Source organism: Neisseria sp. HMSC070F02, from assembly GCF_001814225.1.
GTDB lineage: Bacteria > Pseudomonadota > Gammaproteobacteria > Burkholderiales > Neisseriaceae > Neisseria > Neisseria meningitidis.
Window position 1 is genome coordinate 1 of the sequence record NZ_KV815371.1, and the last position, 41,210, is coordinate 41,210.

General features: G+C 52.6%; 34 protein-coding genes and 2 tRNA genes. 31 read left to right on the forward strand and 5 right to left on the reverse strand.

Features of this window, described 5'->3' with window-relative positions:
• Positions 1–68 precede the first annotated feature (68 nt).
• Positions 69–3,674, reverse strand: coding sequence for a bifunctional proline dehydrogenase/L-glutamate gamma-semialdehyde dehydrogenase PutA (putA, locus tag HMPREF2959_RS02380; protein ID WP_070696329.1), 3,606 nt, complete (start codon positions 3,672–3,674; stop codon positions 69–71).
• Here putA and HMPREF2959_RS12515 point away from each other — a divergent pair.
• Positions 3,666–3,833 (forward strand): hypothetical protein, encoded by a 168-nt coding sequence (locus HMPREF2959_RS12515; RefSeq protein WP_009346312.1) that lies wholly within the window; start codon positions 3,666–3,668, stop codon positions 3,831–3,833. The two genes, putA and HMPREF2959_RS12515, sit on opposite strands and share 9 nt — an antisense overlap.
• Positions 3,834–3,922: 89 nt before the next feature.
• On the opposite strand, the gene putP is transcribed toward HMPREF2959_RS12515, so the two are convergent.
• Positions 3,923–5,449 carry a sodium/proline symporter PutP gene (putP, locus tag HMPREF2959_RS02385; protein ID WP_070696331.1) on the reverse strand — a complete coding sequence of 509 codons (1,527 nt, stop codon included), beginning with the start codon at positions 5,447–5,449 and terminating at the stop codon, positions 3,923–3,925.
• Positions 5,450–5,931: 482 nt separating this feature from the next.
• Between putP and HMPREF2959_RS02395 the strand changes: the two genes are divergently transcribed.
• The 5 genes from HMPREF2959_RS02395 to HMPREF2959_RS02415 all read left to right on the forward strand — a co-directional run bounded on the left by HMPREF2959_RS02395 (position 5,932) and on the right by HMPREF2959_RS02415 (position 10,214).
• Positions 5,932–6,252: an accessory factor UbiK family protein gene (locus HMPREF2959_RS02395; protein WP_002216505.1), complete on the forward strand. Its 321-nt coding sequence runs from the start codon at positions 5,932–5,934 to the stop codon at positions 6,250–6,252.
• A 13-nt stretch (positions 6,253–6,265) separates the two neighbouring features.
• On the forward strand, positions 6,266–7,762 hold the full coding sequence (locus HMPREF2959_RS02400; RefSeq protein WP_070696334.1) for a YifB family Mg chelatase-like AAA ATPase: 1,497 nt from the start codon (positions 6,266–6,268) through the stop codon (positions 7,760–7,762).
• A gap of 105 nt (positions 7,763–7,867) precedes the next feature.
• Complete coding sequence (gene ftsN / locus HMPREF2959_RS02405; protein ID WP_014581790.1) at positions 7,868–8,713, forward strand: cell division protein FtsN; 846 nt, start codon at positions 7,868–7,870, stop codon at positions 8,711–8,713.
• Between the two features lie 2 nt (positions 8,714–8,715).
• Positions 8,716–9,360, forward strand: coding sequence for a thiol:disulfide interchange protein DsbA/DsbL (locus HMPREF2959_RS02410; RefSeq protein ID WP_002255749.1), 645 nt, complete (start codon positions 8,716–8,718; stop codon positions 9,358–9,360).
• 32 nt (positions 9,361–9,392) lie between these two features.
• A complete protein-coding gene (locus tag HMPREF2959_RS02415; protein WP_070696337.1) occupies positions 9,393–10,214 on the forward strand; it encodes an undecaprenyl-diphosphate phosphatase in 822 nt (273 codons plus the stop codon).
• A gap of 291 nt (positions 10,215–10,505) precedes the next feature.
• Here the strand turns inward: HMPREF2959_RS02415 and HMPREF2959_RS02420 are convergent.
• From HMPREF2959_RS02420 to HMPREF2959_RS02430, 3 genes are all read right to left on the reverse strand, one after another.
• Positions 10,506–10,581, reverse strand: a tRNA-Ala gene (locus tag HMPREF2959_RS02420).
• A gap of 7 nt (positions 10,582–10,588) precedes the next feature.
• Positions 10,589–10,665: transfer RNA gene (locus HMPREF2959_RS02425), tRNA-Met, on the reverse strand.
• A 131-nt stretch (positions 10,666–10,796) separates the two neighbouring features.
• Positions 10,797–12,014: a class I SAM-dependent methyltransferase gene (locus tag HMPREF2959_RS02430; protein ID WP_083314124.1), complete on the reverse strand. Its 1,218-nt coding sequence runs from the start codon at positions 12,012–12,014 to the stop codon at positions 10,797–10,799.
• A 278-nt stretch (positions 12,015–12,292) separates the two neighbouring features.
• On the opposite strand from HMPREF2959_RS02430, the gene mraZ reads away from it, so the two are divergent.
• The 25 genes from mraZ (at position 12,293) to acnD (ending at position 41,095) form a co-directional block, all read left to right on the forward strand.
• Complete coding sequence (mraZ, locus tag HMPREF2959_RS02435; protein ID WP_002218779.1) at positions 12,293–12,748, forward strand: division/cell wall cluster transcriptional repressor MraZ; 456 nt, start codon at positions 12,293–12,295, stop codon at positions 12,746–12,748.
• The gene (rsmH, locus tag HMPREF2959_RS02440) at positions 12,745–13,731 is read left to right on the forward strand and encodes a 16S rRNA (cytosine(1402)-N(4))-methyltransferase RsmH (protein WP_002229044.1); all 987 of its coding nucleotides are present in this window, start codon (positions 12,745–12,747) and stop codon (positions 13,729–13,731) included. Before mraZ ends, rsmH begins: the two co-directional genes overlap by 4 nt.
• Positions 13,728–13,991: a cell division protein FtsL gene (gene ftsL, locus HMPREF2959_RS02445; RefSeq protein ID WP_002232818.1), complete on the forward strand. Its 264-nt coding sequence runs from the start codon at positions 13,728–13,730 to the stop codon at positions 13,989–13,991. Before rsmH ends, ftsL begins: the two co-directional genes overlap by 4 nt.
• 60 nt (positions 13,992–14,051) lie before the next feature.
• Complete coding sequence (locus tag HMPREF2959_RS02450) at positions 14,052–15,797, forward strand: peptidoglycan D,D-transpeptidase PBP2 (RefSeq protein ID WP_002218783.1); 1,746 nt, start codon at positions 14,052–14,054, stop codon at positions 15,795–15,797.
• A 24-nt stretch (positions 15,798–15,821) separates the two neighbouring features.
• Positions 15,822–17,300, forward strand: a complete 1,479-nt coding sequence (locus tag HMPREF2959_RS02455; RefSeq protein ID WP_014581794.1) for a UDP-N-acetylmuramoyl-L-alanyl-D-glutamate--2,6-diaminopimelate ligase — start codon at positions 15,822–15,824, stop codon at positions 17,298–17,300.
• A 22-nt stretch (positions 17,301–17,322) separates the two neighbouring features.
• The gene (locus HMPREF2959_RS02460) at positions 17,323–18,969 is read left to right on the forward strand and encodes a phosphoethanolamine transferase family protein (protein WP_002220365.1); all 1,647 of its coding nucleotides are present in this window, start codon (positions 17,323–17,325) and stop codon (positions 18,967–18,969) included.
• A 124-nt stretch (positions 18,970–19,093) separates the two neighbouring features.
• Complete coding sequence (murF, locus tag HMPREF2959_RS02465) at positions 19,094–20,452, forward strand: UDP-N-acetylmuramoyl-tripeptide--D-alanyl-D-alanine ligase (RefSeq protein ID WP_002241118.1); 1,359 nt, start codon at positions 19,094–19,096, stop codon at positions 20,450–20,452.
• A gap of 2 nt (positions 20,453–20,454) precedes the next feature.
• Positions 20,455–20,631 (forward strand): hypothetical protein, encoded by a 177-nt coding sequence (locus HMPREF2959_RS02470; RefSeq protein WP_002220367.1) that lies wholly within the window; start codon positions 20,455–20,457, stop codon positions 20,629–20,631.
• Positions 20,632–20,863: 232 nt separating this feature from the next.
• Positions 20,864–21,946, forward strand: coding sequence for a phospho-N-acetylmuramoyl-pentapeptide-transferase (gene mraY / locus HMPREF2959_RS02475; protein WP_070696343.1), 1,083 nt, complete (start codon positions 20,864–20,866; stop codon positions 21,944–21,946).
• A 125-nt stretch (positions 21,947–22,071) separates the two neighbouring features.
• Entirely contained in the window at positions 22,072–22,344 is a 273-nt protein-coding gene (locus tag HMPREF2959_RS02480; RefSeq protein WP_002241119.1) for a tetratricopeptide repeat protein, read from the forward strand.
• Between the two features lie 84 nt (positions 22,345–22,428).
• On the forward strand, positions 22,429–23,784 hold the full coding sequence (gene murD, locus HMPREF2959_RS02485; RefSeq protein ID WP_002241120.1) for a UDP-N-acetylmuramoyl-L-alanine--D-glutamate ligase: 1,356 nt from the start codon (positions 22,429–22,431) through the stop codon (positions 23,782–23,784).
• A 179-nt stretch (positions 23,785–23,963) separates the two neighbouring features.
• Positions 23,964–25,235, forward strand: a complete 1,272-nt coding sequence (locus tag HMPREF2959_RS02490; RefSeq protein ID WP_002216528.1) for an FtsW/RodA/SpoVE family cell cycle protein — start codon at positions 23,964–23,966, stop codon at positions 25,233–25,235.
• 3 nt (positions 25,236–25,238) lie between these two features.
• Positions 25,239–26,306 carry an undecaprenyldiphospho-muramoylpentapeptide beta-N-acetylglucosaminyltransferase gene (gene murG / locus HMPREF2959_RS02495; protein WP_070696346.1) on the forward strand — a complete coding sequence of 356 codons (1,068 nt, stop codon included), beginning with the start codon at positions 25,239–25,241 and terminating at the stop codon, positions 26,304–26,306.
• A gap of 153 nt (positions 26,307–26,459) precedes the next feature.
• The gene (murC, locus tag HMPREF2959_RS02500) at positions 26,460–27,869 is read left to right on the forward strand and encodes a UDP-N-acetylmuramate--L-alanine ligase (RefSeq protein WP_002261557.1); all 1,410 of its coding nucleotides are present in this window, start codon (positions 26,460–26,462) and stop codon (positions 27,867–27,869) included.
• A 112-nt stretch (positions 27,870–27,981) separates the two neighbouring features.
• Positions 27,982–28,896, forward strand: coding sequence for a D-alanine--D-alanine ligase (locus HMPREF2959_RS02505; protein WP_002223420.1), 915 nt, complete (start codon positions 27,982–27,984; stop codon positions 28,894–28,896).
• On the forward strand, positions 28,886–29,614 hold the full coding sequence (locus tag HMPREF2959_RS02510; protein WP_002218801.1) for a cell division protein FtsQ/DivIB: 729 nt from the start codon (positions 28,886–28,888) through the stop codon (positions 29,612–29,614). Before HMPREF2959_RS02505 ends, HMPREF2959_RS02510 begins: the two co-directional genes overlap by 11 nt.
• An 85-nt stretch (positions 29,615–29,699) precedes the next feature.
• Positions 29,700–30,944 carry a cell division protein FtsA gene (gene ftsA, locus HMPREF2959_RS02515; protein ID WP_002216537.1) on the forward strand — a complete coding sequence of 415 codons (1,245 nt, stop codon included), beginning with the start codon at positions 29,700–29,702 and terminating at the stop codon, positions 30,942–30,944.
• A 118-nt stretch (positions 30,945–31,062) separates the two neighbouring features.
• Positions 31,063–32,241, forward strand: a complete 1,179-nt coding sequence (gene ftsZ, locus HMPREF2959_RS02520) for a cell division protein FtsZ (RefSeq protein WP_002212501.1) — start codon at positions 31,063–31,065, stop codon at positions 32,239–32,241.
• A 138-nt stretch (positions 32,242–32,379) separates the two neighbouring features.
• On the forward strand, positions 32,380–33,690 hold the full coding sequence (locus tag HMPREF2959_RS02525; protein WP_002212503.1) for an NCS2 family permease: 1,311 nt from the start codon (positions 32,380–32,382) through the stop codon (positions 33,688–33,690).
• 626 nt (positions 33,691–34,316) lie between these two features.
• A complete protein-coding gene (gene prpB, locus HMPREF2959_RS02535) occupies positions 34,317–35,192 on the forward strand; it encodes a methylisocitrate lyase (RefSeq protein WP_002224930.1) in 876 nt (291 codons plus the stop codon).
• Between the two features lie 85 nt (positions 35,193–35,277).
• Positions 35,278–36,432 (forward strand): bifunctional 2-methylcitrate synthase/citrate synthase, encoded by a 1,155-nt coding sequence (gene prpC / locus HMPREF2959_RS02540; RefSeq protein ID WP_002234567.1) that lies wholly within the window; start codon positions 35,278–35,280, stop codon positions 36,430–36,432.
• 132 nt (positions 36,433–36,564) lie between these two features.
• On the forward strand, positions 36,565–36,747 hold the full coding sequence (locus HMPREF2959_RS02545) for a hypothetical protein (RefSeq protein WP_019742920.1): 183 nt from the start codon (positions 36,565–36,567) through the stop codon (positions 36,745–36,747).
• A 99-nt stretch (positions 36,748–36,846) separates the two neighbouring features.
• Positions 36,847–37,617: a TauD/TfdA family dioxygenase gene (locus HMPREF2959_RS02550; RefSeq protein WP_019742919.1), complete on the forward strand. Its 771-nt coding sequence runs from the start codon at positions 36,847–36,849 to the stop codon at positions 37,615–37,617.
• A 5-nt stretch (positions 37,618–37,622) separates the two neighbouring features.
• Positions 37,623–38,411 (forward strand): TSUP family transporter, encoded by a 789-nt coding sequence (locus HMPREF2959_RS02555; RefSeq protein ID WP_002222040.1) that lies wholly within the window; start codon positions 37,623–37,625, stop codon positions 38,409–38,411.
• 77 nt (positions 38,412–38,488) lie between these two features.
• Positions 38,489–41,095: a Fe/S-dependent 2-methylisocitrate dehydratase AcnD gene (gene acnD / locus HMPREF2959_RS02560; RefSeq protein ID WP_070696348.1), complete on the forward strand. Its 2,607-nt coding sequence runs from the start codon at positions 38,489–38,491 to the stop codon at positions 41,093–41,095.
• Positions 41,096–41,210: the final 115 nt, after the last annotated feature.

Consider the following 41,210-nt stretch of genomic DNA (forward strand, 5'->3'; position numbering starts at 1 on the left):
AAAAATGCCGTCTGAAAGGTTTTCAGACGGCATTGGTTCACGGGCCGCGCTCGGGGATTTCGGTAAAATCAGTCGGCAACCGCCATCAGGCTGGCGTTGCCGCCGACGGCTGTGGTGTTGACGCTGCAAGAGATTTCTTCAAACACTTGCAGGATGTCGAGTCCGTTTTCCGAAGGGAGGATGCGGATGAGTGCGCCGTCGTGGGCGGCAAGTTCCTGTTTGCGCGCGCTGTCCAAAGGCGACAGGGCGGCAACGTGGCTGATGTCGGCGGTTTCGGGTTTGCCGTTGACCAGCAGCAGACCTTCCAAGTCGGCGGTGTAGGAAGCCAGCGGGCTGTCGGGTTCGACCACTGCCTGTACGCCGGAGGCGGCAAGTTCGGTTAGGGCGCAGAAGGCTTGCAGGAGGCTGCCGCCGTGTACCCAGACGCGTTTTGGCGCGTGCCATGAGATGCTGTTGCGCTCGCCGGTCGGGCCGGTAAGGACGGTTTCGGCACGGCGCAGGGTGCGGATGCGGGCGTGTCCCAAAGCGGCCGCTGCGGCTTTTTTCTCTTCGGCGTTGAACGGCAGTTTGTGAACCAGTGCTTCGAGGCGTTTGAGCGCGGCTTCGTCTGCCTGTCCGATTTGGCTCAGGGTCGGGGCAACCCATTCGGGGATGCGGGTCAGTTTTTGCAGGTAGAACGAACCGCCTGCTTTGGGGCCTGTGCCGGACAGACCGTGTCCGCCGAAGGGCTGTACGCCGACGACTGCGCCGACGATGTTGCGGTTGACGTAAACGTTGCCGGCTTCGATGCGGCTGCGGATGTGGCGTACTGTGCCTTCGATGCGGCTGTGTACGCCGTGGGTCAGGGCGTAGCCTTTGCTGTTGATTTGGTCGATGACGCTGTCGAGTTTGTCGGCGCGGTAGCGGACGACGTGCAGGACGGGACCGAAGACTTCGCGTTGCAGTTCGTTGAGGTTGTTCAATTCAAACAGGATGGGGCGGACGAACGTGGATTTTTCGGAATCGACATCGGCAGCGGTTTTGACTTCGTGGTAAGACTTGGCAACGCCTTTCATTTTGTTGATGTGGTTCAACAGGTTTTGCTGTGCTTCGGCATCGATGACGGGGCCGACATCGGTAGTGAGCTGAATCGGTTTGCCGACGACGAGTTCGTCCATCGCGCCTTTGATCATGTCGAGCATACGGTCGGCAACGTCTTCTTGGACGCACAAGATACGCAGGGCGGAGCAGCGTTGTCCCGCGCTGTCGAAGGCGGAGTTCAATACGTCGGCGCAGACTTGTTCGGCAAGTGCGGTGGAATCGACAATCATGGCGTTTTGTCCGCCGGTTTCGGCAATCAGGACGGGATTGTCGCCGCGTTTGGCAAGGGCTTTGTTGATCAGGCGCGCCACTTCGGTCGAGCCGGTGAAAATCACGCCGCCGATGCGGGCATCGTTGGTCAATGCCGCACCCACGTCGCCTGCGCCGAGGACGAGTTGCAGGGCGGAAGTCGGGATGCCGGCTTCGTGCATGAGGGAAACGGCATAACCGGCAATCAGGCTGGTTTGTTCGGCGGGTTTGGCGATGACGGTGTTGCCTGCCGCCAATGCGGAAACGACTTCGCCGGTAAAGATGGCGAGCGGGAAGTTCCACGGGCTGATGGCGACAATCGCGCCGACGGCTTTTGCGTCTTGAGGCAGGGTATGTTCGGCTTCGTTTGCGTAGTAGCGGCAGAAATCGACGGCTTCGCGCACTTCGGCAATGGCGTTGTTCAGCGTTTTGCCTGCTTCGCGCACGGCAAGCATCATCAGCGCGGGGGTGTGCTGTTCGAGCAGGTCGGCGAAACGGCGCAGGCAGGCGGCGCGTTCGGCGGCAGGTGTCGCACTCCATTCGGGGAACGCGGCAACGGCTGCGCCAACCGCTTTTTGGGCAAGCGCGGCATCGGCAAAGCTGACTGTGCCGACGATGTCGTCGTGGTCGGCAGGGTTTTTAATCGGTTGCGCTTCGCCGACATCGCGGGCTTTGCCGTTGACGATGGATGCGGCGTGGAAGTCTTGCGCGGCGGCTTTGTTCATCTGTTCTTGAAGCTGCTGCAATACGTTTTCGTTGCTCAAGTCCACGCCTTGCGAGTTCAGACGGCATTTGCCGTACAAATCGCGCGGCAGCGGCAGGGCGTTGTGCAGGTGGATGCCTTGTTCGGCGATGGTGTCGAACGGGCTGCGGATGAGCGTGTCGATGCTGATGTTTTCATCGACGATTTGGTTGACGAAAGACGAGTTCGCGCCGTTTTCCAACAGGCGGCGCACCAAGTAGGCGAGCAGGGTTTCGTGTGTGCCGACCGGGGCGTACACGCGCACGCGGCGGCCTAAGTTTTGCGGGCCGACGACTTGGTCGTACAGGGTTTCGCCCATACCGTGCAGGCATTGGTGTTCAAAATCTTTGCCTTTACCCATTTGGTAGATTGCGCCCAAAGTGTAGGCGTTGTGGGTGGCAAATTGCGGGAATACCGCGTCTTGCGCGGAAAGCAGTTTGCGCGCGCAGGCGAGGTAGGAGATGTCGGTGTGGACTTTGCGGGTGTAGGTCGGATAGCCGTTCAAGCCGTCCACTTGCGCCCATTTGATTTCGCTGTCCCAATACGCGCCTTTGACGAGGCGGATCATTAGTTTTTGGTTGTTGCGGCGGGCAAGGTCGATCAGGTAGTCGATAACGAACGGACAACGTTTTTGGTAGGCTTGGACAACGAAACCGATACCTTTGTAGCCAGCCAAGTCAGGGTCTGAAACCAAAGCCTCCATCAAATCCAAAGACAGCTCCAGACGGTTGGCTTCTTCGGCATCGATGTTGATACCGATATCGTATTTTTTACCCAAAAGGAACAGCTCTTTCAGGCGCGGCAACAGTTCGCCCATCACACGGCCGTGTTGGGCGCGCGAGTAGCGCGGATGGATGGCGGAAAGTTTGACGGAAATGCCGTTGCCTTCGTAAACGCCTTGTCCTGCCGCATCTTTGCCGATGGCGTGGATGGCTTCGACATAGTCGCGGTAGTAGCGGTCGGCATCGGCTTGGGTGTAGGCGGCTTCGCCCAACATATCGAAGGAGAAGCGGTAGCCCATTTTTTCGCGTTCTTTGCCGTTTTGCAGGGCTTCTTCAATGGTCTGTCCGGTGACGAACTGTTTGCCCAACAGGCGCATGGCGTAATTTACGCCTTGGCGGATGAGCGGTGCGCCGCCTTTGCTGATCAGGCGGCTGAGTGCGGAACTCATTTGTCTGTCGTTTGTGGCGGTCAGTTTGCCGGTAATCAGCAGGCCCCAGGCGGCGGCGTTGACGAAGAGGGAAGGGCTGTTGTTCAAATGGCTTTTCCAGTTGCCGTCTGAAATCTTGTCGGCAATCAGGCGGTCGCGCGTGGCGTTGTCGGGGATACGCAGCAGGGCTTCTGCCAGACACATCAGCGCGATGCCTTCTTCGCTGGAGAGTGAAAACTCGTGCATCAGCGCATCTACGCCGCCGGCTTTGGTGCGGCCGGCGCGGACTTGGGTAACCAAACGGCGGGCAAGCTCGGAGGCGGCGTTGCGCTCTTCGTCGCTCATCTGTGCACGTTGCAACATATCCTGTACGGCTTCGATTTCATTACGGCGGTAGGCATCGGTTATCGCTTGGCGCAGGGCAGTTTGTGCCGGAAATGCAAAATGAAACATTTTTTGGATTCTCCAAAGTTTTTCGGGGGGCAGGCGGCATCGGTGCGGCCTGAATACGGTAATATCGTAATAAATCCGCAGATGAAATACAAGGCTTCAAATGCGGGCAGGGTAGGTGCTTCCGTTTCTTTGAAAATGAAACGGGTAAAACACAAATAAGGCCTGTATGCAGGCAAGGTTTATTTGTGTTTGACCCGGAAACGGGTTCAGACGGCACGAACCGGGATGCCGTGCCGTCTGAAAGGGGTTTATCGGGCGGCGCGGTAATCTGAGTCGGCTTTTTCAAAGCGTTTTTGGATTTCGCGCGAAGGTTCTTTGTTGAACAGGGAAACCAACACGGCAATGATTAAGCAAACAATAAAGCCCGGGACGATTTCGTACATCGTCAACAAGCCGCTTTCGCCTGCTGCTTGAGCCGGTTTTTTTATCCATTCCGCCCATACGACTACGGTTAAGGCACCTGCAACCATACCCGACAACGCGCCGTAGGCAGTGATGCGTTTCCACAATACGGACAGAATCACAATCGGGCCGAACGCCGCACCGAAACCTGCCCACGCATAAGACACCAGTCCCAATACTTTGCTGTTCGGATCGGAAGCAATCAGGATGGAAATCACGGCAATCGCCAAGACCATCAGGCGGCCGACCCATACCAATTCCGACTGTTGCGCGTTTTTACGCAAAAAGCCTTTGTAGAAGTCTTCGGTAATCGCGCTGGAGCAAACCAAAAGCTGGCAGGACAGGGTGGACATCACCGCCGCCAAAATCGCGCTCAAAATAATGCCGGCGATCCAAGGGTTGAACAGCAGGGTGGAAAGCGCGATGAAGATGCGTTCGTGGTTGCCGCTCATAGAAGAAACTTTGTCGGGATTTGCACCGAAATACGCAATGCCGAAATAACCGACCGCCACCGCGCCCGCAAGGCACAACGCCATCCAAGTCATGCCGATGCGGCGTGCGGATACCAGCGATTTCGCGCTTTCGGCCGCCATAAAGCGCGCCAAAATGTGCGGCTGTCCGAAATAGCCCAAGCCCCATGCGGCGGTGGAAATGATGCCGATGACGGTCGTACCGGCAAACAGGCTGCCGTATTCTTTGCCCGTGCCTGCGGCGACGCTTTGAATCGCGGCAGACATCTGTTCCGCGCCGCCCAAGCCCAGATAGACCATTACCGGCGTTAAAATCAGCGCGAAAATCATCAAAGAAGCCTGCAACGTATCCGTCCAGCTGACCGCCAAGAAGCCGCCCAAGAAGGTATAGGCGATGGTCGCGCCCGCGCCCAGCCACATTGCCTGATTGTAAGTCATACCTTCAAACAGGCTTTGGAACAGGGTTGCGCCCGCCACAATGCCCGAGGCGCAATAAATCGTGAAGAAGAACAGGATAATCAGTGCGGAAACCACTTTCATCAAGTGTCCGCCCGCGCCGAAGCGGTGGAAGAAATAATCCGGCAGCGTCAGCGCATTGTTGGCGTATTCGGTATGCACGCGCAGGCGGCCCGCCACCAAGAGCCAGTTGAAATACGCGCCGACCAAGAGGCCGATGGCAATCCAAGCCTCATTCAAACCGCTCAGGTAAATCGCGCCCGGCAGACCCATCAGCAGCCAGCCGGACATATCGGACGCGCCTGCCGACATCGCGGTAACAAACGGGCCTAGGCTGCGCCCGCCCAAAATATAATCGTCGAAATTGCGCGTAGAAAAATAGGCGGCAAGCCCGATGAGAAGGACTGCAACCAGATAGATTGCAAAAGTAATGTACATGGGATTCATGTGCTATTCCTCGTCTAAAACTTCAGAATTACAGGCTTTGAAATTGCAAGCAACTTGCGCCTGAAATGTTTTTCTAATAAAAGTACAACGGAAAATCCAGATACCCGAAAGGGGGATTCGGATAAATTATCTTCAATCACAATAAGATATGTAATAAAACTATATGAAATTGTAAATAATCCGTTTCAGCATAACCCAATTTCTGTTGTTTGCAAAGCACTTAATGGCTTAAAAAGCCGAGTTTGAAACGATGCGCGTCGGAAAAATCATTTAAAACAGTATATTGTTTTGTAATGTCTTGTAATCTGGCGTTGCGCGGAATATGAAATCCGTTTTCAGGCGGCAGGTGTTTTGAGGTGTAATTTAGCAACCGCAAAGGAGGCGCGGTATGTTTTGCCGATTATCCGCCGCCCGTTTTCAGACGGCATTTTTCCTTATACAATAGCCGATTGAATTTGATATGTTCAGGAAGGATACAGATTATGTTCGGCAAGCAGCTTTTTGAAGAAGTCGGTTCGAAAATCAGCGAAACCATCGCCAACAGCCCTGCCAAAGATGTGGAAAAAAATATTAAGGCGATGCTGGGCGGCGCGTTCAACCGTATGGATCTGGTTACGCGCGAAGAATTCGACATCCAGCAGCAGGTTTTAATCAAAACCCGTACCAAACTGGCGGCTTTGGAAGCGCGTTTGGCAAAACTCGAAGCCGCGCAAAATCCCGAACGGGCAGCATTGGAAGCGGCTGAAGCCGCTGCCGAAGAAGCCGTCGCCGAAATCAGGCAGCAAACCGAAGCCGGCGAATAAGGCCGTCTGAAATATGTCGCTTGCCTTGGTTTACAGCCGCGCTTTGAGCGGTATGAATGCGCCGTTGGTCGAAGTGGAAGCCCACCTTGCCAACGGCCTGCCGCATTTCAACATCGTCGGGCTGCCCGATACGGAAGTAAAGGAAAGTCGCGACCGCGTCCGTGCCGCCATTATTCAAAGCGGTTTTGAATTCCCCGCCAAAAAAATTACCGTCAACCTCGCCCCCGCCGACCTGCCCAAAGAGTCGGGGCGTTTCGATTTGCCGATTGCAATCGGCATCCTTGCCGCATCGGGGCAGGTTGCGCCCGAAAAACTGGCGGAATACGAGTTTGCGGGGGAATTGGCACTGTCGGGGCTGTTGCGCCCCGTGCGCGGCGCGTTGGCGATGGCGTGGCAGGGTATGCAGGCAAAACGTGCATTTGTTTTGCCTGAAGAAAACGCAGGACAAGCCGCCGTGATGCGCGGCATTACCGTTTACGGCGCGCGCTCTTTGGGCGAAGTCGCCGCCCATTTGAACGGCATCGAACCTTTGGCGCAAACCGAATGCCAAGTTCCTCAGATGCCGTTTGAACATGGCGGACAACCTGATTTGTGCGATGTGAAAGGTCAGCACACCGCGCGCCTTGCTTTGGAAATCGCTGCCGCAGGCGGACACAGCCTCTTGATGATGGGTCCGCCGGGAACGGGCAAGTCTATGCTCTCCCAACGGCTGCCCGGCATCCTGCCGCCGCTGACCGAAGACGAATTGGTAGAAGTTTGGGCATTGCGTTCGCTCCTGCCCAACCACCAGCAACAACTCGACAGCAACCGTCCTTTCCGCAGTCCGCATCACAGCGCCAGCGCGGCGGCTATGGTCGGCGGCGGTTCCGACCCGCGTCCGGGCGAGATTTCATTGGCGCACCACGGCGTATTGTTTTTGGACGAGCTGCCCGAGTTCGACCGCAAAGTTTTGGAAGTTTTGCGCGAACCGTTGGAAAACGGCGAAATCCACATTTCCCGCGCGGCGCGCCAAGCCGTCTATCCTGCCAAATTCCAACTTGTTGCCGCCATGAACCCCTGCCCGTGCGGTTATCTCGGGCATCCCGTCAAACCCTGCCGCTGCACGCCCGAAAGCGTCGCGCGTTACCGCAGCAAGATTTCCGGGCCGCTGCTCGACCGCATCGATTTGACCATCGAAGTCCCCAGCCTGTCCGCCGCCGAACTGATGCAGCAGGAAGCGGGCGAAAGCAGCGCGTCCGTTTTGGAACGCGTTATCGCCGCCCGCGACAAACAATACGCACGGCAGGGCAAAGTCAACGCCGCTTTGAGCGTCAGCGAACTCGATTCCCAAGCCCGCATCCAAAAAGAAGCGCAGGAAGCATTGGGCGGCCTGCTGGAAAAACTCTCCCTTTCCGCCCGCAGCTTCCACCGCATCATGCGCGTGGCGCGTACATTGGCGGATTTGGCTGGCGACGAAGAAGTCGGCAGAAGCCACGTCATGAAAGCCATAGGTTTCCGTCGTGCTTTATAGGAATGGGAATGGAAGCAGGTTTTGCCCAAATATGGCGATATTGTTAGAATATCCGCCCGTAAGCAAACGGCGTTAATGCCGTCTGAAACACATTAAGGTATGTTTATGAACAAATTTTCCCAATCCGGAAAAGGTCTGTCCGGTTTTTTCTTCGGTTTGATACTGGCGACGGTCATTATTGCCGGTATTTTGTTTTATCTGAACCAGAGCGGTCAAAATGCGTTCAAAATCCCGGCTTCGTCGAAGCAGCCTGCAGAAACGGAAATCCTGAAACCGAAAAACCAGCCTAAGGAAGACATCCAACCTGAACCGGCCGATCAAAACGCCTTGTCCGAACCGGATGCTGCGACAGAGGCAGAGCAGTCGGATGCGGAAAAAGCTGCCGATAAAGCCGACGAGGTTGAAGAAAAGGCGGGCGAGCCGGAACGGGAAGAGTCGGACGGACAGGCAGTGCGTAAGAAAGTGCTGACGGAAGAGCGTGAACAAACCGTCAGAGAAAAAGCGCAGAAGAAAGATGCCGAAACGGTTAAAAAACAAGCGGTAAAACCGTCTAAAGAAACAGAGAAAAAAGCTCCAAAAGAAGAGAAAAAGGCGGAAAAGGAAAAAGTTGCACCCAAACCGACCCCGGAACAAATCCTCAACAGCGGCAGCATCGAAAAAGCGCGCAGTGCCGCCGCCAAAGAAGTGCAGAAAATGAAAACGTCCGACAAGGCGGAAGCAACGCATTATCTGCAAATGGGCGCGTATGCCGACCGCCGGAGCGCGGAAGGGCAGCGTGCCAAACTGGCAATCTTGGGCATATCTTCCAAGGTGGTCGGCTATCAGGCGGGACATAAAACGCTTTACCGGGTGCAAAGCGGCAATATGTCTGCCGATGCGGTGAAAAAAATGCAGGACGAGTTGAAAAAACATGAAGTCGCCAGCCTGATCCGTTCTATCGAAAGTAAATAATTATGAAGCTCAAACATCTGTTGCCGCTGCTGCTGTCGGCAGTGTTGTCCGCGCAGGCATATGCCCTGACGGAAGGGGAAGACTATCTTGTGTTGGATAAACCCATTCCTCAAGAACAGTCGGGTAAAATTGAGGTTTTGGAATTTTTCGGCTATTTCTGCGTACATTGCCATCATTTCGATCCTTTGTTATTGAAACTGGGCAAGGCATTGCCGTCTGATGCCTATTTGAGGACGGAGCACGTGGTCTGGCAGCCTGAAATGCTCGGTCTGGCAAGAATGGCGGCTGCCGTCAATTTGTCGGGTTTGAAATATCAGGCAAACCCTGCTGTGTTTAAAGCAGTTTACGAACAAAAAATCCGCTTGGAAAACAGGGCTGTTGCCGGAAAATGGGCTTTGTCCCAAAAGCAGTTTGACGGCAAAAAACTGATGCGCGCCTATGATTCTCCCGAGGCCGCAGCAGCAGCATTAAAAATGCAGAAACTGACGGAACAATACGGTATTGACAGCACGCCGACCGTTATTGTCGGCGGAAAATACCGCGTTATCTTCAATAACGGCTTTGACGGCGGCGTTCATACGATTAAAGAATTGGTTGCCAAAGTCAGGGAAGAACGCAAGCGTCAGACCCCTGCTGTACAGAAATAGCCGAACTCCCGTATCCGAAAGAAGCGCAAGCAATGGATTTTCTGATTGTCCTGAAAGCCCTGATGATGGGCTTGGTAGAAGGTTTTACCGAATTTTTACCGATTTCCAGCACCGGACATTTGATTGTGTTCGGCAATCTGATTGGTTTTCACAGCAATCACAAGGTTTTTGAAATTGCCATCCAGCTCGGTGCAGTTTTGGCGGTAGTGTTTGAATACCGGCAACGTTTCAGCAATGTGTTGCACGGCTTGGGAAAAGACCGGAAAGCCAACCGCTTCGTCCTTAATCTTGCCATTGCTTTTATACCTGCCGCCGTGATGGGGCTGTTGTTCGGCAAACAAATCAAAGAGTATCTGTTTAACCCCTTGAGTGTTGCAGTCATGCTGGTTTTGGGCGGTTTTTTTATTTTGTGGGTGGAGAAACGCCAAAGCCGAGCAGAGCCTAAAATTGCCGATGTTGATGCATTGCGTCCGATTGATGCCTTGATGATCGGCGTTGCCCAAGTGTTTGCACTGGTTCCGGGTACGTCCCGTTCGGGCAGTACGATTATGGGCGGGATGCTTTGGGGAATCGAGCGGAAAACGGCAACGGAGTTTTCATTTTTCTTGGCCGTTCCGATGATGGTTGCCGCAACGGCTTATGATGTCCTGAAACATTACCGGTTTTTCACCCTGCATGATGTCGGTTTGATTCTGATAGGCTTTATTGCCGCTTTTGTTTCCGGTTTAGTAGCGGTCAAAGCACTGCTGAAGTTTGTTTCCAAGAAAAACTATATCCCGTTTGCCTATTACCGCATTGTTTTCGGCATCGTCATCATAATATTGTGGTTGTCGGGCTGGATAAGTTGGGAATGAAACCATAAACCCGACCTGAAGACATTATTCGGGTCGGGTTTGTCTGGCGGGCTGATATAGTGAATTAACAAAAATCAGGACAAGGCGACCGAAGCCGCAGACAGTACAGATAGTACGGCAAGGCGAGCCAACGCTGTACCGGTTTAAATTTAATTCACTATAAAATCAGGACAGGCGGGGCGATAGGTTTAAAGTCGATTGCCTGTTTTGAAGGCAGTGGTTTGTTCTTTATTTCCCGGCAATCAGGTAATAAAAAAGCACATACCTTTTTACGGTCTGTGCTTTTTTATCTGGTGGAGGTAAGCGGGATCGAACCGCTGACCTCTTGCATGCCATGCAAGCGCTCTACCAACTGAGCTATACCCCCGAAAATTTGGTGGCGAATCAGGGACTCGAACCCCGGACACAAGGATTATGATTCCTCTGCTCTAACCGACTGAGCTAATTCGCCGTTTCGTGAAGACGCTATTATATGTTTTTCTGTTTTTTTGACAAGCCGTATTTTTTAATTTTGAATTAGTTGACTGTTTTTAAATGTTAAAAAGTTTATGTCGTCTGAAGCGGATTCAGGCGGCATGAGGGTTAGAGTTTGTGGCAGATGTCGCCGAAGCGGAATCCTGCCCAGTCGATGCCGATATTTTTTCCGAATGCGATGACTTTAAACAGTTCGCCCATTTCGTGCTGGTCAATCAGTTTCTGAACGGCAGCAGCTTCACGGATATAGGCTGCCGAATTCGTTTTCCCCGTCTGTGCCAATAGCTCGGTAATGCCCAGGTTCAATAAGAAATGGGATTGGGGAAGGTAACCTATCAAATCTAATCCGGCATCCGTCCCGGCTTGGGCAATGTCGGTAAAGTTGACATGCGCGGTCAGGTCGGCCAATCCGATGAAGTCAAAAGGATTGTGGATAACGTGATGTCGGTAGTGTCCGATTAGAGTACCTTGATTGCGTTGCGGGTGGTAATACTGCGCTGCATCAAAACCGTAGTCGATGAATATCATGCAGCCGTGTTCGAGTCTTGAGGCAAGGGTGCGGATAAAGGCATATTGTTGCGGATGTAGTTCGCTGGTGTAGGGATAATCTGTTTGAGGAAAATAGAGGGAAGCCGAGGTGGGAAGCGACGGGTCGTGCAAGGGTCTTGCAGAATAGGCGAAACGGCCGTTGTCCGTGCAAACGCCGACATGCTCGAATGAGCCGCCTTCATTTTTACGGACGATTTCGACAGGCATGGCATCGAGTACTTCGTTGCCGATGATGATGCCGTCAAACGCTTCGGGAAGTGCGGTCAAGTGGACAACTTTTTGAGATGCTTCCGGTGCGCGGGCTTGAATCAGGTTTTTCTGACGTGCTGCCAGCTCCGGCGATATTTCAATAATATAGTAACGGCTGATGCCGTCCGAAATGCTGCCCAACAAATCGGCGGCAAGCTGTCCGGTTCCCGCGCCGAATTCATAGATATTGCCCGCCGTTTGGGATAGAAGTTCTTGAAGTTGGCGTGCCAGTGTCTGTGCAAACAGAGAGGTGAGGGTCGGTGCGGTAATAAAATCCCCGGTATTGCCGATTTTATGGCTGCCGCCGGTGTAGTAGCCGTATTGCGGAGCGTATAAAACCAATTCCATAAAACGTGAAAATGGAATCCAGTTGCCGTGTTTGCCGATTTCTTCGGCAATGAGGGTTTGCAGTTTGAGCGAGAATTGCCGTGCTTCGGGAGAGGGGAGGGGGAGGGGCATGATAAGTGTTAGCTTGTGTAAATTTATTGGATTTCCCGACATATTACACGTTGGTACGGGTGCTGTCATGGCTTTATCTTAATACTATATATTGTGTTTATATTATTAAATTAATCATATATAGTTGTTTATTGGTTCGATTATTCTGTACCGCACCCGCCGTGCCGTTGTCGTCATTTTTTATCTTATTGTTTTTAAAAGGAATAAAAATTTCAGATATGTTAATGAGTTTTCATGCCCTGATTTGACCGAGTGTTTAAAATTTCTTATAGTGTCGATTGGTGGGGAATTGTGGGGCAAAGTGTCTCTTTTACCCTTGTGATTTTGATTTCGGCTTGGGACATGTCATGTTCGGCGGCGCACACGAATTAAGCATCGACAGTAAGGGGCGGTTGGCTGTTCCTGCCAAATTCCGTGACATTCTGTCGCGCCTCTATACGCCTGCCGTAGTGGTAACGCTCGAGTCGAAACACAAGCTGTTGATGTACCCTGTTGCGGAGTGGGAAAAGGTTGCGGCGCAACTTTTAAACTTAAAAGTGGCGGATAACCCTGTTTTGCGGCGGTTTCAAAATCTTTTGCTGCATAACGCGGAAATTTTGGAATGGGACAGCGCCGGCCGGGTGCTGCTTCCTGCCGGACTGAGGAAAAGGGTGGATTTCGACCGTGAAGTCGTTTTGGTCGGTCGTGCCAACCGTTTGGAGCTTTGGGGTCGCGAGCAGTGGGAGGCTGAGATGGTTCAGGCTTTGGATGACGATCCTGACGAACTTGCCTTCCAGTTGGGTCAGACGGATTTGCAATTGTGAGTGGAGCAGAAAGTTACCGGCATATCACGGTCTTGCTGAATGAGGCGGTGGATGCGCTTGCCGTGCGCGAAGACGGTGTCTATGTGGACGGTACGTTCGGCAGGGGAGGGCATTCCCGGCTGATTTTGTCGCGTTTGGGCGATGCGGGGCGGTTGATTGTTTTCGACAAAGACCCTCAGGCGATTGCTGTGGCAGAAGAGCTGGCGCGTTCGGACAAACGGGTCGGTGTCGTGCATGGCGGTTTTGCTTCGTTTCAGACGGCATTGGACGGTTTGGGTATCGGCAAGGTGGACGGTGCGCTGTTTGATTTGGGGATTTCGTCCCCGCAAATCGATGACGGCAGCCGCGGTTTCAGCTTCCGTTTCGATGCCCCTTTGGATATGCGTATGGATACGACGCGCGGTATGTCTGCCGCAGAGTGGATAGCGGTTGCGTCGGAACAGGATTTGCACGAGGTAATCAAGAATTATGGTGAAGAGCGGTTTAGCCGCCAGATTGCGCGCGCCATTGTTGCGCAACGGGCGGAAAGTCCAATCGATACAACCCGCAAGCTGGCGCAGATCGTGGCACAAAACGTCCGTACTCGCGAGCGGGGGCAGGATCCTGCGACGCGCACCTTCCAGGCGGTCCGCATCTTTATTAACCGCGAGCTTGAAGAAGTAGGGGCAGTATTGCCGCAGGTCATGTGTCGTCTGAAAGAGGGCGGACGTTTGGCGGTCATTGCTTTCCATTCGTTGGAAGACCGCATTGTGAAGCAGTTTGTCAAAAAATATTCGCAACACGCGCCCCTGCCGCGCTGGGCGGCGGTCAGGGAAGCGGATTTGCCCGAGCCGCCCCTGAAAATCGTGGGCAGGGCATTAAAGCCGGGTGAGGCGGAAATTGCCGCCAATCCGAGGGCGAGAAGTGCGGTTTTGCGTGTGGCGGAGCGGACTGCCGGTTCGATACCGGAACAATCACAGAGAAAAACGTCTGAATGGCAATGAACAAATTGAATTTCCTTCTGCTGCTTGCGGTGTGCGTTTCCGCTTTTTCCGTTGTGATGCAGCAAAACCAGTACAGGCTCAACTTCACAGCTTTGGACAAGGCGAAAAAACAGGAAATCGCCTTGGAGCAGGATTATGCGCAAATGAGGCTGCAACAGGCGCGTTTGGCGAACCACGAAGCGATCAGGGCGGCGGCAGAAAAACAAAACCTCCATCCGCCGGTTTCGGGCAATACCTTTATGGTGGCGCATCAAAGATAGAAGCAGCCTGTGTGCCGGAATCGGATTCCTGCGTCAGGATAATAATAACGAGAAGTAAAAATGTTGATTAAGAGCGAATATAAGCCTCGGATGCTGCCCAAAGAAGAGCAGGTCAAAAAGCCGATGACCAGTAACGGACGGATCAGCTTCGTCCTGATGGCAATAGCGGTCTTGTTTGCCGGTCTGATTGCTCGCGGACTGTATCTGCAGACGGTAACGTATAACTTTTTGAAAGAACAGGGCGACAACCGGATTGTGCGGACTCAAACATTGCCGGCTACACGCGGTACGGTTTCGGACCGGAACGGTGCGGTTTTGGCGTTGAGTGCGCCGACGGAGTCCCTGTTTGCCGTGCCTAAAGAGATGAAGGAAATGCCGTCTGCCGCACAATTGGAACGCCTGTCCGAGCTTGTCGATGTGCCGGTTGATGTTTTGAGGAACAAGCTCGAACAGAAAGGCAAGTCGTTTATCTGGATTAAGCGGCAGCTCGATCCCAAGGTTGCCGAAGAGGTCAAAGCCTTGGGTTTGGAAAACTTTGTATTTGAAAAAGAATTAAAACGCCATTACCCGATGGGCAACCTGTTTGCACACGTCATCGGATTTACCGATATTGACGGCAAAGGTCAGGAAGGTTTGGAACTTTCGCTTGAAGACAGCCTGCATGGCGAAGACGGCGCGGAAGTCGTTTTGCGGGACCGGCAGGGCAATATTGTGGACAGCTTGGACTCCCCGCGCAATAAAGCCCCGAAAAACGGCAAAGACATCATCCTTTCCCTCGATCAGAGGATTCAGACCTTGGCCTATGAAGAGTTGAACAAGGCGGTCGAATACCATCAGGCAAAAGCCGGAACGGTGGTGGTTTTGGATGCCCGCACGGGGGAAATCCTCGCCTTGGCCAATACGCCCGCCTACGATCCCAACAGGCCCGGCCGGGCAGACAGCGAACAGCGGCGCAACCGTGCCGTAACCGATATGATCGAACCCGGTTCGGCAATCAAACCGTTTGTGATTGCGAAAGCATTGGATGCGGGCAAAACCGATTTGAACGAACGGCTGAATACGCAGCCTTATAAAATCGGACCGTCTCCCGTGCGCGATACCCATGTTTACCCCTCTTTGGATGTGCGCGGCATCATGCAGAAATCGTCCAACGTCGGCACAAGCAAACTGTCTGCGCGTTTCGGTGCCGAAGAAATGTATGACTTCTATCATGAGTTGGGCATCGGTGTGCGTATGCACTCGGGCTTTCCGGGCGAAACTGCAGGTTTGTTGAGAAATTGGCGCAGGTGGCGGCCTATCGAACAGGCGACGATGTCTTTCGGTTACGGCCTGCAATTGAGCCTGCTGCAATTGGCGCGCGCCTATACCGCACTGACGCACGACGGCGTTTTACTGCCGGTCAGCTTTGAAAAACAGGCGGTTGCGCCGCAAGGCAAACGCATATTCAAAGAATCGACCGCGCGCGAGGTACGCAATCTGATGGTTTCCGTAACCGAGCCGGGCGGCACCGGTACGGCGGGTGCGGTGGACGGTTTCGATGTCGGCGCGAAAACCGGCACGGCGCGCAAGTTCGTCAACGGGCGTTATGCCGACAACAAACACATCGCTACCTTTATCGGTTTTGCCCCCGCCAAAAACCCCCGTGTGATTGTGGCGGTAACCATTGACGAACCGACTGCCCACGGTTATTACGGCGGCGTAGTGGCAGGGCCGCCCTTCAAAAAAATTATGGGCGGCAGCCTGAACATCTTGGGCATTTCTCCGACCAAGCCCCTGACCGCCGCAGCCGTCAAAACACCGTCTTAATCCGAGTATCAACGAGATTGTTTTATGTTCAGCAAGTTAACCCCTTTGGCTGAAACCGGCATCCCGACCCTGTCGTGTGCAAACGCGGCAGGGCGTTTGTTGCATTCAGACAGCCGCCAAATCAAACAAGGCGATATTTTCGTTGCCTGTCCGGGCGAATATGCCGACGGACGCAGTTATATCCCCGCCGCCGTTGCCAACGGCGCGGCTTTTGTTTTTTGGGACGACGACGGCAAATTTGCGTGGAATCCCGAATGGAAAGTCCCCAATCAAGGCATCAAAGATTTGAAACACCGTGCCGGCATATTGGCGGCGCAAGTTTACGGCAACGTTTCAGACGGTCTCAAATTCTGGGGCGTAACCGGAACCAACGGCAAAACCTCCATCACGCAATGGCTGGCGCAAGCTGCCGATTTGTTGGGCGAAAAAACCGCCATTGTCGGCACGGTCGGCAACGGCTTTTGGGGTGCATTGGAAGAAACCACGCATACCACACCCGCCCCCGTCGATGTCCAAACCCTGCTCTACCGTTTCCGTCAACAAGGCGCAACAGCCGCCGCGATGGAAGTCTCCAGCCACGGGCTTGACCAGTCGCGCGTCAACGGCGTGTCATTCCGCAGCGCAATCTTTACCAACCTCACCCGCGACCACCTCGACTACCACGGCACGATGGAAGCCTATGGCGCCATCAAGTCGCGCCTGTTTTACTGGCATGGCTTGAAACACGCCGTTATCAATGTAGATGACGAATACGGCGCGGAACTCGTAGGTCGTCTGAAAAAAGACTGTCCCGATTTGGCCGTTTACAGCTACGGCTTCAGCGAACACGCCGACATCCGCATTACCGACTTTACCGCCTCTTCAGACGGCATAGCAGCCGTATTCCAAACCCCGTGGGGCGAAGGGAAATGCCGCACGCGCCTGCTCGGACGGTTCAACGCGCAAAACCTCGCCGCCTGCATCGCCTTGCTGTGCGCCAACGGCTATCCGCTTGATAATGTATTGGATGTGCTGGCAAAAATCCGTCCCGCTTCAGGGCGCATGGACTGCATCATGAACAGCGGCAAACCTTTGGTCGTTGTCGATTATGCCCATACGCCCGACGCATTGGAAAAAGCACTCGCCACCTTGCAGGAAATCAAACCGCAGGGTGCGGCTTTGTGGTGCGTATTCGGTTGCGGCGGCAACCGCGATCGCGGCAAACGCCCGCTGATGGGCGCGGCAGCCGTACAGGGCGCGGATAAAGTCGTCGTCACCAGCGACAATCCGCGTTTGGAAAATCCGCACGACATCATCAACGACATCCTGCCTGCCGTTCCCGCGCCCGAATGCGTCGAAGCCGACCGTGCCGCCGCCATCCGTTATGCGGTTGAACAAGCCGCCGCAAACGACATCATCCTGATTGCCGGCAAAGGGCATGAAAACTATCAGGATGTACAAGGCGTGAAGCACCGTTTTTCCGATCTTGAAATCGTCGGACAGGCTTTGTTAACTCGTAAATAATGGGATATTCGGACGGCATCGTATGAAACAATCCGCCCGAATAAAAAATATGGATCAGACATTAAAAAATACATTGGGCATTTGCGCGCTTTTAGCCTTTTGTTTTGGCGCGGCCATCGCATCAGGTTATCACTTGGAATATGAATACGGCTACCGTTATTCTGCCGTGGGTGCTTTGGCTTCGGTTGTATTTTTATTATTATTGGCACGCGGTTTCCCGCGCGTTTCTTCAGTTGTTTTACTGATTTACGTCGGCACAACCGCCCTATATTTGCCGGTCGGCTGGCTGTATGGTGCGCCGTCTTATCAGATAGTCGGTTCGATATTGGAAAGCAATCCTGCCGAGGCGCGTGAATTTGTCGGCAATCTTCCCGGGTCGCTTTATTTTGTGCAGGCATTATTTTTCATTTTTGGCTTGACAGTTTGGAGATATTGTGTATCGGGGGGGGTATTTGCTGACGTAAAAAACTATAAACGCCGCAGCAAAATATGGCTGACTATATTATTGACTTTGATTTTGTCCTGCGCGGTGATGGATAAAATCGCCAGCGATAAAGATTTGCGAGAACCTGATGCCGGCCTGTTGTTGAATATTTTCGACCTGTATTACGATTTGGCTTCCGCGCCGGCACAATATGCCGCCAAGCGCGCCCACATTTTGGAAGCAGCAAAAAAAGCGTCAACATGGCATATCCGTCATGTTGCGCCCAAGTATAAAAATTATGTTGTGGTTATCGGTGAGAGCGCGCGTTCGGATTATATGAATGTTTACGGTTTCCCATTGCCCGATACGCCTTTTTTGAGTCAGACCAAAGGGCTGTTGATAAACGGTTACCAATCGACCGCCCACGCGACGAATCTTTCGCTGCCGCAGACTTTGGGGCTGCCGGGAGAACCGAACAATAACATCGTCAGCTTGGCGAAGCAGGCGGGTTTTCGGACGGCGTGGCTGTCTAATCAAGGAATGTTGGGGCATTTTGCCAACGAAATTTCCACCTATGCCCTACGCAGCGATTATCCGTGGTTTACCCAAAGGGGTGATTATGGCAAAAGCGCGGGGTTGAGCGACCGCCTTTTGTTGCCGGCGTTCAAACGGGTTTTGATAGGAAATGCAGGCACGAAGCCTCGGCTGATTGTGATGCACCTGATGGGTTCGCACAGTGATTTTTGCACACGTTTGGATAAGGATGCGCGGCGGTTTCAGTATCAAACTGAAAAAATATCCTGCTATGTTTCCACCATCGCGCAAACCGATAAATTTTTAGAAGATACAGTTAAGATATTGAATGAAAATAAAGAAAGCTGGTCTTTGGTTTACTTTTCCGACCACGGTTTGATGCATGTCGGTAAAGGCGGCGAGCGAACGTTGACACATGGTGCGTGGAAGCGTCAAAGCTACGGCGTGCCGCTGGTTAAAATTTCGTCCGATGATACGCGGCGCGAAATGATTAAAGTGAGGCGCAGCGCGTTTAATTTTTTACGCGGATTCGGCAGTTGGACGGGTATCGAAACCGACGAGTTGCCCGATGACGGCTATGATTTTTGGGGGAATGTTCCCGATGTGCAGGGCGAAGGCAATAACCTTGCCTTTATCGACGGACTGCCCGACGACCCCGCGCCGTGGTATGCGGGAAAAGGCAAATCGACTAAAAATACGTCTAAAAAATGATACGTACAGAAAAAATGCCGAATGAGAATGGGAAAATAATCTGTGTTTTACCACAGCAAAACAGGCGATAAAAAAATCAGCCGCTACCGATGTGTCCGCCGCCCGAATATTAACGAAAGTAAATATGAAACCACTGGACCTAAATTTCATCTGCCAAGCCCTCAAGCTTCCGATGCCGTCTGAAAGCAAACCCGTGTCGCGCATCGTAACCGACAGCCGCGACATCCGCGCGGGCGATGTGTTTTTCGCATTGGCGGGCGGGCGGTTTGATGCGCATGATTTTGTTGAAGACGTATTGGCTGCTGGTGCGGCGGCGGTTGTGGTTTCGCGCGAAGATTGCGTTGCAATGGATGGCGCGTTGAAAGTCGATGACACGCTTACCGCGTTGCAAATGTTGGCGAAGGCGTGGCGCGAGAATGTGAACCCGTTTGTGTTCGGTATTACCGGCTCGGGCGGCAAGACGACGGTGAAGGAAATGTTGGCTGCGGTATTGCGCCGCCGTTTCGGCGATAATGCCGTTTTGGCGACGGCAGGCAACTTCAACAACCACATCGGATTGCCGTTTACTTTGTTGAAATTAAACGAAAAACACCGCTATGCCGTGATTGAAATGGGTATGAATCATTTTGGCGAACTGGCGGTTTTGACGCAAATCGCCAAACCTGATGCCGCCTTGGTTAACAACGCCCTGCGTGCCCATGTCGGCTGCGGTTTCGACGGAGTGGGCGATATTGCCAAAGCGAAAAGCGAGATTTATCAAGGCTTATGTTCAGACGGCATGGCGCTGATTCCTCAAGAAGATGCCAATATGGCTGTCTTCAAAACGGCAACGCTTAATTTGAATACGCGCACTTTCGGCGTCGATAGCGGCGATGTCCACGCGGAAAATATCGTGCTGAAACCGTTGTCGTGCGAATTTGATTTGGTGTGCGGCAACGAGTGCGCAGCCGTGGTTCTGCCCGTTCCCGGCCGCCACAATGTCCACAACGCCGCCGCCGCCGCCGCGCTGTCTTTGGCTGCAGGTTTGAGTTTGAGCGATGTGGCGGAAGGTTTGGAAGGCTTCAGCAACATCAAAGGCCGTCTGAACGTCAAATCCGGCATCAAAGGCGCAACCCTGATTGACGATACTTATAATGCGAACCCCGACAGCATGAAAGCCGCGATTGACGTGTTGGCGCGTATGCCTGCGCCGCGTATTTTCGTAATGGGCGATATGGGCGAACTGGGCGAGGACGAAGCCGCCGCCATGCACGCCGAAGTCGGCGCGTACGCCCGCGACCAAGGCATCGAAGCGGCTTATTTTGTCGGCGACAACAGCGTCGAAGCGGCGGAAAAATTTGGCGCGGACGGTTTGTGGTTCGCCGCCAAAGACCCGTTGATTCAAGTGTTGAGCCACGATTTGCCCGAACGCGCCACCGTGTTGGTGAAAGGTTCGCGCTTTATGCAGATGGAAGAAGTGGTCGAGGCATTGGAGGATAAGTGAAAATGAAAAGCCGACGTTTTTTTAAAGCCTTATTGTTGATTGCCGCGCTGGTCGGCGCGTTTTATGCCGGAATGCAGACGCAGGCGTATCTTTATGAAGATTTATGTTTAGACTTGGGTGGCGGCAAAAATCCGGGGAGTTACCCGATTTGCGTGATTGAGAAAGTCCCTGCACGTTAATCTGCAAAAGCCGTCCGAAACCTTGCCGGGCGGCAAGCCAACCTCAAACGGGCGCAAGCCCGATGTATAGTGGATTAACAAAAATCAGGACAAGGCGACCGAAGCCGCAGACAGTACAGATAGTACGGGTGCTTCAGTACTTTAGAGAATCGTTCTCTTTGAGCTAAGGCGAGGCAACGCCGTACTGGTTTTTGTTAATCCACTATAACGACAAAACAAAAAAGGAAGCCCCATGTTTTTATGGCTCGCACATTTCAGCAACTGGTTAACCGGTCTGAATATTTTTCAATACACCACATTCCGCGCCGTCATGGCGGCGTTGACCGCCTTGGCGTTTTCCCTGATGTTCGGCCCGTGGACGATACGCAGGCTGACCGCGCTCAAATGCGGGCAGGCAGTGCGTACCGACGGCCCGCAAACCCACCTCGTCAAAAACGGCACGCCGACGATGGGCGGTTCGCTGATTCTGACCGCCATTACCGTGTCCACCCTGTTGTGGGGCAACTGGGCAAACCCGTATATCTGGATTCTCTTGGGCGTATTGCTCGCCACGGGCGCACTCGGTTTTTACGACGACTGGCGCAAAGTCGTCTATAAAGACCCCAACGGCGTGTCCGCCAAATTCAAAATGGTGTGGCAGTCAAGCGTTGCCATTATCGCCGGTTTGGCATTGTTTTACCTTGCCGCCAATTCCGCCAACAATATTTTGATTGTCCCGTTCTTCAAACAAATCGCCCTGCCGCTGGGCGTGGTCGGCTTTTTGGTGTTGTCCTACCTGACCATCGTCGGCACATCCAACGCCGTCAACCTCACCGACGGCTTGGACGGCCTTGCGACCTTCCCCGTCGTCCTCGTTGCCGCCGGCCTCGCCATTTTCGCCTACGTCAGCGGACACTACCAATTTTCCCAATACCTCCAGCTTCCCTATGTCGTCGGCGCGAACGAAGTCGCTATATTCTGCACCGCCATGTGCGGCGCGTGCCTCGGTTTCTTGTGGTTTAACGCCTATCCCGCGCAAGTCTTTATGGGCGATGTCGGCGCATTGGCATTGGGTGCCGCGCTCGGTACCGTCGCCGTCATCGTCCGCCAAGAGTTTGTCCTCGTCATTATGGGCGGATTATTTGTCGTAGAAGCCGTATCCGTTATGCTTCAGGTCGGCTGGTATAAGAAAACCAAAAAACGCATCTTCCTGATGGCGCCCATCCATCACCACTACGAACAAAAAGGCTGGAAAGAAACCCAAGTCGTCGTCCGCTTTTGGATTATTACCATCGTCTTGGTGTTGATTGGTTTGAGTACCCTCAAAATCCGCTGAACCTATGCCGTCTGAACATCTTTCAGACGGCATTTGAACGCGCAATAAACCTGCGGCGACAATCCGCCCAGCCCTATCGTTAACGGCGGCTGAAACCCGCCTTATACTAAAACAGAAGTAAAACCATGAAACAGACAGTCAAATGGCTTGCCGCCGCCCTGATTGCCTTGGGCTTGAACCAAGCGGTGTGGGCGGATGACGTATCGGATTTTCGGGAAAACTTGCAGGCGGCAGAGCAGGGAAATGCAGCAGCCCAATACAATTTGGGCGCAATGTATTACAAAGGACGCGGCGTGCGCCAAGACCTTGTGCTCGCTCAAGAATGGCTTGGCAAGGCGTGTCAAAACGGAAACCAAGACGGCTGCAACAATGACCAACGCCTGAAGGCGGGTTATTGAACAGCTCGCAATGCCGTCTGAAAGCGGCTTGAGCAGGAGCAGACATCTTCCTGCCCAATATGATTTGTTTTAGGACAAACCAAAATGACTTTCCAAAACAAAAAAATCCTCGTCGCCGGACTTGGCGGCACGGGTATTTCCATGATTGCCTACTTGCGCAAAAACGGCGCGGAGGTTGCCGCTTATGATGCGGAGCTGAAGCCGGAATGCGTGTCGCAAATCGGTAAGATGTTTGACGGGCTGGTGTTTTATACAGGCCGTCTGAAAGATGCGCTGGATAATGGTTTCGATATTCTGGCGCTTAGTCCCGGCATCAGCGAGCGGCAGCCGGATATTGAGGCCTTTAAGCGAAACGGCGGGCGCGTGTTGGGCGACATCGAATTGCTGGCGGACATTGTGAACCGCCGGGGCGACAAGGTGATTGCGATTACGGGCAGCAACGGCAAAACCACGGTAACGAGCCTGGTCGGCTATCTTTGCATCAAGTGCGGGCTGGATACCGTCATCGCGGGCAATATCGGCACGCCGGTTTTGGAGGCGGAATGGCAGCGTGAAGGCAAAAAGGCGGACGTGTGGGTGTTGGAGCTTTCCAGCTTCCAACTGGAAAACACCGAAAGCCTGTGCCCGACTGCGGCGACGGTGCTGAACATTTCCGAAGACCATCTCGACCGCTACGACGACTTGCTCGACTACGCGCATACCAAAGCCAAGATTTTCCGTGGCGATGGCGTGCAGGTTTTGAATGCGGACGATGCGTTCTGTCGTGCGATGAAGCGCGCCGGGCGCGAGGTGAAATGGTTTTCCTTGGAACATAAAGCCGATTTTTGGTTGGATAAGGAAGGCAGCACCACGGGCGGGCTTCGCACTCTGAAACAAGGCAATGAAGATTTGATTGCCACACAAGACATTCCGTTACAAGGCTTGCACAATGCCGCCAATATTATGGCTGCCGTGGCTTTGTGTGAGGCTATCGGTTTGCCGCGCGAAGCATTGCTCGAACACGTCAAAACCTTCCAAGGCCTGCCGCACCGCGTGGAAAAAATCGGCGAGAAAAACGGCGTGGTGTTCATCGACGACAGCAAAGGCACGAACGTCGGCGCGACTGCCGCCGCGATTGCCGGTTTGCAAAATCCGCTCTTCGTGATTTTGGGCGGTATGGGCAAAGGGCAGGACTTCACGCCCCTGCGCGACGCGCTTGCCGGTAAGGCAAAAGGCGTGTTCCTGATCGGTGTCGATGCGCCGCAAATCCGCCGCGATTTGGATGGCTGCGGTCTGAATATGACCGACTGCGCCACTTTGGAAGAAGCCGTTCAGACGGCATATTCGCAAGCCGAAGCGGGCGATATCGTGCTGCTCAGCCCCGCCTGCGCGAGTTTCGATATGTTTAAAGGCTACGCGCACCGTTCGGAAGTGTTTATCGAAGCGTTTAAGGCTTTGTGATGCCGTCTGAAATGCAAACGCCGTCATTGTTGGGCGGCAAGTAAAGATTTAGAATATTGATTGGGGATGTATCGCATGTTCGGACGGCATTATCTGCCGTCTGAAATTTTTGCCCTTTGCGGCAGATGCAAACAGAATGACAGGTGGTTTTTTTGAAGATTTCGGACATATTGGTAAAGGTGGGCGACGGTGTCCACACTCTGCTGCTCGACAGGCCGATTGTGCGCGACGGCAGGAAATTCGACGCGCCGCTTTTGTGGATGGTGGTGCTGATGACGGCGTTCAGCCTGCTGATGATTTATTCGGCTTCTGTGTATTTGGCATCAAAAGAAGGCGGCGATCAGTTTTTCTATTTGACCAGACAGGCGGGGTTCGTCGTTGCCGGCTTGATAGCGAGCGGTTTTTTATGGTTTCTTTGCAGGATGAGGACATGGCGGCGGCTTGTGCCGTGGATTTTTGCCTTATCCGGCCTGTTGCTGGTAGTCGTATTGATTGCCGGGCGCGAAATCAATGGCGCGACCCGTTGGATACCTTTGGGTCCGTTGAATTTCCAGCCGACCGAGCTGTTCAAGCTGGCGGTCATCCTTTATTTGGCAAGCCTGTTCACGCGCCGTGAAGAAGTGTTGCGCAGCATGGAAAGTTTGGGTTGGCAGTCGATTTGGCGGGGGACGGCCAATCTGATCATGTCCGCCACCAATCCGCAGGCACGTCGTGAAACATTAGAAATGTACGGCCGTTTCCGGGCGATCATCCTGCCGATTATGCTGGTGGCGTTCGGTTTGGTGCTGATAATGGTACAGCCGGATTTCGGTTCGTTTGTCGTCATTACCGTCATTGCCGTTGGAATGCTGTTTTTGGCAGGATTGCCGTGGAAATATTTTTTCGTCCTGGTAGGCAGCGTCTTGGGCGGGATGGTGCTGATGATTACCGCCGCTCCCTACCGTGTGCAGCGGGTAGTGGCATTTTTGGACCCGTGGAAAGACCCTCAGGGTGCCGGCTACCAGCTTACCCACTCTCTGATGGCAATCGGGCGCGGAGAGTGGTTCGGTATGGGTTTGGGTGCGAGTTTGAGCAAACGCGGCTTTCTGCCGGAAGCGCATACCGATTTTATTTTTGCCATCATCGCCGAAGAATTCGGTTTCTTCGGTATGTGCGTGCTGATATTCTGTTACGGCTGGCTGGTGGTGCGGGCGTTTTCCATCGGCAAGCAGTCGCGCGATTTGGGTTTGACTTTCAACGCCTATATCGCTTCGGGTATCGGCATTTGGATCGGTATCCAAAGTTTCTTCAATATCGGTGTGAACATCGGTGCTTTGCCGACCAAAGGTCTGACGCTGCCGTTGATGTCCTATGGCGGTTCGTCAGTCTTTTTCATGCTGATCAGCATGATGCTGCTGTTGCGTATAGATTATGAAAACCGCCGGAAAATGCGCGGTTATCGGGTGGAGTAAATCATGGGCGGTAAAACCTTTATGCTGATGGCGGGCGGAACGGGCGGACACATTTTCCCCGCGCTGGCGGTGGCGGATTCGTTGCGCGCGCGCGGCCATCATGTGATTTGGCTGGGCAGCAAGGATTCGATGGAAGAGCGTATCGTGCCGCAATACGGCATACGCTTGGAAACGCTGGCGATTAAAGGCGTGCGCGGCAACGGCATCAAACGCAAACTGATGCTGCCGTTTACTTTGTATCAAACCGTCCGCGAAGCGCAGCGGATTATCCGCAAACACCGTGTCGAGTGCGTCATCGGCTTCGGCGGCTTCGTTACCTTCCCCGGCGGTTTGGCGGCGAAGCTATTAGGCGTGCCGATTGTGATTCACGAGCAAAACGCCGTGGCAGGTTTGTCCAACCGCCACCTGTCGCGCTGGGCGAAGCGGGTGTTGTACGCTTTTCCGAAAGCGTTCAGCCACGAAGGCGGCTTGGTCGGCAACCCTGTCCGCGCCGATATTGCCGGGCTGCCCGCGCCTGACGAACGCTTCCAAGGGCGCGAAGGCCGTCTGAAAATTTTGGTGGTCGGCGGCAGTTTGGGCGCGGACGTTTTGAACAAAACCGTACCGCAGGCATTGGCTTTGCTGCCCGACAATGCGCGTCCGCAGATGTACCACCAATCGGGGCGGGGCAAGCAGGGCAGCTTGCAGGCGGATTACGACGCGCTGGGCGTGCAAGCGGAATGCGTGGAATTTATTACCGATATGGTGTCCGCCTACCGCGATGCCGATTTGGTGATTTGCCGTGCCGGCGCGCTGACGATTGCCGAGTTGGCGGCGGCGGGATTGGGTGCGTTGCTCGTTCCGTACCCCCACGCGGTTGACGATCACCAAACCGCCAACGCGCGTTTTATGGTGCAGGCAGAAGCAGGACTGCTGTTGCCGCAAACCCAGTTGACGGCGGAAAAACTCGCCGAGATTCTCGGCGGCTTAAACCGCGAAAAATGCCTCAAATGGGCAGAAAACGCCCGTACTTTGGCATTGCCGCACAGCGCGGACGATGTTGCCGAAGCCGCGATTGCGTGTGCGGCGTAAACTGCCGAACCATGCCGTCTGAAAAGCCGTTCAGACAGCATGGATGTTTTTTATTTCAATCCGCTATATATTTGTCAGAAAACTATGGCGCGCAAACGGTCAGCCCTTTAAAATAACGCCTTTACGCATCGAAATCCACCGGAACGCAACATTATGATGAAAAATCGAGTGACCAACATCCATTTTGTCGGTATCGGCGGCGTCGGCATGAGCGGCATCGCCGAAGTCTTGCACAATTTGGGTTTTAAAGTTTCCGGTTCGGATCAGGCGCGAAATGCCGCTACCGAGCATTTGAGCAGCCTGGGCATTCAAGTTTATCTCGGTCATACCGCAGAACACGTTAACGGTGCGGATGTCGTCGTTACCTCTACCGCCGTCAAAAAAGAAAATCCCGAAGTTGTCGCTGCGTTGGAGCAGCAAATTCCCGTTATTCCGCGCGCCCTGATGTTGGCGGAGTTGATGCGCTTCCGTGACGGCATCGCCATTGCCGGCACGCACGGCAAAACCACGACCACCAGCCTGACCGCCTCCATCCTCGGCGCGGCAGGACTTGACCCGACTTTCGTTATCGGCGGCAAACTCAACGCCGCAGGCACCAACGCCCGCTTGGGCAAAGGCGAATACATCGTTGCCGAAGCCGACGAGTCGGATGCATCCTTTCTGCACCTGACACCGATTATGTCCGTCGTTACCAATATCGACGAAGACCATATGGATACCTACGGGCACAGCGTCGAAAAACTGCATCAGGCGTTTATCGATTTCATCCACCGTATGCCCTTCTACGGCAAAGCCTTTTTGTGTATTGACAGCGAACACGTCCGCGCGATTTTGCCCAAAGTGAGCAAACCTTATGCTACTTACGGTTTGGACGATACCGCCGACATCTACGCCACCGACATCGAAAACGTCGGCGCGCAAATGAAATTCACCGTCCATGTTCAAATGAAAGGACATGAGCAGGGGTCGTTTGAAGTCGTGCTGAATATGCCCGGCAGACACAACGTGCTGAACGCATTGGCAGCCATCGGCGTGGCGCTGGAAGTCGGCGCATCGGTTGAAGCGATCCAAAAAGGCTTGCTCGGCTTTGAAGGCGTCGGCCGCCGCTTCCAAAAATACGGCGACATCAAGTTGCCAAACGGCGGGACCGCGCTCTTGGTGGACGACTACGGACACCACCCCGTCGAAATGGCGGCGACCCTTTCCGCCGCACGCGGCGCGTATCCGGAAAAACGTTTGGTACTCGCCTTCCAGCCGCACCGCTATACCCGCACGCGCGATTTGTTTGAAGACTTTACCAAAGTCCTCAATACCGTTGACGCGCTGGTGCTGACCGAAGTTTATGCCGCCGGTGAAGAGCCGATTGCCGCCGCCGATTCCCGCGCTCTTGCCCGCGCCATCCGCGTGTTGGGCAAACTCGAGCCGATTTACTGCGAAAACGTTGCCGATCTGCCCGAAATGCTGTTGAACGTTTTGCAGGACGGCGACATCGTGTTGAATATGGGCGCGGGAAGCATCAACCGCGTCCCCGCCGCGCTGCTGGAATTGTCGAAACAGATTTGAGGCACACCCGCCTGACAGACGGAACATCATATAAAGGTCGTCTGAAACCGCAAATCAGGTTTCAGACGACCTCTGGCAACAAGCATAAAGCAATCAGGAAAGAACAAAAACAATGCAGAATTTTGGCAAAGTGGCCGTATTGATGGGCGGTTTTTCCAGCGAACGAGAAATCTCGCTGGACAGCGGCACCGCCATTTTGAATGCTTTAAAAAGCAAAGGCATAGACGCATACGCCTTCGATCCTAAAGAAACCCCATTGTCTGAATTGAAGGCACAAGGTTTTCAGACGGCATTCAACATCCTTCACGGTACTTACGGCGAAGACGGGGCGGTTCAGGGTGCATTGGAACTGTTGGGCATTCCCTATACCGGCAGCGGTGTCGCCGCATCCGCCATCGGCATGGACAAATACCGCTGCAAACTGATTTGGCAGGCATTGGGATTGCCCGTTCCCGAGTTCGCCGTCCTGCACGACGACACTGATTTCGATGCCGTCGAAGAAAAATTGGGCCTGCCGATGTTTGTGAAACCGGCGGCCGAAGGCAGCAGCGTAGGCGTGGTAAAAGTCAAAGGAAAAGGCCGTCTGAAAAGCGTTTACGAAGAATTGAAACACCTTCAGGGCGAAATCATTGCCGAACGGTTTATCGGCGGCGGCGAATATTCCTGCCCCGTCCTGAACGGCAAAGGGCTGCCCGGCATACACATCATTCCCGCAACCGAGTTTTACGACTACGAAGCCAAGTACAACCGCGACGACACCATTTATCAATGTCCTTCGGAAGATTTGACCGAAGCCGAAGAAAGCCTGATGCGCGAACTGGCGGTTCGCGGCGCGCAGGCAATCGGTGCGGAAGGCTGCGTGCGCGTCGATTTCCTCAAAGATACCGACGGCAAACTCTATCTGTTGGAAATCAACACCCTGCCCGGTATGACGAGCCATAGTTTAGTACCGAAATCCGCTGCCGTTACGGGCGTGGGTTTTGCCGATTTATGTATTGAAATTTTGAAGACCGCACATGTGGGATAATGCCGAAGCGATGGAACGGCTGACGCGCTGGCTGCTTGTCATGATGGCGATGCTGCTTGCTGCGTCCGGGCTGGTTTGGTTTTACAATTCGAATCATCTGCCCGTCAAGCAGGTGTCGCTGAAGGGCAACCTGGTTTATTCCGATAAGAAGGCATTGGGCAGTTTGGCGAAAGAATACATCCATGGGAATATTTTGAGGACGGACATCAATGGCGCACAGGAGGCCTACCGCCGGTATCCGTGGATTGCGTCGGTCATGGTGCGCCGCCGTTTTCCCGACACGGTTGAGGTCGTCCTGACCGAGCGCAAGCCGGTCGCGCGTTGGGGCGACCATGCCTTGGTGGACGGCGAAGGCAATGTTTTTGAAGCCCGCTTGGACAGACCCGGAATGCCGGTATTCAGAGGCGCGGAAGGAACGTCTGCCGAAATGCTCCGCCGTTATGACGAATTTTCGACTGTTTTGGCAAAACAGGGTTTGGGCATCAAAGAGATGACCTATACGGCACGTTCGGCGTGGATTGTCGTTTTGGACAACGGCATCACCGTCAGGCTCGGACGGGAAAACGAGATGAAACGCCTCCGGCTTTTTACCGAAGCGTGGCAGCATCTGTTGCGTAAAAATAAAAATCGGTTATCCTATGTGGATATGAGGTATAAGGACGGATTTTCAGTCCGCTATGCTTCCGACGGTTTACCCGAAAAAGAATCCGAAGAATAGTGGGAACAGGTATCGGACAGATTACGGCCGTGCCGTCTGAAACGGTGCGACGCAAATTTCAATCAGTTTTAAGAGCAGACGAACAATGGAACAGCAGCAAAGATACATCAGCGTACTGGATATCGGTACGTCTAAAGTCCTCGCACTGATCGGGGAAGTTCAAGATGACGACAAAATCAACATCGTCGGTTTGGGGCAGGCTCCTTCACGGGGCTTGCGCGCGGGCATGGTAACCAATATCGATGCCACCGTCCAAGCCATCAGGCAGGCGGTCAATGATGCCGAGCTGATGGCGGATACCAAAATTACCCACGTTACCACAGGTATCGCAGGCAACCACATCCGCAGTCTCAATTCGCAAGGTGTGGTTAAAATTAAAGACGGGGAAGTCACGCAGGCAGACATCGACCGCGCCATTGAAACGGCAAAGGCAATCAATATCCCGCCCGATCAAAAAATTCTCGATGCCGTGGTTCAAGACTACATTATCGACACCCAACTTGGCGTGAGGGAGCCCATCGGTATGAGCGGTGTGCGTCTGGATACGCGGGTGCACATCATTACCGGTGCAAGTACGGCAGTGCAGAATGTCCAAAAATGTATCGAGCGGTGCGGTTTGAAAAGCGATCAGATCATGCTTCAGCCGTTGGCAAGCGGGCAGGCGGTGCTGACTGAAGATGAAAAAGACCTCGGCGTATGCGTCATCGACATTGGTGGCGGAACGACCGATATTGCCGTTTATATGAACGGTGCCATCCGCCATACGTCCGTCATTCCGGCCGGTGGTAATCTGATTACCAAAGATTTGTCCAAATCGTTGAGAACACCTCTCGATGCCGCCGAGTACATTAAAATCCATTATGGCGTGGCATCATGCGATACGGAAGGCTTGGGTGAGATGATTGAAGTTCCGGGCGTGGGTGACCGGACATCGCGTCAGGTTTCCAGTAAGGTTCTGGCAGCAATCATCAGTGCACGGATTCAGGAGATTTTTGGCGTAGTGCTGGGCGAGCTGCAAAAATCGGGTTTCCCCAAAGAAGTGCTGAATGCGGGTATCGTTCTGACCGGCGGTGTGTCCATGATGACCGGGATTGTGGAATTTGCCGAAAAAATCTTCGATTTGCCTGTACGCACCGGTGCACCCCAAGAAATGGGCGGTTTGTCCGACCGCGTCCGCACACCGCGCTTTTCTACCGCCATCGGGCTGCTTCATGCAGCATGCAAGCTGGAAGGAAACTTGCCGCAGCCGGAAAACGGTGCAGTGCAAGAGAGGGAAGGGGGCGGCGGTTTGTTGGCAAGATTGAAACGGTGGATTGAAAACAGCTTCTGAACAGGTGGATTGCCGTTTGACAGGTGAGAAGTATTTTGCCAGCAGCAAGATACTTCTTATATAATGAATAATAATTTATTTAAACCGTCCTCTGAATGGGGCGAGCAGGAGTTTTTGAATGGAATTTGTTTACGACGTGGCAGAATCGGCAGTCAGCCCTGCGGTGATTAAAGTAATCGGCTTGGGCGGCGGCGGTTGCAATGCAATCAATAACATGGTTGCCAACAATGTGCGCGGTGTGGAGTTTATCAGTGCCAATACGGATGCGCAGTCTCTGGCAAAAAACCATGCGGCGAAGAGAATCCAGTTGGGTACGAATCTGACACGCGGTTTGGGCGCGGGCGCGAATCCCGATATCGGCCGTGCGGCAGCCCAGGAAGACCGGGAAGCCATTGAAGAAGCCATTCGCGGTGCGAATATGCTGTTTATCACGACCGGTATGGGCGGCGGTACCGGTACCGGTTCCGCGCCGGTTGTTGCTGAGATTGCCAAGTCTTTGGGCATTCTGACCGTTGCCGTGGTTACCCGACCGTTCGCATATGAAGGTAAGCGCGTCCATGTCGCACAGGCAGGGTTGGAACAGTTGAAAGAACACGTCGATTCGCTGATCATCATCCCGAACGACAAACTGATGACTGCATTGGGTGAAGACGTAACGATGCGCGAAGCCTTCCGTGCCGCCGACAATGTATTGCGCGATGCGGTCGCAGGCATTTCCGAAGTGGTAACTTGCCCGAGCGAAATCATCAACCTCGACTTTGCCGACGTGAAAACCGTGATGAGCAACCGCGGTATCGCTATGATGGGTTCGGGTTATGCCCAAGGTATCGACCGTGCGCGTATGGCGACCGACCAGGCCATTTCCAGTCCGCTGCTGGACGATGTAACCTTGGACGGAGCGCGCGGTGTGCTGGTCAATATTACGACTGCTCCGGGTTGCTTGAAAATGTCCGAGTTGTCCGAAGTCATGAAAATCGTCAACCAGAGCGCGCATCCCGATTTGGAATGCAAATTCGGTGCGGCTGAAGACGAGACCATGAGCGAAGATGCCATCCGGATTACCATTATCGCTACCGGTCTGAAAGAAAAAGGCGCGGTCGATTTTGTTCCGGCAAGGGAGGTAGAAGCGGTTGCCCCGTCCAAACAGGAGCAAAGCCATAATGTCGAAGGTATGATCCGCACCAATCGCGGTATCCGCACGATGAACCTTACCGCTGCGGATTTCGACAATCAGTCCGTACTTGACGACTTTGAAATCCCTGCGATTTTGCGTCGTCAACACAATTCAGACAAATAATGTGCTGTTTGCCCGTAAACCTGCTGCCTCCCGAATCGGTTTGTCCGGTTTGGGAGGTATGTTTTTCAAGATGTTGCAATTTCGTACGGTTTGCGGTCGGCGGATTCAGATTTTTCCACTTGATACAGACTTTCAGATATGGACACTTCAAAACAAACACTGTTGGACGGGATTTTTAAGCTGAAGGCAAACGGTACGACGGTGCGTACCGAGTTGATGGCGGGTTTGACAACTTTTTTGACGATGTGCTACATCGTTATCGTCAACCCTCTGATTTTGGGCGAGACCGGCATGGATATGGGGGCGGTATTCGTCGCTACCTGTATCGCGTCTGCCATCGGCTGTTTTGTTATGGGTTTTGTCGGCAACTATCCGATTGCACTCGCACCGGGGATGGGGCTGAATGCCTATTTCACCTTTGCCGTCGTTAAGGGTATGGGCGTGCCTTGGCAGGTTGCGTTGGGTGCGGTGTTCATCTCCGGTCTGATTTTCATCCTGTTCAGCTTTTTTAAAGTCAGGGAAATGCTGGTCAACGCACTGCCTATGGGTTTGAAAATGTCGATTGCTGCCGGTATCGGTTTGTTTTTGGCACTGATTTCCCTGAAAGGCGCAGGCATTATCGTTGCCAATCCGGCAACCTTGGTCGGTTTGGGCGATATTCATCAGCCGTCCGCGTTGTTGGCACTGTTCGGTTTTGCTATGGTGGTCGTATTGGGACATTTCCGCGTTCAAGGCGCAATCATCATCACCATTTTGACGATTACCGTCATTGCCAGCCTGATGGGTTTGAATGAATTTCACGGCATCATCGGCGAAGTACCGAGCATTGCGCCGACTTTTATGCAGATGGATTTTGAAGGCCTGTTTACCGTCAGCATGGTCAGTGTGATTTTCGTCTTCTTCTTGGTCGATCTGTTCGACAGTACCGGAACGCTGGTCGGCATATCCCACCGTGCCGGGCTGCTGGTGGACGGTAAGCTGCCCCGCCTGAAACGCGCACTGCTTGCAGACTCTACCGCCATTGTGGCAGGTGCGGCTTTGGGTACTTCTTCCACCACGCCTTATGTGGAAAGCGCGGCGGGCGTATCGGCAGGCGGACGGACCGGCCTGACGGCGGTTACCGTCGGCGTATTGATGCTCGCCTGCCTGATGTTTTCACCTTTGGCGAAAAGTGTTCCCGCTTTTGCCACCGCGCCCGCCCTGCTTTATGTCGGCACGCAGATGCTCCGCAGTGCGAGGGATATTGATTGGGACGATATGACGGAAGCCGCACCCGCATTCCTGACCATTGTCTTCATGCCGTTTACCTATTCGATTGCAGACGGCATCGCCTTCGGCTTCATCAGCTATGCCGTGGTTAAACTTTTATGCCGCCGCACCAAAGACGTTCCGCCTATGGTATGGATTGTTGCTGTATTGTGGGCACTGAAATTCTGGTATTTGGGCTGATTGATTCGATATTAAAAATGCCGTCTGAAAGGTTTTCAGACGGCATTTTGTTTGCCGGTATATTAAATTTTTATTAAATTAAATAAAAATCAAATACATAATAAAATACATCGGATTGCTTAAAAATAATACATTGTTTTTATGTATAAAATATTTTATAAGTTTTCAGGATTTTGATTATCAAAAATTTTTCTTGATTTCCTGACAATTTTATTGAAACAAATAATTCAAAATTAATCTAGTTTAATCATGGAATTAAAATAAAATATTAAAATTATGTAATGAGTCTCCTTAAAAATGTTTGACATTTTCAGTCTTGTGTTTTAGATTAGCGAAAAAATAAAACTACACAATACTACAAAGGAACATTACTATGAAACCAATTCAGATGTTTTCCCCTTTTCTGAATAATCCCCTTGTTTTCTTCTTGTCTGCGGTTTTGCCGCATAATTCCGAACGGTCTGCTGTTTTTCTTTGATTCGTTTTAAATATCAATAAGATAATTGTTCCCATATATTTTTAATGATTGGATTGGGATGCCCGACGCGTCGGATGGCTGTGTTTTGCCGTCCGAATGTGATGGAAGCCTGTCCATACTGAAAAAAAGTCTATAAAGGAGAAATATGATGAGTCAACACTCTGCCGGAGCACGTTTCCGCCAAGCCGTGAAAGAATCGAATCCGCTTGCCGTCGCCGGTTGCGTCAATGCTTATTTTGCACGATTGGCCACCCAAAGCGGTTTCAAAGCCATCTATCTGTCCGGCGGCGGCGTGGCAGCCTGCTCTTGCGGTATCCCTGATTTGGGCATTACCACAATGGAAGATGTGCTGATCGACGCACGACGCATTACGGACAACGTGGATACGCCTTTGCTGGTGGACATCGATGTGGGTTGGGGCGGTGCATTCAATATTGCCCGTACCATTCGCAACTTTGAACGCGCCGGTGTTGCAGCGGTTCACATCGAAGATCAGGTAGCGCAAAAACGCTGCGGCCACCGTCCGAACAAAGCCATTGTATCTAAAGATGAAATGGTCGACCGTATCAAAGCTGCCGTAGATGCGCGCGTTGATGAGAACTTCGTGATTATGGCGCGTACCGATGCGCTGGCGGTAGAAGGTTTGGATGCCGCTATCGAACGCGCCCAAGCTTGTGTCGAAGCCGGTGCGGACATGATTTTCCCTGAAGCCATGACCGATTTGAACATGTACCGCCAATTTGCAGATGCGGTGAAAGTGCCCGTGTTGGCGAACATTACCGAGTTTGGTTCCACTCCGCTTTATACCCAAAGCGAGCTGGCTGAAAACGGCGTGTCGCTGGTGCTGTATCCGCTGTCATCGTTCCGTGCAGCAAGCAAAGCCGCTCTGAATGTTTACGAAGCGATTATGCGCGATGGCACTCAGGCGGCGGTGGTGGACAGTATGCAAACCCGTGCCGAGCTGTACGAGCATCTGAACTATCATGCCTTCGAGCAAAAACTGGATAAATTGTTTCAAAAATGATTTACCGCTTTCAGACTGCCTTTCAACAAATCCGCATCGGTCGTCTGAAAACCCGAAACCCATAAAAACACAAAGGAGAAATACCATGACTGAAACTACTCAAACCCCGACCCTCAAACCTAAAAAATCCGTTGCGCTTTCTGGCGTTGCGGCCGGTAATACCGCTTTGTGTACCGTTGGCCGTACCGGCAACGATTTGAGCTATCGCGGTTACGACATTCTGGATTTGGCACAAAAATGTGAGTTTGAAGAAGTTGCCCACCTGCTGATTCACGGCCATTTACCCAACAAATTCGAGCTGGCCGCTTATAAAGCCAAGCTCAAATCCATGCGCGGCCTGCCTATCCGTGTGATTAAAGTTTTGGAAAGCCTGCCTGCACATACCCATCCGATGGACGTGATGCGTACCGGCGTATCCATGCTGGGCTGTGTTCATCCTGAACGTGAAGGCCATCCGGAAAGCGAAGCGCGCGACATTGCCGACAAACTGATCGCCAGCCTCGGCAGTATCCTCTTGTACTGGTATCAATATTCGCACAACGGCAAACGCATTGAAGTTGAAAGCGAAGAAGAGACCATCGGCGGTCATTTCCTGCACCTGTTGCACGGCAAACGCCCAAGCGAATCACACATCAAAGCCATGCACGTTTCACTGATTCTGTATGCCGAACACGAGTTCAACGCTTCTACCTTTACCGCCCGCGTGATCGCCGGTACAGGCTCTGATATGTACTCCAGCATTACCGGAGCAATCGGCGCGTTGAAAGGTCCGAAACACGGCGGCGCGAACGAAGTGGCTTACGATATTCAAAAACGCTACCGCAATGCCGACGAAGCCGAAGCCGACATCCGCGAACGCATCGGCCGCAAAGAAATCGTGATCGGTTTCGGTCATCCGGTGTACACCATTTCCGACCCTCGCAACGTTGTCATTAAAGAAGTGGCACGCGGTTTGAGCAAAGAAACCGGCGATATGCGCCTCTTTGACATTGCCGAACGTTTGGAAAGCGTGATGTGGGAAGAGAAAAAAATGTTCCCGAATCTGGACTGGTTCTCTGCCGTTTCCTACCAAAAATTGGGCGTACCGACCGCTATGTTCACACCGCTGTTCGTAATTTCCCGTACAACCGGTTGGAGCGCACACGTTCTCGAGCAACGCAAAGACGGCAAAATCATCCGTCCGAGCGCAAACTACACAGGTCCAGAAGATTTGGCGTTTGTGGAGATTGAAGAACGATAATTGAAGAATGCAATAGCAGTTTGTTCTTTATTTCGGTATGCAAAGCTGAGGATTTCAGACGACCTTGCCTTATTGGAAAGGTTGTCTGAAATAAGTTTAAAAATTTAACCTAATAAAAAGGGTATGTATTAAATGGATAAGTTTCAATCAATTATTAATTTAACTGCTGATGCTGCTTTGTTTGTTCAAAATAAAGCAACGGAAATCGCAACAATAGGTGGCTGTCAAGCAAAGGGAGTAAGAGAAATTGCAAGTAATGCAGGGAAAACCTTATTGGAAAAATATTTAAACTCAGAACAAAAGGATGAAATCTAGAAATTCATTCATTAAAAAACTTGTGTAGTTATTTTTAATAATCTTTATGATAAAAACATTGATAATTCAATAATTAGCATTCCAAGTTCTTTACCAAAAATGGAAGAGCTTGAAGAAAACTTAGAATGTTTGAAATTGGCTGCATCTAATCAGATTTTATTGGCAACAGTAGAGCAATTTGCATTTGCTTATAATATTGATAATCATGGGAAAATAATGAGACTTGTTGGTAATTTCAAGGGAGGTGGAGCAACAAAACTTGAAAATGAAGATGTTAGCAAAGTAGATAAAAGTTCACATTCAGGAATTGCATTAGGGGCGCATACTGAAGCTCCTTACCATGCGGCAACAAAGATTTTTAATAATCACTCCCCCGCACCATCATCTCTTGTTTTAACTGCAAGATACAATCCGCTATCAGAACCGACAACAGTAATTCCATTACAACCTATTTTGGAAAAGTTGCATTATTTGGATTTATTGGCATTAACGACAGAAAATTTTGACTTTACTCGTAGTGAGACGTTTACGTCAGGAAAAGGAACAGGGGGAAGTAAAGTATCTATACTTGAATTTAATAACGATGGAACTATTGGTGTTAAATATAACTCTTATAGATTTACTACTAATGTGCATGCACCCCAATCGGTTAAAGATGCTTTGAATAGATTTAATGAATTAATCAACAACTCTGAACAATATAAAATCAACTTACAACCAAACACTTGTATGATCATTAACAACACGTTGGCTTTGCATTGCCGTGATGTTATTCAAGATAACAGAAGATTGTTAATTCGTATTTTTGGATATAAAAATAATATTGAGTATATTTCTTTAGAAGATGATCCTGTATTGGCTCAAGGATAAGAAACATGGAAGATTTATATATAATACTCGCTTTGGGTTTGGTTGCGATGATTGCCGGATTTATCGATGCGATTGCGGGTGGGGGTGGTTTGATTACGCTGCCTGCACTCTTGTTGGCAGGTATTCCTCCCGTGTCGGCAATTGCCACCAACAAGCTGCAAGCAGCCGCTGCTACGTTTTCGGCTACGGTTTCTTTTGCACGCAAAGGTTTGATTGATTGGAAGAAAGGTCTCCCGATTGCGGCAGCATCGTTTGCAGGCGGCGTGGTCGGTGCATTATCGGTCAGCTTGGTTTCCAAAGATATTCTGCTGGCGGTCGTGCCGATTTTGTTGATATTTGTCGCGCTGTATTTTGTGTTTTCGCCCAAGCTCGACGGCAGTAAGGAAGGCAAAGCCAGAATATCTTTTTTTCTATTCGGGCTGACGGTTGCACCGCTTTTGGGTTTTTACGACGGTGTGTTCGGACCGGGTGTCGGCTCGTTTTTTCTGATTGCCTTTATTGTTTTGCTCGGCTGCAAGCTGTTGAACGCGATGTCTTACACCAAATTGGCGAACGTTGCCTGCAATCTTGGTTCGCTATCGGTATTCCTGCTGCACGGTTCGATTATTTTCCCGATTGCGGCAACGATGGCGGTCGGTGCGTTTGTCGGTGCGAATTTAGGTGCGAGATTTGCCGTCCGCTTCGGTTCGAAGCTGATTAAGCCGCTGCTGATTGTCATCAGCATTTCGATGGCTGTGAAATTGTTGATAGACGAGAGAAATCCGCTGTATCAGATGATTATTTCGATGTTTTAAACCCTTTCAGACGACCCCTTCAAAACGTCGGCTGAAACCTCAAACCACAAGAAAAACAGATCCCCAGGAGAACCGACATGGCTGCCAACCAACGTTACCGCAAACCGCTGCCCGGTACGGATTTGGAATACTACGACGCGCGTGCGGCGTGTGAGGACATCAAGCCCGGCTCTTACGACAAGCTGCCTTACACGAGCCGCATTTTGGCGGAGAATTTGGTCAACCGCGCGGACAAAGTCGATTTGCCGACGCTGCAAAGCTGGCTGGGTCAGCTGATTGAGGGAAAACAGGAAATCGACTTTCCTTGGTATCCGGCGCGGGTGGTGTGCCACGATATTCTGGGGCAGACCGCGTTGGTGGATTTGGCAGGTCTGCGCGATGCGATTGCCGAAAAAGGCGGCGATCCTGCCAAAGTGAATCCGGTGGTGCAAACCCAGCTCATCGTCGACCACTCTCTGGCCGTTGAATGCGGCGGCTACGACCCCGATGCCTTCCGCAAAAACCGCCAAATCGAAGACAGACGTAACGAAGACCGTTTCCACTTCATCAACTGGACAAAAACCGCATTTGAAAATGTGGACGTGATTCCGGCGGGCAACGGCATCATGCACCAAATCAATCTAGAAAAAATGTCGCCCGTCGTCCAAGTCAAAAACGGCGTGGCGTTCCCCGATACCTGCGTCGGTACTGACTCACATACGCCGCACGTCGATTCATTGGGCGTGATTTCCGTGGGCGTGGGCGGATTGGAAGCGGAAACCGTAATGCTGGGACGCGCGTCCATGATGCGCCTGCCCGATATTGTCGGCGTTGAGCTGACCGGCAAACGCCGGCCGGGCATTACTGCCACCGACATCGTGTTGGCACTGACTGAGTTCTTGCGCAAAGAACGCGTGGTCGGGGCATTTGTCGAATTCTTCGGCGAAGGTGCGAGAAGCCTGTCCATCGGCGACCGCGCAACTATTTCCAATATGACCCCTGAATTCGGCGCGACTGCCGCGATGTTCGCTATTGATGAGCAAACCATTGATTATTTGAAACTGACCGGACGCGACGACGCGCAGGTGAAATTGGTGGAAACCTACGCCAAAACCGCAGGCTTATGGGCAGATGCCTTGAAAACCGCCGTTTATCCGCGCGTTTTGAAATTTGATTTGAGCAGCGTAACGCGCAATATGGCAGGCCCAAGTAACCCGCATGCCCGTTTTGCGACCGCCGATTTGGCGGCGAAAGGGCTGGCGAAGCCTTACGAAGAGCCTTCAGACGGCCAAATGCCTGACGGTGCAGTGATTATTGCCGCGATTACTTCGTGTACCAATACTTCCAATCCGCGCAACGTTGTCGCCGCTGCGCTGTTGGCACGCAATGCCAACCGCCTCGGCTTGCAACGCAAACCTTGGGTGAAATCTTCGTTTGCCCCGGGTTCAAAAGTAGCCGAAATCTATTTGAAAGAAGCAGGCCTGCTGCCTGAAATGGAAAAACTCGGCTTCGGTATCGTTGCCTTCGCATGTACCACCTGTAACGGCATGAGCGGCGCGCTCGACCCGAAAATCCAGAAAGAAATCATCGACCGCGATTTGTACGCCACCGCCGTACTGTCAGGCAACCGCAACTTCGACGGCCGTATTCATCCGTATGCGAAACAGGCTTTCCTCGCTTCGCCCCCGTTGGTCGTTGCTTACGCGCTGGCAGGCAGCATCCGTTTCGATATTGAAAACGATGTACTCGGCGTTGCAGACGGCCGCGAAATCCGCCTGAAAGACATCTGGCCGACCGACGAAGAAATCGATGCCGTCGTTGCTGAATATGTGAAACCGCAGCAGTTCCGCGATGTGTATGTACCGATGTTCGACACCGGCAAAGCGCAAAAAGCACCCAGTCCGCTGTACGATTGGCGTCTGATGTCCACCTACATCCGCCGTCCGCCTTACTGGGAAGGCGCGCTGGCAGGGGAACGCACATTAAGAGGTATGCGTCCGCTGGCGATTTTGCCCGACAACATCACCACCGACCACCTCTCGCCGTCCAATGCGATTTTGGCCGTCAGTGCCGCAGGCGAGTATTTGGCGAAAATGGGTTTGCCTGAAGAAGACTTCAACTCTTACGCAACCCACCGCGGCGACCACTTGACCGCCCAACGCGCTACCTTCGCCAATCCGAAACTGTTTAACGAAATGGTGAAAAACGAAGACGGCAGCGTGCGCCAAGGCTCGCTCGCCCGCGTCGAACCCGAAGGCGAAACCATGCGCATGTGGGAAGCCATCGAAACCTATATGAACCGCAAACAGCCGCTCATCATCATTGCCGGTGCGGACTATGGTCAAGGCTCAAGCCGCGACTGGGCGGCGAAGGGCGTGCGGCTCGCGGGAGTGGAAGCCATCGCCGCCGAAGGTTTCGAGCGCATCCACCGCACCAATCTCATCGGCATGGGCGTCTTGCCGCTGCAATTCAAACCCGGCACCAACCGCCACACCCTGCAACTGGACGGCACGGAAACCTACGACGTTATCGGCGAACGTACACCGCGCTGCGACCTGACCCTCGTGATTCACCGTAAAAACGGAGAAACCGTCGAAGTTCCCGTTACCTGCCGCCTCGATACTGCAGAAGAAGTATTGGTATATGAAGCCGGCGGCGTGTTGCAACGGTTTGCACAGGATTTTTTGGAAGGGAACGCGGCTTAGAGGTCGTCTGAAAAGCAAGACGTAGCGTGGGTCGGGTTCAACATTTTGCTCATTCACGTAATTCTCGATATGGCAGGCATCTACTGTAAATCGTCATTCCCGCGCAGGCGGGAAT

Coding starts and splice junctions, on each gene's coding strand:
- mraZ (WP_002218779.1), top strand. CDS start 12,293: ATGTTCGGCGGCGCACACGAATTAAGCATCGACAGTAAGGGGCGGTTG.
- HMPREF2959_RS02410 (WP_002255749.1), top strand. CDS start 8,716: ATGAAGCTCAAACATCTGTTGCCGCTGCTGCTGTCGGCAGTGTTGTCC.
- HMPREF2959_RS12515 (WP_009346312.1), top strand. CDS start 3,666: ATGAAACATTTTTTGGATTCTCCAAAGTTTTTCGGGGGGCAGGCGGCA.
- murD (WP_002241120.1), top strand. CDS start 22,429: ATGACTTTCCAAAACAAAAAAATCCTCGTCGCCGGACTTGGCGGCACG.
- acnD (WP_070696348.1), top strand. CDS start 38,489: ATGGCTGCCAACCAACGTTACCGCAAACCGCTGCCCGGTACGGATTTG.
- murG (WP_070696346.1), top strand. CDS start 25,239: ATGGGCGGTAAAACCTTTATGCTGATGGCGGGCGGAACGGGCGGACAC.
- HMPREF2959_RS02545 (WP_019742920.1), top strand. CDS start 36,565: ATGGATAAGTTTCAATCAATTATTAATTTAACTGCTGATGCTGCTTTG.
- ftsL (WP_002232818.1), top strand. CDS start 13,728: ATGAACAAATTGAATTTCCTTCTGCTGCTTGCGGTGTGCGTTTCCGCT.
- murC (WP_002261557.1), top strand. CDS start 26,460: ATGATGAAAAATCGAGTGACCAACATCCATTTTGTCGGTATCGGCGGC.
- HMPREF2959_RS02450 (WP_002218783.1), top strand. CDS start 14,052: ATGTTGATTAAGAGCGAATATAAGCCTCGGATGCTGCCCAAAGAAGAG.
- putA (WP_070696329.1), bottom strand. CDS start 3,674: ATGTTTCATTTTGCATTTCCGGCACAAACTGCCCTGCGCCAAGCGATA.
- HMPREF2959_RS02510 (WP_002218801.1), top strand. CDS start 28,886: ATGTGGGATAATGCCGAAGCGATGGAACGGCTGACGCGCTGGCTGCTT.
- HMPREF2959_RS02525 (WP_002212503.1), top strand. CDS start 32,380: ATGGACACTTCAAAACAAACACTGTTGGACGGGATTTTTAAGCTGAAG.
- HMPREF2959_RS02460 (WP_002220365.1), top strand. CDS start 17,323: ATGAAACAATCCGCCCGAATAAAAAATATGGATCAGACATTAAAAAAT.
- putP (WP_070696331.1), bottom strand. CDS start 5,449: ATGAATCCCATGTACATTACTTTTGCAATCTATCTGGTTGCAGTCCTT.
- HMPREF2959_RS02480 (WP_002241119.1), top strand. CDS start 22,072: ATGAAACAGACAGTCAAATGGCTTGCCGCCGCCCTGATTGCCTTGGGC.
- ftsN (WP_014581790.1), top strand. CDS start 7,868: ATGAACAAATTTTCCCAATCCGGAAAAGGTCTGTCCGGTTTTTTCTTC.
- prpC (WP_002234567.1), top strand. CDS start 35,278: ATGACTGAAACTACTCAAACCCCGACCCTCAAACCTAAAAAATCCGTT.
- HMPREF2959_RS02555 (WP_002222040.1), top strand. CDS start 37,623: ATGGAAGATTTATATATAATACTCGCTTTGGGTTTGGTTGCGATGATT.
- HMPREF2959_RS02505 (WP_002223420.1), top strand. CDS start 27,982: ATGCAGAATTTTGGCAAAGTGGCCGTATTGATGGGCGGTTTTTCCAGC.
- murF (WP_002241118.1), top strand. CDS start 19,094: ATGAAACCACTGGACCTAAATTTCATCTGCCAAGCCCTCAAGCTTCCG.
- HMPREF2959_RS02470 (WP_002220367.1), top strand. CDS start 20,455: ATGAAAAGCCGACGTTTTTTTAAAGCCTTATTGTTGATTGCCGCGCTG.
- HMPREF2959_RS02415 (WP_070696337.1), top strand. CDS start 9,393: ATGGATTTTCTGATTGTCCTGAAAGCCCTGATGATGGGCTTGGTAGAA.
- HMPREF2959_RS02395 (WP_002216505.1), top strand. CDS start 5,932: ATGTTCGGCAAGCAGCTTTTTGAAGAAGTCGGTTCGAAAATCAGCGAA.
- HMPREF2959_RS02550 (WP_019742919.1), top strand. CDS start 36,847: ATGGAAGAGCTTGAAGAAAACTTAGAATGTTTGAAATTGGCTGCATCT.
- HMPREF2959_RS02455 (WP_014581794.1), top strand. CDS start 15,822: ATGTTCAGCAAGTTAACCCCTTTGGCTGAAACCGGCATCCCGACCCTG.
- ftsA (WP_002216537.1), top strand. CDS start 29,700: ATGGAACAGCAGCAAAGATACATCAGCGTACTGGATATCGGTACGTCT.
- HMPREF2959_RS02430 (WP_083314124.1), bottom strand. CDS start 12,014: ATGACAGCACCCGTACCAACGTGTAATATGTCGGGAAATCCAATAAAT.
- ftsZ (WP_002212501.1), top strand. CDS start 31,063: ATGGAATTTGTTTACGACGTGGCAGAATCGGCAGTCAGCCCTGCGGTG.
- mraY (WP_070696343.1), top strand. CDS start 20,864: ATGTTTTTATGGCTCGCACATTTCAGCAACTGGTTAACCGGTCTGAAT.
- prpB (WP_002224930.1), top strand. CDS start 34,317: ATGAGTCAACACTCTGCCGGAGCACGTTTCCGCCAAGCCGTGAAAGAA.
- HMPREF2959_RS02400 (WP_070696334.1), top strand. CDS start 6,266: ATGTCGCTTGCCTTGGTTTACAGCCGCGCTTTGAGCGGTATGAATGCG.